The organism is Saccharopolyspora gregorii (genome assembly GCF_024734405.1).
Classification (GTDB): Bacteria; Actinomycetota; Actinomycetes; order Mycobacteriales; family Pseudonocardiaceae; genus Saccharopolyspora_C; species Saccharopolyspora_C gregorii.
Window position 1 is genome coordinate 4697797 of record NZ_CP059556.1, and the last position, 56101, is coordinate 4753897.

General features: G+C 72.4%; 54 protein-coding genes (2 of these 54 running past the window's edge). 20 read left to right on the forward strand and 34 right to left on the reverse strand.

The window, feature by feature from the left end; genetic code table 11:
* Positions 1 to 192, reverse strand: partial view of a maleylpyruvate isomerase N-terminal domain-containing protein gene (locus tag H1226_RS20425; protein ID WP_224955344.1) — the start only. 591 nt of this gene lie to the left of the window's left edge; only the first 192 of its 783 coding nucleotides appear in the window; the start codon lies at positions 190 to 192; the stop codon falls past the left edge of the window.
* The gene (locus H1226_RS20430; RefSeq protein ID WP_258342113.1) at positions 189 to 725 is read right to left on the reverse strand and encodes an SAV_6107 family HEPN domain-containing protein; all 537 of its coding nucleotides are present in this window, start codon (positions 723 to 725) and stop codon (positions 189 to 191) included. Before H1226_RS20430 ends, H1226_RS20425 begins: the two co-directional genes overlap by 4 nt.
* Before the next feature lie 387 nt (positions 726 to 1112).
* Here H1226_RS20430 and H1226_RS20435 point away from each other — a divergent pair, with 387 nt between their 5' ends.
* Complete coding sequence (locus H1226_RS20435) at positions 1113 to 1688, forward strand: GNAT family N-acetyltransferase (RefSeq protein ID WP_258342115.1); 576 nt, start codon at positions 1113 to 1115, stop codon at positions 1686 to 1688.
* A gap of 208 nt (positions 1689 to 1896) precedes the next feature.
* Here H1226_RS20435 and H1226_RS20440 read toward each other — a convergent pair whose 3' ends face one another.
* On the reverse strand, positions 1897 to 3576 hold the full coding sequence (locus H1226_RS20440) for a DUF885 domain-containing protein (RefSeq protein ID WP_224955341.1): 1680 nt from the start codon (positions 3574 to 3576) through the stop codon (positions 1897 to 1899).
* A gap of 115 nt (positions 3577 to 3691) precedes the next feature.
* Between H1226_RS20440 and H1226_RS20445 the strand changes: the two genes are divergently transcribed.
* The 3 genes from H1226_RS20445 to crtI are packed head-to-tail and all read left to right on the forward strand — an operon-like array spanning position 3692 to position 7043.
* The gene (locus H1226_RS20445) at positions 3692 to 4372 is read left to right on the forward strand and encodes a DUF3153 domain-containing protein (RefSeq protein ID WP_224955340.1); all 681 of its coding nucleotides are present in this window, start codon (positions 3692 to 3694) and stop codon (positions 4370 to 4372) included.
* 59 nt (positions 4373 to 4431) lie between these two features.
* Positions 4432 to 5580, forward strand: coding sequence for a polyprenyl synthetase family protein (locus H1226_RS20450; RefSeq protein WP_373689969.1), 1149 nt, complete (start codon positions 4432 to 4434; stop codon positions 5578 to 5580).
* The gene (crtI, locus tag H1226_RS20455; protein WP_258342119.1) at positions 5580 to 7043 is read left to right on the forward strand and encodes a phytoene desaturase family protein; all 1464 of its coding nucleotides are present in this window, start codon (positions 5580 to 5582) and stop codon (positions 7041 to 7043) included. Before H1226_RS20450 ends, crtI begins: the two co-directional genes overlap by 1 nt.
* A 103-nt stretch (positions 7044 to 7146) precedes the next feature.
* Here the strand turns inward: crtI and H1226_RS20460 are convergent, their stop codons facing one another.
* Together H1226_RS20460 and H1226_RS20465 are read right to left on the reverse strand one after the other, a co-directional pair.
* Entirely contained in the window at positions 7147 to 7716 is a 570-nt protein-coding gene (locus tag H1226_RS20460; RefSeq protein ID WP_258342120.1) for a VanZ family protein, read from the reverse strand.
* 356 nt (positions 7717 to 8072) lie between these two features.
* Entirely contained in the window at positions 8073 to 8438 is a 366-nt protein-coding gene (locus H1226_RS20465) for an Rv2175c family DNA-binding protein (RefSeq protein WP_224955337.1), read from the reverse strand.
* A 167-nt stretch (positions 8439 to 8605) separates the two neighbouring features.
* Here H1226_RS20465 and pknB point away from each other — a divergent pair, with 167 nt between their 5' ends.
* Positions 8606 to 10612 (forward strand): Stk1 family PASTA domain-containing Ser/Thr kinase, encoded by a 2007-nt coding sequence (gene pknB / locus H1226_RS20470; protein WP_258342122.1) that lies wholly within the window; start codon positions 8606 to 8608, stop codon positions 10610 to 10612.
* 106 nt (positions 10613 to 10718) lie between these two features.
* On the forward strand, positions 10719 to 12416 hold the full coding sequence (gene mptB / locus H1226_RS20475; protein WP_258342123.1) for a polyprenol phosphomannose-dependent alpha 1,6 mannosyltransferase MptB: 1698 nt from the start codon (positions 10719 to 10721) through the stop codon (positions 12414 to 12416).
* A gap of 191 nt (positions 12417 to 12607) precedes the next feature.
* Here the strand turns inward: mptB and H1226_RS20480 are convergent, their stop codons facing one another.
* The 9 genes from H1226_RS20480 to H1226_RS20520 all read right to left on the reverse strand — a co-directional run bounded on the left by H1226_RS20480 (position 12608) and on the right by H1226_RS20520 (position 22315).
* Positions 12608 to 13609, reverse strand: a complete 1002-nt coding sequence (locus tag H1226_RS20480) for a zinc-dependent alcohol dehydrogenase family protein (RefSeq protein WP_224955334.1) — start codon at positions 13607 to 13609, stop codon at positions 12608 to 12610.
* Positions 13610 to 13825: 216 nt separating this feature from the next.
* Entirely contained in the window at positions 13826 to 14644 is an 819-nt protein-coding gene (locus H1226_RS20485; RefSeq protein ID WP_258342124.1) for a carbohydrate ABC transporter permease, read from the reverse strand.
* Positions 14641 to 15564, reverse strand: coding sequence for a carbohydrate ABC transporter permease (locus H1226_RS20490; protein ID WP_373689970.1), 924 nt, complete (start codon positions 15562 to 15564; stop codon positions 14641 to 14643). The genes H1226_RS20485 and H1226_RS20490 overlap by 4 nt, the downstream gene beginning before the upstream one ends.
* Entirely contained in the window at positions 15561 to 16916 is a 1356-nt protein-coding gene (locus tag H1226_RS20495) for an ABC transporter substrate-binding protein (protein ID WP_455363829.1), read from the reverse strand. The genes H1226_RS20490 and H1226_RS20495 overlap by 4 nt, the downstream gene beginning before the upstream one ends.
* 22 nt (positions 16917 to 16938) lie before the next feature.
* Positions 16939 to 17700 carry a DeoR/GlpR family DNA-binding transcription regulator gene (locus H1226_RS20500; protein WP_224955331.1) on the reverse strand — a complete coding sequence of 254 codons (762 nt, stop codon included), beginning with the start codon at positions 17698 to 17700 and terminating at the stop codon, positions 16939 to 16941.
* 408 nt (positions 17701 to 18108) lie between these two features.
* Positions 18109 to 19527, reverse strand: a complete 1419-nt coding sequence (locus tag H1226_RS20505) for a class II 3-deoxy-7-phosphoheptulonate synthase (RefSeq protein WP_258342126.1) — start codon at positions 19525 to 19527, stop codon at positions 18109 to 18111.
* A gap of 129 nt (positions 19528 to 19656) precedes the next feature.
* The gene (locus H1226_RS20510) at positions 19657 to 20694 is read right to left on the reverse strand and encodes a 6-phosphofructokinase (RefSeq protein WP_224955329.1); all 1038 of its coding nucleotides are present in this window, start codon (positions 20692 to 20694) and stop codon (positions 19657 to 19659) included.
* A 156-nt stretch (positions 20695 to 20850) separates the two neighbouring features.
* Positions 20851 to 21351 carry a polyadenylate-specific 3'-exoribonuclease AS gene (locus H1226_RS20515; RefSeq protein ID WP_224955328.1) on the reverse strand — a complete coding sequence of 167 codons (501 nt, stop codon included), beginning with the start codon at positions 21349 to 21351 and terminating at the stop codon, positions 20851 to 20853.
* 196 nt (positions 21352 to 21547) lie between these two features.
* Positions 21548 to 22315, reverse strand: coding sequence for a lysophospholipid acyltransferase family protein (locus H1226_RS20520; RefSeq protein ID WP_224955327.1), 768 nt, complete (start codon positions 22313 to 22315; stop codon positions 21548 to 21550).
* A 175-nt stretch (positions 22316 to 22490) separates the two neighbouring features.
* Between H1226_RS20520 and H1226_RS20525 the strand changes: the two genes are divergently transcribed.
* Positions 22491 to 23258, forward strand: a complete 768-nt coding sequence (locus H1226_RS20525) for an alpha/beta hydrolase (RefSeq protein ID WP_258342127.1) — start codon at positions 22491 to 22493, stop codon at positions 23256 to 23258.
* Complete coding sequence (locus tag H1226_RS20530; protein ID WP_258342128.1) at positions 23255 to 23704, forward strand: DUF308 domain-containing protein; 450 nt, start codon at positions 23255 to 23257, stop codon at positions 23702 to 23704. Before H1226_RS20525 ends, H1226_RS20530 begins: the two co-directional genes overlap by 4 nt.
* 57 nt (positions 23705 to 23761) lie before the next feature.
* On the opposite strand, the gene H1226_RS20535 is transcribed toward H1226_RS20530, so the two are convergent.
* The 5 genes from H1226_RS20535 to H1226_RS20555 form a co-directional block, all read right to left on the reverse strand.
* Positions 23762 to 24721: an ROK family protein gene (locus H1226_RS20535; RefSeq protein WP_224955324.1), complete on the reverse strand. Its 960-nt coding sequence runs from the start codon at positions 24719 to 24721 to the stop codon at positions 23762 to 23764.
* On the reverse strand, positions 24715 to 25263 hold the full coding sequence (locus H1226_RS20540; RefSeq protein ID WP_258342129.1) for a hypothetical protein: 549 nt from the start codon (positions 25261 to 25263) through the stop codon (positions 24715 to 24717). The genes H1226_RS20535 and H1226_RS20540 overlap by 7 nt, the downstream gene beginning before the upstream one ends.
* Before the next feature lie 33 nt (positions 25264 to 25296).
* Positions 25297 to 26517, reverse strand: coding sequence for an ArsA family ATPase (locus H1226_RS20545; protein WP_258342130.1), 1221 nt, complete (start codon positions 26515 to 26517; stop codon positions 25297 to 25299).
* Between the two features lie 195 nt (positions 26518 to 26712).
* Positions 26713 to 27153, reverse strand: a complete 441-nt coding sequence (locus H1226_RS20550) for an SRPBCC family protein (RefSeq protein WP_224955321.1) — start codon at positions 27151 to 27153, stop codon at positions 26713 to 26715.
* A gap of 69 nt (positions 27154 to 27222) precedes the next feature.
* Positions 27223 to 28011 (reverse strand): metallophosphoesterase family protein, encoded by a 789-nt coding sequence (locus H1226_RS20555; RefSeq protein ID WP_258342131.1) that lies wholly within the window; start codon positions 28009 to 28011, stop codon positions 27223 to 27225.
* 412 nt (positions 28012 to 28423) lie between these two features.
* Between H1226_RS20555 and H1226_RS20560 the strand changes: the two genes are divergently transcribed.
* Positions 28424 to 30217 (forward strand): AMP-dependent synthetase/ligase, encoded by a 1794-nt coding sequence (locus tag H1226_RS20560; RefSeq protein ID WP_258342132.1) that lies wholly within the window; start codon positions 28424 to 28426, stop codon positions 30215 to 30217.
* A 66-nt stretch (positions 30218 to 30283) separates the two neighbouring features.
* Here the strand turns inward: H1226_RS20560 and H1226_RS20565 are convergent, their stop codons facing one another.
* From H1226_RS20565 to H1226_RS20575, 3 genes are all read right to left on the reverse strand, one after another.
* Entirely contained in the window at positions 30284 to 31528 is a 1245-nt protein-coding gene (locus tag H1226_RS20565; protein WP_258342133.1) for a basic secretory protein-like protein, read from the reverse strand.
* A 134-nt stretch (positions 31529 to 31662) separates the two neighbouring features.
* Positions 31663 to 32715 carry a C40 family peptidase gene (locus tag H1226_RS20570; RefSeq protein WP_224966978.1) on the reverse strand — a complete coding sequence of 351 codons (1053 nt, stop codon included), beginning with the start codon at positions 32713 to 32715 and terminating at the stop codon, positions 31663 to 31665.
* A 394-nt stretch (positions 32716 to 33109) separates the two neighbouring features.
* The gene (locus H1226_RS20575) at positions 33110 to 34528 is read right to left on the reverse strand and encodes an NYN domain-containing protein (protein ID WP_373689971.1); all 1419 of its coding nucleotides are present in this window, start codon (positions 34526 to 34528) and stop codon (positions 33110 to 33112) included.
* 74 nt (positions 34529 to 34602) lie between these two features.
* On the opposite strand from H1226_RS20575, the gene H1226_RS20580 reads away from it, so the two are divergent.
* Entirely contained in the window at positions 34603 to 36321 is a 1719-nt protein-coding gene (locus tag H1226_RS20580) for a DEDD exonuclease domain-containing protein (RefSeq protein ID WP_258342134.1), read from the forward strand.
* 72 nt (positions 36322 to 36393) lie between these two features.
* Here the strand turns inward: H1226_RS20580 and qcrB are convergent, their stop codons facing one another.
* The 4 genes from qcrB to ctaE all read right to left on the reverse strand — a co-directional run bounded on the left by qcrB (position 36394) and on the right by ctaE (position 40693).
* Positions 36394 to 38061, reverse strand: a complete 1668-nt coding sequence (gene qcrB, locus H1226_RS20585; protein WP_304612899.1) for a cytochrome bc1 complex cytochrome b subunit — start codon at positions 38059 to 38061, stop codon at positions 36394 to 36396.
* Positions 38058 to 39218, reverse strand: coding sequence for a cytochrome bc1 complex Rieske iron-sulfur subunit (gene qcrA / locus H1226_RS20590; protein WP_258342135.1), 1161 nt, complete (start codon positions 39216 to 39218; stop codon positions 38058 to 38060). Before qcrA ends, qcrB begins: the two co-directional genes overlap by 4 nt.
* A complete protein-coding gene (gene qcrC, locus H1226_RS20595; RefSeq protein WP_224955314.1) occupies positions 39215 to 40018 on the reverse strand; it encodes a cytochrome bc1 complex diheme cytochrome c subunit in 804 nt (267 codons plus the stop codon). The genes qcrA and qcrC overlap by 4 nt, the downstream gene beginning before the upstream one ends.
* A gap of 63 nt (positions 40019 to 40081) precedes the next feature.
* Positions 40082 to 40693, reverse strand: a complete 612-nt coding sequence (gene ctaE, locus H1226_RS20600) for an aa3-type cytochrome oxidase subunit III (protein WP_224966987.1) — start codon at positions 40691 to 40693, stop codon at positions 40082 to 40084.
* Positions 40694 to 40808: 115 nt separating this feature from the next.
* Here ctaE and H1226_RS20605 point away from each other — a divergent pair, with 115 nt between their 5' ends.
* From H1226_RS20605 to trpD, 3 genes are all read left to right on the forward strand, one after another.
* On the forward strand, positions 40809 to 41225 hold the full coding sequence (locus H1226_RS20605) for a hypothetical protein (protein WP_258349468.1): 417 nt from the start codon (positions 40809 to 40811) through the stop codon (positions 41223 to 41225).
* A 150-nt stretch (positions 41226 to 41375) separates the two neighbouring features.
* A complete protein-coding gene (locus H1226_RS20610) occupies positions 41376 to 41783 on the forward strand; it encodes a response regulator (protein WP_224955313.1) in 408 nt (135 codons plus the stop codon).
* A 27-nt stretch (positions 41784 to 41810) separates the two neighbouring features.
* Positions 41811 to 42836 carry an anthranilate phosphoribosyltransferase gene (gene trpD, locus H1226_RS20615; RefSeq protein ID WP_224955357.1) on the forward strand — a complete coding sequence of 342 codons (1026 nt, stop codon included), beginning with the start codon at positions 41811 to 41813 and terminating at the stop codon, positions 42834 to 42836.
* A gap of 103 nt (positions 42837 to 42939) precedes the next feature.
* On the opposite strand, the gene H1226_RS20620 is transcribed toward trpD, so the two are convergent.
* The 3 genes from H1226_RS20620 to ctaC all read right to left on the reverse strand — a co-directional run bounded on the left by H1226_RS20620 (position 42940) and on the right by ctaC (position 44746).
* Complete coding sequence (locus H1226_RS20620; protein ID WP_224955312.1) at positions 42940 to 43218, reverse strand: Lrp/AsnC family transcriptional regulator; 279 nt, start codon at positions 43216 to 43218, stop codon at positions 42940 to 42942.
* Between the two features lie 133 nt (positions 43219 to 43351).
* Entirely contained in the window at positions 43352 to 43750 is a 399-nt protein-coding gene (locus H1226_RS20625; protein ID WP_224955311.1) for a cytochrome c oxidase subunit 4, read from the reverse strand.
* 36 nt (positions 43751 to 43786) lie between these two features.
* Positions 43787 to 44746, reverse strand: a complete 960-nt coding sequence (gene ctaC / locus H1226_RS20630; RefSeq protein ID WP_224955356.1) for an aa3-type cytochrome oxidase subunit II — start codon at positions 44744 to 44746, stop codon at positions 43787 to 43789.
* Positions 44747 to 45178: 432 nt separating this feature from the next.
* Between ctaC and asnB the strand changes: the two genes are divergently transcribed.
* Entirely contained in the window at positions 45179 to 47107 is a 1929-nt protein-coding gene (gene asnB, locus H1226_RS20635; RefSeq protein ID WP_224955310.1) for an asparagine synthase (glutamine-hydrolyzing), read from the forward strand.
* A 67-nt stretch (positions 47108 to 47174) separates the two neighbouring features.
* Here the strand turns inward: asnB and H1226_RS20640 are convergent, their stop codons facing one another.
* Positions 47175 to 48662: an alpha-amylase gene (locus H1226_RS20640; protein WP_258342136.1), complete on the reverse strand. Its 1488-nt coding sequence runs from the start codon at positions 48660 to 48662 to the stop codon at positions 47175 to 47177.
* Between the two features lie 245 nt (positions 48663 to 48907).
* On the opposite strand from H1226_RS20640, the gene H1226_RS20645 reads away from it, so the two are divergent.
* Positions 48908 to 49123, forward strand: coding sequence for an RNA-binding S4 domain-containing protein (locus tag H1226_RS20645; protein WP_225044074.1), 216 nt, complete (start codon positions 48908 to 48910; stop codon positions 49121 to 49123).
* A gap of 54 nt (positions 49124 to 49177) precedes the next feature.
* Here H1226_RS20645 and H1226_RS20650 read toward each other — a convergent pair whose 3' ends face one another.
* Positions 49178 to 49540, reverse strand: a complete 363-nt coding sequence (locus tag H1226_RS20650) for a HesB/IscA family protein (protein WP_224955307.1) — start codon at positions 49538 to 49540, stop codon at positions 49178 to 49180.
* A 248-nt stretch (positions 49541 to 49788) separates the two neighbouring features.
* On the opposite strand from H1226_RS20650, the gene H1226_RS20655 reads away from it, so the two are divergent.
* From H1226_RS20655 to H1226_RS20675, 5 genes are all read left to right on the forward strand, one after another.
* Positions 49789 to 50427 carry a DUF3043 domain-containing protein gene (locus H1226_RS20655; protein ID WP_258342137.1) on the forward strand — a complete coding sequence of 213 codons (639 nt, stop codon included), beginning with the start codon at positions 49789 to 49791 and terminating at the stop codon, positions 50425 to 50427.
* A 90-nt stretch (positions 50428 to 50517) separates the two neighbouring features.
* Positions 50518 to 51501 carry an aldo/keto reductase family protein gene (locus H1226_RS20660; protein ID WP_258342138.1) on the forward strand — a complete coding sequence of 328 codons (984 nt, stop codon included), beginning with the start codon at positions 50518 to 50520 and terminating at the stop codon, positions 51499 to 51501.
* Positions 51502 to 51581: 80 nt separating this feature from the next.
* Positions 51582 to 52136 (forward strand): bifunctional adenosylcobinamide kinase/adenosylcobinamide-phosphate guanylyltransferase, encoded by a 555-nt coding sequence (locus H1226_RS20665; protein WP_258342139.1) that lies wholly within the window; start codon positions 51582 to 51584, stop codon positions 52134 to 52136.
* A 28-nt stretch (positions 52137 to 52164) separates the two neighbouring features.
* On the forward strand, positions 52165 to 53271 hold the full coding sequence (gene cobT, locus H1226_RS20670) for a nicotinate-nucleotide--dimethylbenzimidazole phosphoribosyltransferase (RefSeq protein ID WP_258342140.1): 1107 nt from the start codon (positions 52165 to 52167) through the stop codon (positions 53269 to 53271).
* 25 nt (positions 53272 to 53296) lie between these two features.
* The gene (locus H1226_RS20675) at positions 53297 to 54031 is read left to right on the forward strand and encodes an adenosylcobinamide-GDP ribazoletransferase (protein ID WP_258342141.1); all 735 of its coding nucleotides are present in this window, start codon (positions 53297 to 53299) and stop codon (positions 54029 to 54031) included.
* Between the two features lie 4 nt (positions 54032 to 54035).
* Here H1226_RS20675 and H1226_RS20680 read toward each other — a convergent pair whose 3' ends face one another.
* The 3 genes from H1226_RS20680 to H1226_RS20690 form a co-directional block, all read right to left on the reverse strand.
* Positions 54036 to 54317, reverse strand: coding sequence for a MoaD/ThiS family protein (locus tag H1226_RS20680; RefSeq protein ID WP_224955301.1), 282 nt, complete (start codon positions 54315 to 54317; stop codon positions 54036 to 54038).
* 10 nt (positions 54318 to 54327) lie between these two features.
* Positions 54328 to 55407: a WD40/YVTN/BNR-like repeat-containing protein gene (locus H1226_RS20685; RefSeq protein ID WP_258342143.1), complete on the reverse strand. Its 1080-nt coding sequence runs from the start codon at positions 55405 to 55407 to the stop codon at positions 54328 to 54330.
* 125 nt (positions 55408 to 55532) lie between these two features.
* Positions 55533 to 56101: the 3' portion of a branched-chain amino acid aminotransferase gene (locus H1226_RS20690; protein WP_258342144.1), read on the reverse strand. The gene runs 532 nt beyond the window's last position; 569 of the gene's 1101 nt are visible here — the last part of the coding sequence; its start codon lies beyond the right edge, outside the window; its stop codon occupies positions 55533 to 55535.

Consider the following 56101-nt stretch of genomic DNA (forward strand, 5'->3'; position numbering starts at 1 on the left):
GGTCAGCGCGTCCTCGCACTGGCCGCCGAGGAACCAGATCGTCTCGGCCACGGTCCGGCCGGAGGCGCCGGGCACGCGCGCGTCCGGGTGCACGTCGTGGGTGGCGGCGGTGAGCAGCTGCCCTTCCACCCCGATGAGCTCCAGCATCCGGCCGGTGTCGATCGAGAGGTCCGCTGGCGGGCGCAGGGTCATCGGGCGGCTCCGGACACGCCGCGTTCGACGACGCCGACGAACTCGGTGGCGTGCCGCAGGCAGATCTCGGCTTCGCCGGGGCTGATCCCGGGACTGCCCGCCTCGGCCGCGGCGCGGCGCAGCGAGCCCGCGGTGAAGTGGGCGGCCCATTCGCGCAGTTCGGGGGCGACCTCGGTGAGCTGGAGCCACACGCTGCCGGAGAGCCGGGCGCGGTGCCGCCAGGACCGGGCGAGGACGACCGCGGTCGCCGCCCGCAGCGCCGCGAGGTGCGCGAACACGTAGCGCTCGGCGGCCTTGGTGGAGTCCTGCGCGTCGAGCAGACACCCCTTGGCCTGCGCCAGCAGGGAACGAGCACCCGCGGGCGCGGGCGGGGCGGTCACCGGCAGCCAGTCGTCGCCGTCCTTGCGCCGGTCGCCGCGACGCGCCGGGTTCGGCTCGCACCGCCGGCGCAGCGGCGCGTCGGCCGGGCGCCGCTGCGCCGGGATGGGCAGCGGTCCGCGCCGGTACCGGGAGGTGGGCAGGTGCTGGGACATCGGTGTTCTCCGCTCGGTCACGACGGTGCCGGTCCGGAGCCGGAGCGCGCCGGACCGCGGTGGGACGTGGTGAGCCGGGGGGAAGCCGGCCGTCCGGTGACGAGGTGCTTCCCCCACCCCGCCACCGGACGTGACGTGCGAACCGAAGTCCCGCGAGTCCGGTACCCGTGGCGCGGATCCGACGGACTCGAACCTCAGTTCGACTGGCTCCAGACTAGACCGGCGCGGCGGCGCGCTCAAGGACCGAGCCGTAGATCACCTGTTCGAGTCACGTCCAGCGCGCCCCGCCCACCAGCACCGACACCGGAACCCCTGCGCACCGAGCCCGGCGCCGCCGAGCAGGACCGCACACCACCGGGCCTTGCCCGACCCTCTAGTGTTCGGCTCGTGACAGCCGCGCCCTCACCGCACATCGACCGCATCGTCGAGCTGACCGCCGACCAGCTCAGGGCACGCCTGGCCGAAGCGCTACAGGTCTACGTGGACGCGATGGGCTACCCGCCGTCCACCGCGCAGCAGCGCGCCCCCATGTGGTCGGCGCACATGATGCGGGCGGGCTGGCGCTGCGTGGCCGCGTTCGACCAGCAGGACGAGCTCGTCGGCATCGGCTACGGCTACCTGGGCGTGCCCGGGCAGTGGTGGCACGAGCAGGTGTTCCGCGGCATGCTCACCGTCACCCCGCGCGCCGAGGCCGAGCAGTGGATGCGGGACTACTTCGAACTCACCGAGCTGCACGTGCGCCCGGACAGCCAGGGCGGCGGGCTCGGCGAGACGCTGCTGCGCAGGCTGCTCGACGGGGCGCCCGGCAACGCCGTGCTGCTGTCCACGCCGGAGGGCCCGACCCGGGCGTGGAAGCTGTACCGACGGGTCGGTTTCGGCGACGTCCTGCGCCACTACCGGTTCACCGGCGACCCGCGCCCGTTCGCGGTCCTGGGCCGCAGCCTTCCCCTGGAGACCGCCTGACCGATCCGGGCGGCGGCGGAGCCGCTGAGCCACCGGCCACCCGAGCGGCAAGACCACCCGCGGGTTCTCCGCGGTTCCCCCACGAGGACGGCGGTGTCGCTGTGCACGGACCACCGATCCCGCAGCGGGGTTGCCACCCGAGCGCTCCGCAGCTGAAGGCGGTCCCGCCACCACGGTGCCCCGCGGCACGAGCTTCGGGGGCAGGCGGTCAGAGCGCGGCGAGCTGCTCCCGGAGGGTGTCGAGGCCCATCGACCCCAGCTCCAGCGCTCGCCGGTGGAAGTCCTTCGAGTCGAACTCCGCCCCGTAGCGCGCCCGCGCGTCGTCCCGCGCCGCCCGCCACAACCGCTCGCCGATCTTGTAGGACGGCGCCTGCCCCGGCCAGCCGAGGTAGCGGTCGATCTCGTCGTGCACCTGCGCCGGTTCGGCGACGGTGCGGGTGAGCATGAACTCCGCGCCGAGCTGCGGCGTCCACCGCTCCCCTTCGTGGAAGCCGGTCCCGGCGGGGATCTCCAGCTCCAGGTGCATGCCGATGTCCACGATCACCCGCGCGGCCCGGAACAGCTGGTCGTTGAGCATGCCGAGCAGGTCGCCGTCGTCGCCGAGGTAGCCGAGCTCGCGCATCAGCCGCTCGGCGTAGAGCGCCCAGCCCTCGGCGTGCCCGGACACCACGCAGGCCAGCCGCTGGAACTTGTTGAGCCGCTCGGCCTGGTGCACGGCGGTCGCGATCTGCAGGTGGTGGCCGGGAACGCCCTCGTGGTAGACGACGGTGGTCTCCCGCCAGGTGGGGAACTCCTCGCGGTCGGCGGGCACGGACCACCACATCCGGCCCGGCCGGGTGAACCCGTCGGTGGGTCCGGTGTAGTAGGCGCCGACGCCGCCACCGGGCGGGGCGATGCGGCATTCCAGCGCCATCAGCTCGTCGGGGATGTCGAAGTGGGTGCCGCGCAGGTCGTGCAGCGCCTGGTCGGACAGCCGCTGCATCCACCGCTGGAGGCCGTCCTGGCCGTGCACCCGGTAGCGCGGGTCGGCGTCGAGCTGCGCGGCGGCTTCGGCGAGCGTGGCGCCGGGGCGGATGCGGTCGGCGACCTGCTTCATCTCGGCTTCGATGCCGGCGAACTCGGCCCAGCCCCACTCGTAGGCCTCGCGCAGGTCGAGGGCGGCGCCGGTGAAGTAGCGGGACCACAACCGGTACCGCTGCTCACCGACGGCGTCGGCCTGCGGCGCGCGCGGCGCGAGTTCGGTGCGCAGGAAGCCCGCGAGCTCGGCGTAGGAGCGGGCCGCGCCGGTGGCGGCGGCGTCCAGTTCGGACCGCAGCGCGTCCGGGACCTCGGCGCGGCCGACGAGGCTCGCGAAGTAGGAGTCGCGGCCGTTCGCGCCCGCCCAGGTCTCGCACTGCTCGGCGACCTTGGTGACCTGGCGGATCGCGGCGACGCGCCCCTGCGCGGCCGCTTCGGCGAGTCCGGCGCGCAGGTTCGCCACCGCGGCGGGCATCCGCTCCAGGCGTCGCGCGATGGTGCGCCACTGCTCGGGGGTGTCGGTCGGCATCAGGTCGAAGATCTGGCGGAGGTTCTGCACCGGGCTGGCGATCACGTTCAGCGAGGCCAGGTCCTCGCCCGCCTCGTGCAGTTCCACGTCGAGCCCGATGCGTTCCAGGAACACGGCCTTCGCGGCCCGCTCGCCCGCGTCGGCCGGTTCGGCGGCGGTCATCTCCGCGAGCGCCCGGCGCGCCAGCTCGCCGCGAGCGCGGTGGCCGTCGGGCGAGTAGTCGGTCAGCAGTTCATCACCACCCGGAAGGCCGAGGGCCGTCGCCTCGATCGGGTCCAGTTCGGCGAGTTCGTCGACGAAGCGGTCGCTGATCTGGTGGACGCCAGTGCGCTCGGATGCCATGGGGCGAAGGTTATCGCGCCGGGGTGCGCGCCCGGCCACCTTCGGTGTTCGACGGGTGATCGCGGGCGACCGCGGAACGCGGCGATCAGTCCCGGCCGGTGCGAGCATCACCGGCGTGCGAGGCGAAACGATGCGCGCCGGCCGCCGAGCCGGTCTGGGTCTGCTGCTGGTGCTGGTCGGCACGCTGCTGAGCGGGTGCCTGCACACCACGGCGTCGGTGGCGCTCACCGAGGACGACAAGACCTCCGGAGAGCTGGTGCTGACCACCGACACGCCCGACGGCCAGGTGCCGTTCCGGCTGCACCCGCCGGACGACCTCGCCGACCGGGTGCAGGTGGCGCCGTTCGAGGAGCAGGGCCGGGTGGGTTCGCGGCTGTCGTTCCAGGACTTGGAGTTCGAGGAGCTGGAGCGGCTCAGCAACGCGCTGAGCCCCTCGGAGTCCCGCTACCAGCTGCACCTGGAGCGGCGGGGGTCGCTGGTGGAGTTCACCACGATGCTGGACCTGACGCCGCTGGCCGACACCGACTCCGCGGTGCGCATCGAGCTGACCGCTCCGGGCGAGATCACCTCCACCAACGGCAAGGAGACCTCCGGGGTCGTGACGTGGGCGCCGGAACCGGGCGAGGTCAACCAGCTCAACGCCACCTTCCAGTACGCGGGCACCGGGATCGGCGTCGGCTGGATCTGGACGATGGTGCTGGCGGCCGTGGTGCTCGGCGCCGTGGTCGTCATCGGGCTGCTCGCGCAGCGCACGCACGAGCGGGACCGCGCCGAAGCCGGTGATCGCGTCCGGTGACCGGTGGTCGCGCCGGGCGCCCGGCCCCGTGCGCCGACCTGCCGGGCGCGTCGCGCAGGATGGTGCCCGTGCCCATCAAGGAATCCGCACCGCAGCTGAACACCCCCGCGGACACGACCACCGAGGACGCCGTGGACTCCGATCTGCCCGGTCAGGTGCACCGCACCCTCGCCGAACACCTGGAATTCCGGCTCGCCGAGTGCACCGAGCTCGACGGCGGGTTCGCCACCGCGGCGCGGGAGGTGAGCCGCTTCGTGCTCGGCGGTGGCAAGCGCATCCGCCCGACGTTCGCGTGGTGGGGATGGCGGGCGGCCGGCGGTGCCCCGGAGGGCCCGGCGGCCGAGGCGATGCTGCGGGCCGCGAGCGCGCTGGAGCTCATCCAGGCCTGCGCATTGGTGCACGACGACCTGATCGACGAATCCGACACCCGCCGCGGCCGCCCGACGGTGCACCGCGAGTTCGCCCGCGCCCACCACCGGGAGCGCTGGGCCGGAGGTGCCGCCCAGTTCGGGATGAGCGCGGCAGTGCTGCTCGGCGACCTGGCGCTGGCCTGGGCCGACGACATGCTGCACTGCGCAGGGCTCCAGCCGGAGCAGCTGGCCCGCGGGCTGCGGCCGTGGCGGGCGATGCGGACCGAGATGCTCGCCGGGCAGTACCTCGACGTGTTCAGCCAGGTCCGCGGGGACGAGACCCCGGAGGCGGCGCTGCGGGTCGCGGAGCTCAAGTCCGCGTCCTACACCGTGGCCAGGCCGCTGCAGCTGGGCGCGGAGATCGCGGGAGCGGACGCCGCGGTACTGGCGGCGCTGGAGAGCTTCGGGCACGACATCGGGGTGGCGTTCCAGCTCCGCGACGACCTGCTCGGCGTGTTCGGCGACCCGGCGGTCACCGGCAAGCCCGCCGGGGACGACCTGCGGGAGGGCAAGCGCACGCTGCTCGTCGCGGAGGCGCTGCGGGTGGCCCGCGAACGGGGTGACGAGGAGCGGGCGGCCGAGCTGCGCGCGGTGCTCGGCGACCCGGACGTCTCGCCGGAGCGGATCGACTCGGCCCGCGAGGTGCTGGTGCGGCTGGGCGCGCAGCAGGCCGTGGAGGACCGGATCGCGCAGCTCACCGCCGCCGCGCACCGCACGCTGCGCGAGGCGGACCTGGCCGAACCGGCCGCGACCCGGCTCGCGGAGCTCGCCGAGGCCGTCACCGACCGGACCCACTGATGCGCCGCGTCCCGGGCCGCACCGAGCACGTCGTCGTCGTGGGCGCCGGGCTCGCCGGCCTGGCGTGCGCGCTGCACCTGGCCGGTGCGGGCCGTTCGGTCACGGTGGTGGAGCGGGAGCCGTTGCCGGGCGGGCGCGCGGGCCTGCTGGAGCTGGACGGCTACCGGGTGGACACCGGTCCGACGGTGCTGACCATGCCGGAGCTGGTGGACGAGGCGCTGGCCGCGGTGGGTTCCTCGCTGGCCGAGCGGCTGGAGCTGATCCCGCTGCACCCCGCGTACCGGGCGCGGTTCGCGGACGGCTCGGCGCTGGACGTGCACACCGACGGCGCGGCGATGGAGCAGGAGGTGCGCCGGTTCGCGGGCCCGGCCGAGGCTGCCGGGTACCGGCGGCTGCGGCACTGGCTCACCGAGGTGCACCGGGCCGAGATGGGCCGGTTCATCGACGCGAACTTCGACTCGCCGTTGGACCTGGTCGGGCCGGAGCTGGGCAGGCTGGCCGCACTGGGTGGTTTCGGCCGGCTCGGCCCGGCCATCGGGAGCTTCCTGCGCGACGAGCGGCTGCGGCGGGTGTTCTCGTTCCAAGCGCTGTACGCGGGGCTGGACCCGCGGCGGGCGCTGGCGCTGTACGCGGTGATCTCGTACATGGACACGGTCGGCGGCGTGTGGTTCCCGCGCGGCGGCATGCACGCGCTGCCGACCGCGCTGGCGGACGCCGCGGCCGCGGCCGGGGTCCGGTTCCGCTACGGCGCCGAGGTGCGGCGGCTGGAGCGGCGCGGCGACCGGGTGGTGGCGGTGCACGCCGGGCAGGAGCGGATTCCGGCGGACGCGGTGGTGCTCACCCCGGACCTGCCGGTGGTGCACCGGCTGCTCGGCGGGCGGCAGCGGCGGCGGTTGCGCTGGTCGCCGTCGGCGGTGGTGGTGCACGCGGGGACGACGCGTTCCTGGCCGGGGACCGAGCACCACACGATCTCGTTCGGCGCGGCCTGGGAGCGCACCTTCACCGAGATCATCCGGGACGGCCGGTTGATGAGCGATCCGTCGTTGCTGGTGACGCGGCCGACGGCGAGCGATCCGGGGCTGGCCCCGGCGGGCCGCGAGCTGCACTACGTGCTGGCCCCGTGCCCCAACCTGCGCACCGCCGGGTTCGACTGGGAGCGGATCGGCCCGGCTTACCGGGACGAGCTGTTCGCGGTGCTGGAGGCGCGGGGCTTCGACGGGTTCGCCGACTCCGTCGAGGTGCAGCGCGTCGTCACGCCCGCCGGGTGGGCGGCGCAGGGACACGCGGCGGGCACCCCGTTCTCGGCGGCGCACACCTTCGCCCAGACCGGGCCGTTCCGGCCGCGGAACCTGCTGCGCGATCCGGAGAACGTGGTGCTGGCCGGGTCGGGGACGACGCCGGGGGTGGGGGTGCCGCCGGTGCTGATCTCCGGGAAGCTGGCCGCGCGGCGGATCACCGGTTGATCTCGGCGGCTCCCGCCGCGCATTCCGCGTGATTCCCGCGAATTCCGCTCGAACGCCCGCCGATTCGCGGTGCGGAATTCCGGCGCGCCGATTCGGCGGCGCATCACCGGGCGTACTGCGGCCGCAGCGCGTGCCGTGCGCGGACCGGGCGGGCCGCGGTGAGCGTCCGCGGCAACCGGCCCCACCACGGCCGGGTGACCAATGCGCCGAGCAGCGCGCCGGAGGCGTTGAGCAGCACGTCGTCGGCCGACACCACCCGCCCGGTGAGCACGGTGTACTGCAGGAACTCGATGCCGCAGGTGACCGCCAGCGCACCCGCCGCGATCCGGCCCCAACCGCCGAACCAGGACACCCGCACCGGCACCAGCGCACCGAACGGCGCCAGCAGCAGCAGGTTTCCCACCAGCTGCAACCACGGCAGCAGGTCCCCGGGCGAGGCCTGCAGCGCCGCCCCCAGGTCGGTTCCGGGCACCAGCCGCACCGCGACGCCCGCGGGAGCCGGTTGCGGCGCCGCCACCAGGTAGCCGACGAGGAAGAGCGAGTACAGCAGCACCGCGTCCACGGCGGAGACCAGCAGCGCGGGGACGACGGTGAACCTGCGACTGCGCACGACCACCGCGAACAGGGCGGCGGAGATGGTGAGCAGCAGGTACGAGGACGCTGCCGGGATCAAAGCGCTCCAGACCGTGGTGAACGGGCGCAACTGCTTGCCTGCCTCCTCTTTCCGGGCGCGCCCGATCGCCGCGGCTGCACGGGAGCGGGCGCGGCGATGCGATCCGAGTTCTCCACCATGAGAACATCCGAATGTGAAATCACGTTTCAATCACGGGGCCCATCAGGTGAACGAACTCCAGGGCCCTCCGACGTGTTCCACCGCGGAGCCCTCGCACTGCCCTGCGAGAACGACGATGCCGGGCCGCTCGTGGGAGCGACCCGGCATCGGAGTGGAACGGGTGTCGGCTGTGGTCGATCTCTCCGGACGCCGACGGTCCGGAACGCGCGGGGGCCGGTGGCGCCCGCGGCGGCGGCCTAGAAGCCCATCGCCTGCGCCCTCCGCTTCACCTCGCGACCGCGGTCGCCGCGCAGCGCCTCGATGGGCGTGCCGGGGAGCGAATCGTCGGGGGTGAACAGCCAGGTGAGGATCTCGTCCTCGTTGTAGCCGTTGTCGCGGAGCAGGGTGATCGTGCCACCCAGCCCCTTCACCACCGCGGTCTCGGTGAGGAACGCGGCGGGGACGACGAGGATGCCGTCGCGACGCATGGCGAGCAGGTGGCCGTCACGGATCAGCTGGTGCACCCGGGTCACCACCAGGCCCAGACGTTCTGCGACGTCGGGCAGCGGTGTCATCTCCACATCTGGAGCAAGCACATCCGGGGCAGCGGGGATAGCACTCACCCCGAACACGATGCCACAACGGCCCATCGGGAGCGTGCCCCGGAAGGGTCATCATCGATCCGGTGACCGGCGCGGCGCGCCGTAGCCCACCGGGCGGCGGCGCGGTCCGCGAGCCCTGGAACAATCGTCGCAGGCAAGCGGACATCCCTGCGGTTGGCGGACACACCATGACTCCTGGAACACGACCCGGCGGCGGCTCGGAGCTCGTCGGAGCCATGCTGGAGCGCCGCTACCGGGTGGACTCGGTGATCGCGCGCGGCGGCATGTCCGTCGTCTACCGCGGGCTGGACACCCGGCTGGACCGGCCGGTCGCGCTCAAGGTGATGGACTCGCACTACTCGGCGAACCCGTCGTTCGTGGAGCGCTTCGAGCTGGAGGCGCGGTCCGCCGCCCGGCTGCACCACCCGTCCGTCGTCGCCGTCTACGACCAGGGCGTGGACCGGGAGGTCGACGGCGACCGGGTGTACCTGGTGATGCAGCTCGTGGAGGGCTGCACGCTGCGCGAAGTGCTGCTGGAGCAGGGCGTGCTGCCGCTGCCGATGGCGGTGAGCGTGCTGCGCCCGACGCTCTCGGCGCTGGCCGCCGCGCACCACGCGGGCATGGTGCACCGCGACATCAAACCGGAGAACGTGCTGGTCGGGCTGGACGGTTCGGTGCGGGTCGCCGACTTCGGCCTGGTGCGGGCGACCGCATCGGCGGGCAGCACCACCGGCAACGTCATCCTCGGCACCGTCGCCTACCTGTCCCCGGAGCAGGTCACGACCGGGGACGCGGACGCGCGCACCGACGTGTACTCGGCGGGCGTGGTGCTCTACGAGCTGCTGACCGGGCGCCCGCCGTTCGCCGGGGACACCGCGCTGTCGGTGGCCTACCAGCACGTGAACGCCGACGTCCCGCCGCCGAGCGAGATCACCCCGGAGCTGCCGCCCGCGATCGACGACCTGGTGCTGCGCGCCACCCGGCGCGACCCGGCGGGCCGCCCGGACGACGCCGCGGCGTTCCTGCGCGAGCTGGAGCGGATCAGCGCGGAGCTGGGGCTGCGCCCGGTACCGGTCCCGGTGCCGGTGTCCGAGCAGCGCACCGAGATGGTCTCGGCCGACCCGGGCGGGCCGCCGACCGAGCGGATCGCCCCCATCACCGAGGCCTCGGTGCCCGACGCCTACGGCCCCTCCGGCGGGCCGCGCGGGACTCGCGCCATGCCGCGGCCACCCGAACCCGAGGAGACCACGCACGAGATCGCGGCGGTGCGCCCGTCGCCCGCCGAGCTCCACGAGCAGGAGCGCAGGCGCGGCGGCCGCCGGTTCGCGCTGATCACGCTGGCGATCCTGGTGGTCGCGGGCCTGCTCGGCGGCACCGCCTGGTGGATGGGCAGCGGCCGCTACATCCAGGTGCCGCGGGTCGTCGGCGAAACCGAGGAGGTCGCCCAGCAGGTGCTGCGCGGCGCCGACCTCAGCGCCGAGATCACCCGGCAGCTCGACGACGAGGTGCCCGCGGGCACCGTCATCAGCTCCTCGCCGAAGCAGGGCGCGCGGATCCTCAGCGGGCAGTCGGTGGACCTGGTGGTGTCGCTGGGCAGGCCGAAGGTGCCGGACATCGCCAAGGGCACCGAGCTGGAGCAGGCGGAGCAGGCGCTGCGCGACGCGTCGCTGCGCCCCGAGCGGGACTCCTCCGCCGACCAGTACGACACCGAGGTCCCGGAAGGCGCCGTGCTCAGCGTCGACCCCGGCCCGGGCACCCAGCTGCCGATCAGCTCGACGGTGCGGATCGTGGTCAGCAAGGGCCCGCCGCCGGTGCCGGTGCCGGACGTGACCGGGGCGAGCAAGGACGAGGCGTTCGCCGCGCTCGCCGCCGCCGGGTTCGAACCGTACGAGGCGGGCAGGCAGTTCGACTCCAACGTCGAGGGCGACCACGTGATCACCACCGATCCGGCGCCGGAGACGGTCGTGAAGCTCTCCGGCAAGCCCCGGGTGGGCGTGGTGCTGTCGAACGCGGTGACCGTGCCCGACCTCAACGGCAAGCGCACCGAGGACGCGAAGCAGGAGCTGGCGGCGCTGGGCCTGACGCTGGAGGTGCACTCGTTCTTCGAGCGCCCCGACAGCCTGATCCTGGGCCAGCTGCCGCTCGCGGGGAGCAAGGTGGAGCCGGGCTCGACGGTCGGCGTCACCGCGCTGTGACCCGGATTCGACCGCGCGTTCACCGGCGCCCGGTTGATCACGAAGTGGTCAACCGGGCCCGGTCCCGCCCGGCGGCGGATCACCGTGTGGAAACATGGAGCGCACGATGCCCCCGAGTCCGACCACCCGACCGGGCGCCGCGGCCGAGGCCCACCGGGCCCGACGCGGTGCCGGATCCCCAGCCCCGAGCACTGATCGCCCCACCGGCGAGGCAGCGCGCGACCTGAGCGCCCGCAGCGGCCGATTACCGCTGCGGACCATCGCCCTCGGGACGATCGGTTCGCTGCTGCTGCTGGCCGGTTCGTTCGGCGGCGCGGGCGTGCTCGTCCACGATCCGATCCTCGGTTCCGGTCCGCTGTCGGCGATGCGCTACGGCCACGGCCGGGACCTCGCGCTGGCCGTGCTCTACACCGGTTTCGGGGTGCTGGTCTGGGCGTGGGTGCGGCTGGGCCGCGGGGTGCTGGCGAAGCTGGTGGATTCCCGGGGCGTGCTGGCGGCGACGGCCGCGTGGATCCTGCCGATGCTGATCACGCCGCCGCTGTTCACCAGGGACGTCTACAGCTACCTGGGCCAAGGGCTGCTCGCGCTGCACGGCATCGACCCCTACGCGGTGGGGCCCTCGACGCTGACCGGGCCGATCCCGGACAACGTGCACCCGACGTGGCAGACCACCCCGGCCCCGTACGGGCCGCTGTTCATGGGCATCGCCAAGGGCGTGATCCTGATCGCCGGCGACGGCATGATCTCGAGTGTCATCGTGATGCGCCTGGTGCTGCTCTGCGGCCTGGTCATGTTGATCTTCGCATTGCCGGGTCTGGTCCGCGAACTCGGGGGCCGGTTGCCGGTCGCGCTGTGGCTCGTCGCCGCCAGCCCGATGACGGTCGTGCACCTGGTCGGCGGCCCGCACAACGACATGCTCATGATCGGCCTGCTGGCGATGGGCGCGCTGCTCGTGCTGCGCGGCCGGCACGCGGGCGGGATCGCGCTGGTCACGCTGGCCATGGCGATCAAGGCGACCGCCGGGGTGGCGCTGCCGTTCCTGGTGTGGATCTGGGCGGCGCGGCTGCCGGGCAACCGCTGGCAGCAGCTGCTGCGTGCGGGCACCGCCTCGGTCGCGATCTTCGTGCCGGTGTTCGCCGCCTGCATGGCGCTGGCCAAGGTCGGGTTCGGCTGGCTGCCCGCGCTCTCCGCGCCCGGCATGATCGTGAACTACCTGTCCGCGCCGACCGGCATCGGCCAGGCCGTGCACAGCCTGGTGTCGCTGTTCGTCGAGGTGGACCGCGGGCCGTTCGTCGAGGTCGGCCGCACGCTCGGCTCGCTGGCGCTGGCCGGGGTGCTGGTCTGGCAGTGGTGGCGCGCGCAGGAAGGCGGCACCACCGCGGTGCGCCGGGCCGCGATCGCGCTGCTCGCCGCCGCGCTGCTCTCGCCCGTGGTGCTGCCGTGGTACCTGACCTGGGGGTTGGCGCTGGGCTGCGCGCTGCGGTGGACGCCGCGGGCGCTGTCCTACGTGGTGGGCTCCTCGGTGGTGCTGGTGCTGGCCTACTACCCGGACGGCGAGCAGGCGATGTACAACTGGCCGTTCGTCGCGGTCGGGGTCGGCGCCGCGGTGCTCGCCGGGCTGTCGCTGGTGCGGTTCGACCCGCTGGGGCTGAACCGCTTCCGGCGCGGGTCCGGGCCGGCGGACCCGCCGGAGCAGGACCGCGCGGACCGGGAAGCGGGCCGCGGCCGGACCGCGCAGGTGACCCAGGTGGACGTGATCGCGCCGCCCGAGCGCCGCTCCCCCGCCGCGGACTCCACGCCCTAGCCGCACCCCGGGCTCCGGGCCTCGTGGTGAGCGCGGCAGGGCCTGCGACGGCCCCGCCGTCAACGCGGCCGTGAACGGCCCGTTCGCGGGTGCGGGCCGCTGGGCCGTCCACCCGGTGGGCCCGCGTGCGCGGACCCGGTGTCCGCCGCCGCCCGGCCGGACGGGGGTGGGCCGGGCGGTGGCGGAAGCCATCACTGCGAGGGCAGGACCAGCGTCTTCAGACCGGTGCCGGTGCGGAACTCCTCCAGCGCGGCGGCGTAGTCGTCCAGGCCCGCGGTGTTCGTGATCAGCGCGTCCGAGTCGATCGCGCCCGCGACCAGCAGGTCCCGCGCCCGGTCGAAGCTGTTGTGCACCGCCATCGAACCGACGATGGTGATCTCCTCGTTGTAGACCTTGAACGGGGAGAAGTTCGCGGTCTTCGCCGCGTCCGCGACGCCGAACTGCAGGAACGTGCCCGCCTTGCGGACCCGGCCCAGCCCGTCCTCGATGGCGGCGATGACGCCGGTGGCGTCCACCACCAGGTCCCAGCCCTCGGCCGCCTCGTCCAGCGCGGAGGCGTCGGTGGCGATCGCGCTCACGCCCATCGACTCGGCCACCGCGAGCCGGTCCTGCCTGCGGTCCACGACCGACAGGCTACGCACCCCGGCGCGCTTGAGCAGCTGCGCCAGCAGCAGCCCCATCGTGCCCGCGCCGTAGATCAGCACGTCGTCGGTGAGGTCGTGCGGAGCCTTGTCCAGCCCGTGCACCGCGCAGGACAGCGGCTCGATCAGCGCCGCCGCGGTGGGCGAGATGCCCTCCGGCAGCGGGTAGCACTTCTTGGCCTGCACCTGGACGTACTCGGCCGCACCACCGGGCGAGCTGATGCCGATCGCCTGCCACGGCTCGCACAGGTTGCCCTTGCCCTTGCGGCAGTACCGGCACTCCCCGCAGGGCAGCGACGGGTCCACCGCCACGGCGTCGCCCTCGGCGAGGCGGGTGACCTCGCTGCCCACCGCGACCACCCGGCCGGCCAGCTCGTGGCCCGGGGTGATCGGGTAGTTCACCACCGGGATCTCTCCGTCCACCAGGTGGAGGTCGGTGCCGCAGAGCCCGCAGGCATCCACCGCCACCACGACATCGTTCGGGCCCGGGGTGGGATCGGGCACCGTGGTGACCGTGATCTGACCGGGTCCTTCGACGACGACCGCACGCATGCCGGCCATCCTTTCCTCTCGCCTCTCCCCGAACGGGCGGGCGCGCCCGTTCGCTCCTTGCACCGAGGTGCCCGCCCCGCTTCCCGACCAGGCCGGGGGACCGGGGCCGCACCTCCGCCGGATCGCGATCCGGCGGTCATGCCGGAGCGGGCCGAGGTGGCGCCTGCCGCCTCGCCCCGCTCCGTCTGCCGGTTCACCGGAGGTGAACCGGTCCGATCACTTGAGGGCGCCCATGGACAGCCCGCGCACCAGCTGGCGCTGCGCGATCCAGCCGACGATGACGACCGGCAGCACCGCCAGCGTCGCCGCCGCCGACAACCGCGCCCAGTACAGGCCTTCGCTGGTGATGAAGCCGACCAGGAACACCGGCACCGTGGGTGCGTTGATCGCGGTCAGGTTCACCGCGAAGAAGAACTCGTTCCAGGCGAAGATCGCGCAGATCAGCGCGGTCGCGGCGATGCCGGGGGCCACCATCGGCAACAGCACCCGGGTGAGTTCGGTGCGCAGCCCGGCACCGTCCACCTTCGCCGCCTCCAGCACCTCGGAGGGCACCTCCTGGAAGAACGAGCGCATCATCCACACCGCGATCGGCAGGTTCATGCCCGTGTAGAGCAGGACCAGCGACCAGACGTTGTCCAGCAGGTGCATGTTCTGCGCGGCCACGAAGATCGGCACGATCGCCGCGACCACCGGCAGCATCTTGGTGGAGATGAAGAAGAACAGCGCGTCCTTGGTGCCCTTCACCGGCCGGATGGACAGCGCGTAGGCCGCCGGAACGGCCAGCGCCACCACCAGCAGGCACGAGATCACCGTGGCGATCAGCGAGTTCAGCAGGTACGGCCCGAGGCCCCCGTCGAACACCAGCCGGTACTGGTCCAGCGTCGGGGTGAACAGGAACTTCGGGTCGTCGGTGTAGGCGTCGGCCTCCTGCTTGAACGACGTCAGCACCATCCAGAACACCGGGAACACGAACACGATCCCCAGCGCCCAGGCGATGATCGTCAGTGCGGTCCCTCCCGCCGTACGGCGCTTCATTCCGAAACCTCCTTGCCGGAAATGGCGGTGAAGATCGCGCGCAACGCGAAGGTGGCCACGATGATGGTCAGGATCACGACCACGACGCCGAGCGCGGCCGCCTGGCCGACGTCGAAGCCCTGGAAGACCCGCTGGTAGAGGTAGTACGGCAGGTTGGTGGTGGCGATGCCGGGACCGCCCTGGGTCATCATGAAGATCTCGTCGAACGTGTTGACCACGTAGATCGAGCCCAGCAGCCCGGCCAGCTGGATGTAGCGGCGCAGGAACGGCAGCGTCATGAAGCGGAACGTCTGCCAGTGCGTGGCGCCGTCCATCTTGGCGGCCTCCAGCACGTCGCGCGGCTGGCTCTGCAGCCCGGCGAGCACGATCAGCATCATGAACGGCGTCCAGCGCCACACCAGCGCGGCCAGCACCGACACCATCGGGTGTTCCCCGACCCAGTCGATGCCGCCCAGCCCGATCGGGCTGAGCACCGCGTCCACCAGCCCGTAGGTGGGGTTGAGCATGCTCGTCTTCCACAGCAGCGCCGAGGCGACCGGCATGATCAGGAACGGGGTGATGAGCATGGTGCGCACCACGCCGCGCCCGAAGAACGGCCGGTCCAGCAGCAGCGCCAGCCCGACGCCCAGCGCCAGCGACACCAGCACGCAGCCGACGGTGATCACGACGGTGTTCAGCGCGGCGGTGTAGAACTCGCTGTCGGTGAAGACGTCGACGTAGTTCGACAGGCCGATGAAGCCCCACGAACCGGGGTTGAGCAGGTTCCACGAGTGCAACGAGTAGAAGATCGTCGCGAGGAACGGAGCCTGCGTGATGATGATCGTGAAGATCAGCGCGGGCAGCAACGGTCCCCGGCGGGACCACTTCTCCTTGCGGCTGAGGGTCGCGCCCTTGGCCGCGGTCATCTCCGCAGTGCTCATGGCCGGTAGTTCTCCCCCACGGTGTCGGCGTAGCGCTGCGCCTGCTCCAGCGCTTCGTCAGCGGTCTTGCTCCCGGCGATGGCCGCGGACATCTGCTGGCTCACGCGGGTGCCGAGGTCGACGAACTCGGGGATGCGCACGAACTGCAGGCCCTGGTAGGGCGTGGGCTGGGAGCTCGGGGTGGTCTGGTCGACGCGGCTGATGCCGTGCAGCGTCTGCTGCCCGAACGCCGCGGCGGCCTTCTCGTACTCCGGCATCTCGTAGGTGGACTGGCGGCTGCCCGGGGGCAGGTTCTGCCAGCCGAGCCGCTCGCCGACGGTCCGCAGGTACTGCTTGGAGGTGGACCAGGCGATGAAGTCGAACGCCTCGTCGGGCATCTCGGTGGTCTTCGGCACGCCCAGCGCCCAGGTGTAGAGCCAGCTGGCGGGCTTGCCGCCGGGGCCGGTCGGCGCGTTCGCGTAGCCGATCTTGCCGGAGACGGTGCTCTCCTTCGGGTCCTCCAGCGTGCCCGCCGAGGACGTCGAGTCGAACATCATCGCCGCGTTGCCCTGGCCGAACTCGGTGAGGCATTCGGTGAAGCCGCTGCTGGAAGCGCCGGGCTCGCCGTGGTCGCGCACCAGGTCCACGTAGAAGTTCACCGCCTCGCGCACCTCGGGGGAGGTGAGCTGCGCGTTCCAGTTCTCGTCGAACCAGCGCCCGCCGAAGGAGTTGATCATGGTGTTGAGGGGCGCCATCACCTCGCCCCACCCGGGCAGGCCGCGCAGGCAGATCCCGGCGCGACCGCCGGGGCCGCCGTCGAGCTTCGCCGCCATGTCCGCGACCTGCTGCCAGGTCGGGTTCTCCGGCATCGTCAGCCCGGCCTCGGCGAACAGGTCCTTGCGGTAGTTCAGCAGCGCCGTCTCGCCGTAGAACGGGGCCGCGTACATGTGGCCCTGGTAGGACAGCGAGTCCTTGATCGACGGGATGAAGTCGTCCTTGTCGTAGCCCGGAGTCGCGTCCATCCGCGGATCCAGGTCGTGCAGCCAGCCGTTCGCCGCCCAGATCGGCGTCTCGTAGTTGCTGACCATCACCACGTCGAACTGGCCGCTCCCGGTGGCCACCGACTGGGTGATCTTGTCCCGCGCCTGGTTCTCCGGCAGCGAGATGAACCGCACCCGCACGTCGGGGTGCTGCGCCTCGAACTCCCCGACCAGGTCCTGCATGTCCTCCATCTGCGGGTTCGACACCACCGCCACCCGCAGCACCCGGCGCCCGTCGCCGGACCCGATCGCTCCCGCTCCCGCGCAACTCGCGGTGAGCAGCACCGCCGCCGCCATGGCGACCAGCGACCACCATTTCCTGCCGAAATTCATCGGCATCCCTTTCTGCCGTTGCTCACGCTCGCACCACGCGCGGGCCGATCGCCTCGATGTCCTCGGCGATGCCCTGGTCCAGCCCGGTATCGGTGACCAGCACGTCGACCTCGGAGAGTTCGCCGTACCGGTGCAGGGAAACCGGGCCGATCTTGCTGTGGTCCGCGAGCAGGACCCGTCGTCGCGCCCCGCGCAACATCAGTGTTTTGATCTCAGCGGAATTCTGGTCCGGAGTGGTGAGGCCCCGATGCAGGGAAACCCCGTCGGTGCCCAGGAAGGCGACATCGGCGAACACCTCTCGCCACCGTTGCGCCGCCCAGGTCCCGACACCTCCGTTGGTGGTCACGCGCACCCGTCCGCCCGGGGTGAGCACCGACAGGTTGGGCCGCGCCGCCAACGAGACGGCGATGCTCAAGCTGTCCGTGATCACCGTGAGCGGGCGGTCGGCCGGCAGCAGTTCCGCGAACCGGGCACACGTGGTGCCGGATTCGATGAGGATGGCGCCTTCGGCAGGCAGTTCGGCGAGAGCGGCCCGCGCGATGCGGGTCTTCTCGGCGACCATCACGTTCTCTCGGGCGGACAGCTGCGGATCGAAACTCCACCGCTCCACCGGGATAGCACCCCCGTGCACGCGGTGCAGGAGTCCGTGCTCTTCCAGCACGGTCAGGTCTCGCCTGATCGTCTCCGGGGTCACTTGCAGCTCCCCCGCGAGTCCGGTCACGTCGACGCGGCCCTCCTGCCTCGCACGCTCGACGATGAGCTGCTGGCGTTCACGCGCGTACACCCTGGTCGGCCTCCGGTCTCGACCCGACTCCGATGCCCGAATCGGTCCGCTTTCATCTGACCGAGTTTGTTTAGCCGGTGTTCGCAGTCACCGTCAAGGGTGCACGACCAGCAATAGGACCAGCGCTCGCCCCGATCAGCGCAATGCGAATGCGGAGCGTGACCACAGGAATACGTGCGGAAGCAAAAGGAGTCGGAAGCAGACGGCGGCAGCGACCATCTGGCCCAGGATGTGCGGCAACGGCACCACAGGACCGCTCGGAACCGTGGTCTCGGAACCGATGAAGATCCCATTCGGGCAACGATCGACCGGAGATCGCCGGTCACGGGCCCGTCGGCGGCCGGAACGCGAACGGGCCGGGGTGGTCGCCCACCCCGGCCCGTCGGTCCTCGCGGCCCGCCGCGCGCGTCAGCTGCGCAGCATCTCCGCAACGAGGAACGCCAGCTCCAGCGACTGCTGGGTGTTCAGCCGCGGGTCGCAGGCCGTCTCGTACCGGCCGGCCAGGTCGGTGTCCGAGATGTCCTGGGCACCACCGAGGCACTCGGTGACGTCCTCGCCGGTCAGCTCGATGTGGATGCCGCCCGGGTGGGTGCCCATCCGGTGGTGCACCTCGAAGAAGCCCTGCACCTCGTCGACGACGCGGTCGAAGTGGCGGGTCTTGTAGCCGGTGCTCGACTCGTGGGTGTTGCCGTGCATCGGGTCGCACTGCCACACCACCTGGTGGCCGGTGGCGCTGACCTTCTCCACGATCGCGGGCAGCACGTCGCGCACCTTGCCGTTGCCCATCCGGCTGATCAGCGTCAGGCGGCCGGGCTCGTTGTTCGGGTCGAGCCGCTCCACATACTCCACGGCCATCTCCGGCGTGGTGGACGGGCCGATCTTCAGGCCGATCGGGTTCGCGATCTGCTCGGCGAAGGCCACGTGCGCGTGGTCGAGCTGACGGGTGCGGTCCCCGATCCACAGGAAGTGCCCGGACAGGTCGTAGAGCCGCGGCGATTCCTGCGAGCCGTCCAGCCGCAGCATCGCCCGCTCGTAGTCCAGGACCAGCGCCTCGTGGCTCGCGTACAGGTCGACCGCGTGCAGGCTGGTGTCGTCCACCCCGCAGGCCGCCATGAAGCGCAGGCCGCGGTCGATCTCGGCGGCGACGGACTCGTAGCGCTCGCCCGCGGGCGAGTTGAGCACGAAGTCCTTGTTCCAGTCGTGCACCTTCGTCAGCGCGGCCATGCCGCCGCTGGTCAACGCGCGGGACAGGTTCATCGCGGCGCTGGCGTTGGCGTAGGCGCGGATCAGCCGGGACGGGTCGTGCCTGCGGGCCTCCTCGGTGGCGACCAGCGAGTTGACCATGTCACCGCGGTAGCTGGGCAGTCCGAGCGCGTCGGTGCCGCTGGAGCGCGGCTTGGCGTACTGCCCGGCGAGCCTGCCGAGCTTGACCACCGGCATGCTCGCGCCGTAGGTGAGCACGACCGCCATCTGCAGCAGGGTGCGGATGTTGCCGCGGATGTGCGGCTCGGTGTTGTCCGCGAAGGTCTCCGCGCAGTCCCCGCCTTGCAGCAGGAACGCCTCGCCGCGGGCGACGGCGGCGAGTTGTCCGCGCAGCCGGTCCACCTCGGAGGGCACGGTCACCGGCGGCACGCTCTCCAGCACCTTGCGGACCTTCGCGACCTGTTCCTCGGGCCACTCGGGCTGCTGTGCGGCGGGCAGCTTCAGCGCCTCGTCCAGGCGGGCGCGCATCTCAGGGGGCAGCGGAGGAAGTTCCGGAAGTTCATCGACCGGAACATCGACGGTCCAATTCACATTTGCCAGGATAGGCCGTGCTGGCCAGTGCATTTCACCTGGGAGAGACGGAGCGCACGCCGCACGAATCGATTCACCCGCTCGGCCGCCCGCGCCGGCCGCCCGGGACGCGCGGACGCCGCCCCACCCGGTGGGCGGGACGGCGCCGGAACGATCACCGCGTCAGCCGAACAGCACCTCGGCCTCGGCGTAGCGGGACAGCGGAACGGTCTTCAGCTTCGCCGTCGCCTCCCCCAGCGGGACCCGCACGATGTCGGTGCCGCGCAGCGCCACCATCTTGCCGAAGGCGCCCTCGCTGACCGCGTCCACCGCGTGCAGCCCGAAGCGGGTCGCCAGCACCCGGTCGTAGGCGGTCGGCGTGCCGCCGCGCTGGGTGTGGCCGAGCACGACCGCGCGGGATTCCTTGCCGGTGCGCCGGGCCAGCTCGTCGGCCAGCCAGGTACCGACGCCGCCGAGGCGCACGTGGCCGAACGCGTCGGTCTCCCCGGTCAGCAGCACCTCCTGGCCGTCCTGCGGGACGGCTCCCTCGGCGACCACGATGATCGGCGCGTACTGCCGCTCGAAGCGCTGCTGCACCCACTCGCAGACCTGGTCCACGCTGAACGGCTTCTCCGGCCCGAGGATCACGTTCGCGCCGCCGGCCAGCCCGGAGTGCAGCGCGATCCAGCCCGCGTGCCGCCCCATCACCTCCACCACCAGCGCCCGGTGGTGCGATTCGGCGGTGGTGCGCAGCCGGTCGATCGCCTCGGTGGCGATGTGCACGGCGGTGTCGAAGCCGAACGTGTAGTCGGTGGCGTCGAGGTCGTTGTCGATCGTCTTCGGCACGCCCACCACCGGCACGCCGTCCTGGTTGAGCCGCTCGGCGACGCCGAGGGTGTCCTCGCCGCCGATCGCGATCAGCGCGTCCACCCCGTGCTCGGCGAGGGTCCGCTTGATCTTCTCGACCCCGTCCTGCTCCTGGTACGGGTTGGTGCGCGAGGAACCGAGGATGGTGCCGCCGCGGGCGAGGACGTCCTCGACCTGCTCCAGCCCGAGCGGCATCGTGAGCCCGTCCATCGGCCCCCGCCAGCCGCTGCGGAACCCGACGATCTCGTGCCCGTGCACCGCGATCCCCTTGCGGGTGACCGCGCGCAGCACCGCGTTCAACCCCGGGCAGTCGCCACCGCCGGTCAACACTCCGATACGCGTTCCAGCCGGCATCGTCGCCGCCTCCCTTGATCCGCTCCATGAGTGATCTGGATCTCGTGGGGAGCCTGTCACGCCCTGTATCGGTGCAGCAAGTACTCCGACCGGGCGACAAATCGGGCGCGAACGATGCGAAGATCGGCGAAGTACCTGGTCAACGAGGACGGCCGCTCACAGCGGGAACCCGCGCTTGCGCTGCACCTCCTCGATCACCTTCCACCGGGTGAGGTTGTGCCGGGCGTCGGCGAGGGCGTCGTGCGCGTTCGCCGGCGCGGAGGGCAGCCGCGGCTTGCCGACGTCCTCCCAGCGCTGCCGCAGGTCCCGGGTGAACTTGGGGACCTTCGGCGGCAGGGCGGGCATCGCGCCCCACAGCTGCGCCAGCGCCACGTGGTCGTAGGAGGCCAGCCAGGCCCACAGCTCCACGTCCTGATCGCGCGCGGTCAGGAACTCGTAGAGGTCGTCCCGGATCCGGCTGCGCGAGCGCCACGCCCGGTCCGCGGGCGGCGGCAGCTGCGGCAGCACGTTGCGGCGCACCCACTGCCCCGCCTTGGACTCGTCGAACTCGGTGGACACGGCGTAGAACTCGCGGCCGGTCTCGTCCACCACCCCGATCGAGACCAGGTCGATGGTCTGGCCGTCCTCGATGAACTCACAGTCGTAGAAGAACCGCACCGGTCCAGCGTAAGGACGGCGCCCACCGGCCAGGACCGGCCCCGGGGACCGTCGCCCGATGAGCGGTGTGCTGGGCCGCCGACGTCCTCGGCGGTCTTCCGCCCGAGGACGGCGACTTCCGGGGGACCGGCCGGAGATCCGGCCCGGTGCGGGCGATCAGGGCCGGCGAGCCGGGCGCGGCAGGAGCGCGCGGCGGTCAGCCGGCCTGGGAGCGCGGCAGCCGGTCGGCGCCGCCGGGACCGTCCGGCCGGCCCTGCACGGTCCAGCCCGCGACGTGCTTGCCCTGCGCGGCCAGGTCGTCCTTGGCCTTCGCGGCGTAGACGTCCACGTACTCCTGGCCGGACAGCTCCATCAGCGCGTACATGATCTCGTCGGTGATCGAGCGCTCCACGAACCGGTCGCCCGCGAGCCCTTCGTAGCGGGAGAAGTCCAGCGGCTCGCCGACCTTCACCTTCACCTTGTGCGGGTACCACATCTTGGAGCCGATGGGGTTGACCTTGTCGGTGCCGAACATCGCGATCGGGATGACCGGCACGTCGGCCTCCAGCGCCATGCGTGCGACCCCGGTCTTGCCCTTGTAGAGCCGGCCGTCCGGGGAGCGGGTGCCCTCCGGGTAGACGCCGAGGAGCTTGCCCTCGCGCAGCAGCCGCACCCCGGTGTCCAGCGCGGCCTGCGCCGCGGCACCGCTGGAGCGGTCGATCGGCACCTGGCCGACGCCGGAGAAGAAGTACTTCTGCAGCTTGCCCTTGATCCCGGTGCCGGTGAAGTACTCCCGCTTGGCCAGGAACGTCACCCGGCGCGGCATCATCAGCGGCATGAAGAACGAGTCGGCGACCGCGACGTGGTTGCTGACCAGGATCGCCGCTCCGGACTCCGGCACGTGCTCGACGCCCTCCACCCGTGGACGGCAGAACAGCTTCATGAGCGGACCGAGCACGATGTGCTTCATCACCCAGTACAGCACGCGCCGCTGCCTTTCTGAACACCCGGAATGCCTCGTTCAAGGTTACGGAGCCCGGTCTGCCCGCACAATGCGACCCCGCCCGAGACGGATCACGCGCTCGGAGATCGCCCCGCGGAGGCCCCTCGCGTGCGACGATGTCCGGACAGCGGCGGATCGATGGCGGTAGGAGGCTGCGGTGCCCGTTCTTCCCGGCGCCGAACCGTTCGTGCACGACGGGTCCGACGAGATCGGCGTCCTGCTGTGCCACGGGTTCACCGGAACCCCGCAGAGCATGCGGGGCTGGGGTGAGCACCTGGCCGCCGAGGGCTTCACGGTGCGCTGCCCGCGGCTGCCCGGGCACGGAACCCGTTGGCAGGACCTCAACCGCACCGGCTGGACCGACTGGTACGCGGCCGTGGAGCGGGAGCTCGCCGAGCTGACCGGGCGCTGCCGCTCGGTGTTCGTCTTCGGCATGTCGATGGGCGGCACGCTCACGTTGCGGCTCGCGCAGCAGCACCCGGAGCTGTCCGGGATCGCGCTGGTGAACCCGTCGGTGACCACGCTGCGCAAGGACGCGTTCCTGCTGCCCGCGCTGTCCCGGGTGCTGCCGTCGATCCCCGGCCTGGCCGGGGACATCGCGAAGCCGGGCGCCGTCGAGCTCGGCTACGACCGGACGCCGCTGCGCGCGGCCGCGAGCCTGCAGCGGTTGTGGCGGCTGGTCCGCCGCGACCTCGGGAAGGTGCGGCAGCCGGTGCTGCTGGCGCGCTCCGCCACCGATCACGTCGTCGAGCCGGTGAACTCGACGATCGTGCTGGAGGGCATCCGAAGCGGCGATGTCACCGAAGTCGTGCTGCGCGACAGCTACCACGTGGCGACCCTCGACCACGACGCCGCGTCGGTGTTCGCCGGTAGCGTCGAATTCGTCCGCAGGATCCACCGCGAGCGTGTCGAGGAACCCGCATGAGCACCCGCCATGAGAACGCCGACGGCCCGGAGGACATCGACGCCGCCTTCGCCGAGATCGTCGCAGGTCTCGAACAGGACGAGCCGATGGCGCGGTGGCCGGAGGAACAGGACCGGAGCACCGAGGACGCGGCGCCGAAGCCCGCCGCGCCCGAGGCCGCGTCCGCGCCGCGCGACTGGACGCCGCCCGCCGACGCGCCCGACGAAGGGCACTACGAGCCGCCGGAACCACCGCCGATGCCGCGCCCCGGGGTCGCCACGGTCGGCGGCATCCTGCTGGTCGTGCTGGGGATGACGCTGCTGCTGGTGCCCGGTCTCGTCGGCCTGGGTGCCACGGCGGCGCTGCCGATCGGGCTGGTCGCGGTGAGCGGCGGCATCGGCTGGCTGCTGTTCCGGATGCGCCGGACACCTCCCGCGGACCCCACCGACGACGGCGCCCAGCTCTGAGAACGTGCTCCGGCGGGTCCGGCGAGCGGCCCGCTCACGCGCGGCGCCGCGAGGTGATCACCTCAGGTGCGTGGCGGTGGCGGCCACGTGCTCCCTGGCGAGGGTGGCGGCGCCGACGATGCCCGCTTCGTCGCCGCGCTTGGCGACCCGCACCTGGGCCAGCGGGCGGTGGCCGGTGCCGGTGAGCGCCGCGGCGTAGTGCCGCCGGGCCGCGGGCAGGAACAGGTGCGCCGAGCCGGACACGCCACCGGCGAGCACCACGACCTCCGGGTCGTAGACGTCGGCGACCAGCGCCAGCCCTTCGCCGAACCAGCGCGCGAGCTCGTCCACCGCGCGCGCCGCCACCGGATCGCCCTGCTCGGCGGCTTGGGCGACGCGTTCCCCGGTGATCTCGCCGGGGTCCTTGGCGGCTTCGGCGGCCAGCGGGGAGGACGGGTCCTCGGCGAGCAGTTCCAGCGCGGTCGCGGCCAGCGCGGTGCCGCTGCAGTAGCGCTCCCAGCAGCCCCGCTTCCCGCAGGGGCAGGCCCGTCCGCCGGGCACCAGCCGCAGGTGCCCCAGTTCGGGGGCGACGCCGTGCGCGCCGCGGAACACGTCGCCGTCCAGCACCAGCGCGCCGCCGATGCCGGTGCCGAGCGCGACGAGCGCCGCGACCTTCGCCCCGGCCGCCGCGCCGAAGCGCTGCTCGGCGATCGCGGCCGCGTTCGCGTCGTGCTCCAGCACCACCGGCAGCCGCACGCGGTCGGCGATGTTGTCCGCGACCGCGACGTGCCGCCACGGCAGGTGCGGGGCGAACCGCACCACCCGCCGGTCCTCGCTGACGAAGCCCGCCACGGCGAGCCCCACCCCGGCGACCGGGTACTGGTCGGCGAGGCACAGCACGGTGTCGGCGATCGCCGAGTCCAGTTCCGGGCCGGTGCCCGCGGACGGCACCCGCAGCGTGTCCAGCACGGTGCCCTGCGGGTCGACGACGCTGGCGCGCAGGCTGGTGCCGCCGACGTCCACCCCGACGGTCAGCACTCGGCACCTCCGCTCGCGGCTTGCGCGGCGGTCCGGCCGCGAACCCGCCGCACGTCGATGCGCTGCACCTTCGACGGCGCCGGTTCCGCCGGTTCGGGCGGCGGGGCCGCGGCTCCGGCCGGGCGGGGCTCGGCGGATTCGCGGAGCAGGTCCAGCAGCCCGGCGAGCTGGTCGGCGAGCCGGGAGGTCAGCTCGGGGCGTTCGCCGCGCAGCAGGCTCGCGATCGCGCAGACCGGGCACCAGCCGCAGGACGGGCCGGCGCGGTCCTCGCGGACGCCGTCCCGCTCGCCGGGGGCCGGACCGCCGGGAGCAGGGCCGCCGCCCGTGCCGAGGTCGTCGGTGCCCGCGTGCTCGGCGTGCTCGGCGCCGCCGAGTCCGCGCAGGTACTCCTCCGCGCGCCCCGCGGCCGCGTCGAGCAGCAGCCGGAACTCCTCGGCCATCCGGTCGCGACCGGATCCGGTCGCCCGGGACTCGTCGGCGGAGCCCCCGGTACCGGCGCTCGTCGTGCCCGTCCCCGCGGCATCGGGTCGTTCACCGCGCATCTGGTCCACCACCTCCACTGCTCGGGTCCGCTCTCATCGCATCCACTGGCCGGGGTCCGGCCGGAACGACACGGTCAGCCCGTCGTCGGCGGCCACCGCGCCGGTCACGGCGCAGCGGCGCAGCACCGCGGGCAGCGCGATCAGCCGCCGCCTGCCGTCGACGGTGACGGCGAGCTCGTCGCCGATCCGCGCGAGGTCCACCTCGGCGTCCTCGTGCAGCGGCAGGCCCAGCCGCAGCGTGTACTCCGCGTCCAGCGATCGGCCACCGCCGCCGAGCTCCACCTCCGGTGCGCTCGCGGCGCCGGCCAGCGGATCGTCCTCCCCGTAGAGCTCGTCGGCGAGTTCCAGCAGCGCCGCCCCCACCGGTTCCGCCGCCCGGTGCAGCACCGCGCGCACCGGCAGGTCGGTCGCCGCCCGCACCTCGGCCAGCACATTCTCCTGCTCCCGGCGGCGGGTGCGCAGCCAGGTCGCCGCCTCGCCCCGGGCCGAACCCGGGTGCGGCACCAGCCGGTTCGCCACCAGCCCGTCGACCCGGACCTGCTGCAGCGCCAGCGCGGTGAGCGTGCGCCGGGTCTCGGCGGCCACCACCGCTTCCGGGGTGAGCACCAGGCGCACCCCGGTCCGCGGCGAGAGCAGCATGGTCCGCAGCTCCAGCAGCCGGTCCGCGAGCCGCCCGAGCGCGTCGGCCACCCCGTCCCAGCGCTCCACGTTCGCACTGCCCGCCACGCCCGCGAGCAGGCCGCGCACCACGCGCCGGTGGGCCGGGAACAGCCGTTCCAGGTAGCCGGACAGCGATTCGGGCAGCGCCAGCAGCCGCAGCGTCTCGGCGGTGGGGCCGCAGTCGACGACGACGGTGTCCCACATCCCGCCCGCGGCGAAGCGGTGCACCTCGGCGAGCGCGAGCAGGTCCTCGACCCCGGGCAGGTGGGTGAGCTCCTCGGCGTCGAGCTCGCCGACGCCGGCGCCGAGCAGCATCGTGCGCAGGTGTTCCCGCAGGTCCGCCCAGGCCCGGTCGAGCAGGTCGCGGGTCTGCACCTCGGCCGCGTGCAGCCGGGCGGTCCGCTGCCCGGCGCGGAGCTCGACCTCGGCGGGATCGGCGCTCAGCGCCGCGCCGAGGGAGTCGCCGAGGGAGTGCGCGGGATCGGTGGAGACCACCAGCACCTTCTGCCCGAGCTCGGCGAGGCGTGCGGCGGTCGCGGCGGCGAGGGTCGTCTTGCCGACGCCGCCTTTTCCGGTGAACAACAGGATGCGCAAGGGCGGTCTCTGGATCGGGTCGGGGCTGTTGCCGGGGCGGACCGACCGGTCGCCGAGCAGCCCGGCCACCGGAACGGCGGGTCACCGCGCCGAGGGGTGCTGCGGTGTGGATCTGGTGCGGCGCCGCCCGGGACACCGGTCACGACCGGGTGCGGATCTCCGGCGCCGCCGCGCCGCGGTGCTGGAGCGCCCGGGTCAGGAGCGGGCTTCGACCCGGCGCTTGAGCTCCTTCAGCGCCGTGTTCATGATCATTTTTTCGGCCTTGCGCTTGAACATGCCGATCATCGGGATCGCCAGGTCCACCGCGAGGCTGTAGGTCACCTCGGTGCCGCCGTCCTTCGGCGCGAGCCGGTAGCTGCCCTGCTGCGCCTTCTGGACCTGCCCCTCGGACAGCGTCCAGCTCACCGACAGCCCGTCCTCGGCCCACTCGTAGACGTTGACGTAGGTGTCCTTGACCACCCCGGCGTCGAGTACGAAGCGCACCTTCTCGGCCTGCCCGGAGCCGGTGGTCGAGAGCACCTCGGTCTCCTTGACCGCTTCCACCCATTCCGGGTAGCTGGCGAAGTCCGAGATCACCGCCATGATCTCGGCCGCGGCTGCCTGGATCACGATGGACTGGGTGGACTGATCGACCATGCCCCGAAGATTACAGGTCCGCGCACGACCGGCGGGGCGGTGTCCGGCCGGCTCCACCGTTCGAGATCGTCACCAGCGGAGCACGTAGGGCCGCTCGGTGCGCTGGAAGTGCCCGACGTTGACGCACTCGGTGCGCCCGACGCGGACCCGGGAGGCCAGCGGCTGGTGCACGTGCCCGAACAGCGACCAGCGCGGCCGGTCCCGGTGGATCCGTTCCAGCAGCGCCGCGGAGCCGTGCTCGGGGCGGCGGGCGATGACGTCGTAGACCAGTTCCGGAACCGCGGGCGGCAGGTGGCTGCACAGCACGTCGACCGGGTCGAGGGCGGCGACGGCGGCGTCGTACTCGTCCTCGGGGCGCAGGTACGGCACCCAGGCCGCGTCCCGGCGCAGCACGCCGCCCGGGGAGAGCACGGTGCCGCCGACGAAGCCGAACCGCAGGCCGCCGATCTCGGCGCTGGTGCCGTCGACGAAGTGCACGCCGTCGCGGGCGAACTCGGGCCACAGCTCCGGCTCGTCCACGTTGCCCGCGATGGCGTAGGTCGGGGCGCTCATCGCGGCGAACAGGGTGGCGTACTGCTCGCGGACGGCTTCGCGCACGACGCGCTTGGGATCGTCCAGCGAAGCCCACAGCGAGCGCGCGTAGGCGCCGATCTCGGCACCGCGGTGGTTGCGGCGCAGCTCGGCGAAGTGCGCGACCTTCTCGGCTCCGAAGACCGCGCCGAGGATGCCGCGGCCGTGCTCGTGGTAGTCGACGAAGTCGATCAGGTCGCCGAGCACGACGAGCGCGTCGGCACCGTCACCGGCCCGTTTCAGGGCTTCGGCGTTGCCATGGACATCGGACACCACGTGCACGCGCACGATCTACTCCTCACCGCAGTTCTGCCGACCGGGCCGCGAGCGCGGACGCCGTTGTCCGCCGCACCGCCATGCTGCCGCGCCGCGCGGGATCGAACCAGCAGCGATCACCGTCCGGGACGGGTGCGACCGTTCCGTTCGGCGGCGCCGGGGGTGGTCCGCTCGGACGGTTCCGCGCGGCTCGGGCTGCTCCGGACGTGGTTAGCGGTGGCGCAGGACAGCCTGCCATGATCCTCACCACCGGCGGAAACGACTCGGGCGGGCACCGGTGCGCGGCGGATCCCGGCGTGGCAGGCTGCGGGCGGGAGCAGTAAACGAGTCGGATTAGTTTCGTAATCAAGGTTCGGGACTACCGCTCGGTAACTATCAGCGTTAGGTTTGTGCGCACATTTCGCGTTCCATCGGAGGTTTCAAGGTGCGAGAGTTCAGCGTCCCCGCCACTGAGGCCGTGGCCGAAGACGAGAACCTCACCGACATGGTGTGGGCGAACGCGGAACGCTTCGGTGGCACCGTGAGCTTCCGCCGCCGGGTCGACGGCACCTGGATCGACGTCACCGCCGCCGAATTCGCCACCCAGGTGCTCGCGATCGCCAAAGGGCTGATCGCCGCCGGGCTGCAGCACGGCGACCGGGTCGGGCTGATGTCGCGCACCCGCTACGAGTGGACGCTGCTGGACTTCGCCATCTGGTCCGCCGGCTGCGTGACCGTGCCGGTGTACGAGACCTCCTCCGCCGACCAGGCCGAGTGGATCCTCAGCGACTCCGGCGCCCGCGCCGCGTTCGTCGAGACCGACGCGCACCGCGCCGAGATCGGCGACGTCGTCGCGAAGCTCCCCGCGCTCGAACACGTCTGGCAGATCGACGCCGACCGCGCCGCCGTAGACGAGCTCACCGCGCTCGGCGCCGACGTCAGCGACCAGGACGCCCACCAGCGCCGCCGCGAAGTCCGCGCCGACGAGCTCGCCACCCTCATCTACACCTCCGGCACCACCGGCCGCCCCAAGGGCTGCGAGCTCAGCCACCGCAACCTGCTCGCCGAGGTCCGCGGCGACGTCAGCGTCTTCCCGCAGCTGCTGCGGCAGGGCAACTCGATGCTGATGTTCCTGCCGATGGCGCACGTGCTCGCCCGCGCCATCGCCACCGCCTGCGTGTACTCCCGCACCACGCTCGGGCACACCGGCGACGTGAAGGAACTGGTCAGCGACCTCGGTTCGTTCCGCCCCACGCTCATCCTCGCCGTGCCGCGCGTGTTCGAGAAGGTCTACAACACCGCCAAGCAGAAGGCGCACGGCGACGGCAAGGGCCGGATCTTCGACGCCGCCGAGGACACCGCCGTCGCCTACAGCCAGGCGCTGGACACCGGCGGCCCCGGCATCGGGCTGAAGGCCAAGCACTTCCTGTTCGACAAGCTCGTCTACGGCAAGCTGCGCGCCGCGCTCGGCGGGCGCTGCCTCGGCGCCGTCTCCGGCGGGGCGCCGCTGGGCGACCGCCTCGCGCACTTCTACCGGGGCGTGGGCGTGCCGGTGCTGGAGGGCTACGGGCTCACCGAGACCACCGCGGCCGCCGCGGTCAACGTCGAGGAGGCCTACAAGATCGGCACCGTCGGCAAGCCGATCCCCGGCACCAGCGTGCGCATCGCCGAGGACGGCGAAGTGCTGCTCAAGGGCGACGTCGTGTTCCGCCGCTACTGGAACAACGAGACCGCCACCAAGGAATCCCTGGAGGACGGCTGGTTCCACACCGGCGACCTCGGCTCCCTCGACGAGGAGGGCTTCCTGCGGATCACCGGGCGCAAGAAGGAGATCATCGTGACCGCGGGCGGCAAGAACGTCGCCCCCGCCGTGCTCGAAGACCACCTGCGCGCGCACCCGCTGATCAGCCAGTGCATGGTCGTCGGCGACAAGAAGCCGTTCATCGGCGCCCTGATCACCCTCGACCCCGAGTTCCTGCCCGCCTGGCTGAACAACCACGGCCGCGCCGCGGACACCCCGCTGACCGAGCTCGTCGACGACCCCGAGGTGCACGCCGACGTGCAGGCCGCGATCGACGACGCCAACAAGGCCGTCTCCCGCGCCGAGGCGATCAAGAAGTTCCGCATCCTGCCGAAGGACTTCACCGAGGCCACCGGCGAGATGACGCCCAGCATGAAGCTCAAGCGCAACAAGGTCGCCGAGAACCACGCGGCCGACATCGAAGCGATCTACGGCTGAGCTCCGCGCCCGTCGCACGGCAGCCGGGTGGCGGGACCGCCGCGGTTCCGCCACCGAGCTCCCGGATCAGAACGTCCTGCGCAGTTCCGATCTCCAGGACCTGAGCAGTTCCGCGGTGGACAGCCCGGCGATCTCGTGCAGCGCCGGGTCCACTTCGGACGGTGATCCGGAGCCCGCGATGCGCTTGTACAGCTCCACGACCTTCGGCTCCCCCACCCGCCGCACCAGGTGCGCCACCAGCGACCAGGACTGCTGGTACGCCAGGTCCAGATCGCGCCCCGAGGTGTGGAAGTCCGCGTCCGGCGGCGGCCCCGCGGGCGGTTCCCCGGTGCGCACCCGCCGGGCCAGGTCCGGTGCGATCCGCTCCGGCGGCAACCCGCTCGCCCGGTAGCCGACGTAGTCCGCGAAGCCCTCCAGCAGCCACATCGGCGCGCCGTCCGCGGTGTCCGCCCGCGCCGCCACGTGCGCCATCTCGTGCCGCAGCACCACCCGCAACGAGGTGTCCGAGAGCCGGTCGGCCGTCTCGGTGTTGAGCACGACCCGCGGGCCCTCCACCCGCCGGGCGGCGGTGTCCACCTTGTCCGCGACGGCGACCGCCGCGATGCCGTCCACCGCGAACTCGGCACCCACCAGCTCGCGCAGCTCCTCCTGCGAGCGCGGCAGCAGCACGCCCACCTGGCGCCGCCACTCCGGCCCCCACACGGCGGTCACGGCGGCCTCCGCGGAGTCCAGCTCCGCCGCCACCCGGTCGGCGAGCTCCTCGGAACCGTCGTGCCCGATGACCACGCCGTGCGGCAGCACCCGCACCCGGCAGTCGCCGAAGTCCCACGGCCCGCGCCACGACCGGCCCCGCGCCCGTTCGTCGCCGCTGAGCAGCCAGCGCCCGTCCCGGTGGGTGAAGGTGAACCCGGTCGGGCGCTCGGTCGGCACCTCGTCCACCCCGGCCAGCGCGTAGCGCAGCACCACCTCCGGCGTGCCGCTACCGCCGGTGGACCCGCGCACCTCGTAGTCCCACTCGGCCAGCGGCACCTCGGCCAGGTTCTGGAACAGCTCGCGCTGCCTGCGCTGGAAGTCCTCCGGCGCCGCCGGGTCCAGCGACGCCGTGAACGCCGCCTCGTCGCGCGTCAGGACCGCTCGGGCGCGGTGCCGCAGCACCGCCTGCCACTCCTGCTCCGCGGTCGCCGGAGCGGCGCTCTGGAAGGCGGGAGCGGGGGCCGGCGGGGCCTGGGCCGGGAACGGGACGAACGCGCCCACGGCCAATGCGGCCGCGGCGGCGACCGCCGCAGGCCACCCCCTCGAAGCCCCAGGCACGAGCCGGATCGTAAGTCGGCCCGCGGCGCCCGGCCCGTCGCGAGCGGCCGCCCGTCACCCACACGCGACGAGGGCCGCCGCCCCCCTGCTGGGGACGACGGCCCTCGCGCGCGTTCCGCGCGGTGCTGCGGGAATCAGCCCGCGACGCGCCGGATCGAGTTGACCGGGGCGATGCTGTCGTACTTGGCGACCTTCACCACGTCGCCCTCGGTGGGGGCGTGCACGGCCTTGCCGTTGCCGACGTACATCGCGACGTGGCTGACCGGGCTGTAGTAGAAGATCAGGTCGCCGGGCTGGAGCTGGCTGGCCGAGACGCTCTTGCCCTCGGTGACCTGCGACTTGGTCGAGCCGCCGATGCTCACGCCCGCCTGCTTGTAGGCCCACTGCATCAGGCCGGAGCAGTCGAAGGTGCTCGGGCCCTTGGCGCCGTAGACGTACGACGAGCCCTGCTTGCTCAGCGCCGCGGTGACCGCTGCGGCGGCCGAACCGCTGCCGCCCGCGAACTCGTAGTCGGTCTCGCCGCCACCGGTCAGCGAGGACTGCTCGTCCTCGGTGAGCTCGGCGTAGCGCTCCTTGACCTTGGCGATCTGCGCGTCCATGTCGGCCTTCTTGCGGCCGATCTCGTCCTGGATGCGGGCCGCGTCGGCCTCGGCCTGGGCCGCCTGGTTGCGGGCGTCCTGGGCGCGCTTGGTGGCGTCCTCGGCCTGGTGCACCGCGGCGGACAGGCGCTTGATCGCGTCGTTGTTGTCCTTGGCCAGCACGTCCAGCGCGGAGGCGCGGTCGAGAAAGTCGTTCGGGGATTCGCTCACCAGCAGCGCGGAGAGCTTGTTCAGCCGGGCGCCCTGGTAGGAGGCGGTGGTCAGCTGGTCGACCTGGCCGCGGAAGCGCTCTTCCTCGACCCGGGCCTGCGCGGCGACCTGCTCGGCCTGGTCCGCCTCGGCGGTGGAGCGGTCGAGCTCCGCCTTCTTGGCCGCGTGGTCGTCCTCGGCCTTCTTGTAGTCCTCGGTGACGACTTCGGCCTGGTGCGAGAGCTCGCGCACCTGCTTGGCCGCGTCCGAGGCGTTGTCGGGGAGTTGGGGGTCTGCGATCGCCGGCGCGGAGGTCATGCTGACGGCGGCGGCGACCGCCGAGGCCGCCAGGGCTCCGCGCATCGTGCGCTTCAATCGGTGCGACGCCACGTCGCGCATAGCTCCTTCGTTGTCGACCGCCTACCGAGAACGCAGGGGTGGTCCGGAGCGATCCCGGACTCCGGGCGCGTTGCGGCGCCCGCTCACCCCACGGGGGCAGGTCCCGGTTCGGCTCCCCGACTAGCCGATTCGGCGGCGCTTCGCGGAGGACCCGGAGTGGGTCGCTGATCGCCGCGAAGACGCGGTAAGGCTACGAAAGGTGAAGCGTGACGTCTAGAAGAGGGGGGTAATTCTTCTGAACACTGCGCAATAGCACAATGGGATTATCTTCATACGCGGAGCGTGATCAGATTGCCCGATCTTCTGACCAGCGGCTCCCCGAAGGGTCGGCCCGGACCGGATCGGCCCAGCGCACCGGAAGATCGCGCTATGAGATCCACCACGCGCCCCGGCCTCACACCCGGTTCAGGCGCTCCAGCAGCACCGCCGACGCCACCGCGTACGCGCCCGTGCGCCGCACCGACGTGACCACCGCGCGGTCCGAGGTCGCCACCACCAGCTGCCTGCCCTGCGGCTCGGCCACCACCAGTTCCCGGATCACGTCGTCCGCGATCACCCCGGGCGGGCTGAACATCACCCGCACCCCGCGCGGGCCCGCCGTCGGCACCGACAGCACGTCCGCCCCGTCGAACACCACCGTCACCTCGGCACCGGTGCGCGCCGCCAGCGCGGCCAGCTGGTGCGCCAGCCGGTTGCGCTGGTCGGCCAGCGGCAGGTCCGGGTAGCCGGTCTTCGTCACGTTGTAGCCGTCGACGATCAGGTGCACCGCGGGCAGCGCCAGCAACCGGTCCAACGCCGCCGCGTCGGCGACCCGGCCCGTCTCCCCCGAATCCGGCCGCACCCGCTGCACCACGTCCGCCGGGCGCGGCCCGTGGCCCACCGCGCGCAGCTCCCGGCGCAGCCCGCCGAGCGCGCCCTCCATCGTCTCCAGCAGCAGCGAGATCCGGACCTCGTCGCCCTGGCGGGCCTCCCGGGCCGACTGGCGGGCCACCTCGGTCTCGGCCGCCGCGCGCTGCGCGCGGTCCCGCTCCTCCTGCGCGCGGGCGCGCTCCCGGTCCCGCTGCGCGCGCAGCTCCGCCAGCTCCGAACCGATCCGCTCGTGCGCCTCGGCGAGTTCCGCCCGCGCCGCCTGCGCGTCGTCCTTGGCCTCCTTGAGCCGCACGCCCTGCTCCCGCAGCCGCTTGCGCAGCCGGTCGGCCTCCGAACCGGACTCGTCCCCGGCCCGTTCCCCGGCGCGGCGGGCCTCGGCCAGCTCGGCCTGCAACCGGTCCACCTCCCCGGCGAGGCGCTGGGCGCGGGCCTGCGCCGAATCCCGCTCGCCGCGCAACCGGCCCTGCTCCACGCGGAACGCGACCAGCTCCAGGTAGTGGCCCGTGTTCGGCAGCGCCAGCAGCACACCCGCCACGGCCACCACCACCGGGTCCGGGTGCACCCCGTCCAGGCCCTCAGGGCGGTTCTCCCGGCACCAATCGACGACCGCGGTGCGGAACACCGGGGAGTCCCGCAGCGCCGCCACGAGCGGTCCTCGGCCGAGCTTCGCGCGCTTCGCCGGGGCGAACCGGACCACCGGTCGCAGCGGGGCGGGCACGTCCGAGGGCCGCACGTCGTCGAGGGCCTCCGCCGCCAGCTCGGCGAGCCGGGCGCGCACCGGTGCGGGCAGCTCCTCCGGGTCCTCGGCACCGCACTCCCGGGACCGTTCCGGTGCGGACTGGTCGAGACCGGTCTCCGGGGCACCGACCGGCGCCTGCCGCGGACCGTCCACAGCAGACTCTTCGGTGCGCGGGGAGTCAGCACCCGACGTCGGCGGAACCACGCCCCCAGGCTAGTCGGCCGCTCCCCGTTCACCCGATCCGGAGGTTGTCGGGGACCCGTCGTAGCGTGCACGCGATGACCGGGCAGCTGACCTTCGACGAGATCGACGACGAACTCCCGCTGCACCGCGCCACCTTCGTCGTCGTCGACCTGGAGACCACCGGCGGCAGCGCCCGGCAGGACACCGTCACCGAAATCGGCGCGGTGAAGGTGCGCGGCGGCGAAGTCCTCGGCGAGTTCGGCACCCTCGTCGACCCCGGGCGCGAGATCCCGCCGATGGTCGTCTCGATCACCGGCATCACGCAGGCGATGGTGCACGGCGCTCCCCGGTTCGACTCGGTGCTGCCCGCGTTCCTGGAGTTCGCCCGGGACGCGGTGCTGGTCGCGCACAACGCCCCGTTCGACGTGGGCTTCCTGCGAGCCGAGTGCGAGCGGCTCGGCGTCGCGTGGCCGAAGCCGGCCGTGCTGTGCACCGCGAAGCTCGCCCGCCGGGTGCTGGGCAAGGACGAGACGCCGAACCACAAGCTCGGCACCCTCGCCCGCGTGCTGCACGCCCGCACCACCCCGGTGCACCGCGCCCTCGACGACGCCCGCGCCACCGTCGACGTGCTGCACGCGCTGCTGGAGCGCCTCGGGCCGCTGGGGGTGCGGACCGTGCCGGAACTGCTGGAGCACCTGCCCGACGTCACCCCGCAGCAGCGCCGCAACCGCGGCCTCGCCGACCCGCTGCCGCACGCCCCTGGCGTGTACCTGTTCCGCGGCCCGAACGAGGAGGTGCTCTACGTCGGCACCGCCTCCGACCTGCAGCGCCGGGTCCGGCAGTACTTCACCGCCGGGGAACGCCGCGCCCGCGTCAAGGAGATGGCGGGGCTCGCGCAGCGGGTGGACCACGTCGAGTGCGCGCACCCGCTGGAGGCCGAGGTGCGGGAGCTGCGGCTGCTCGGCGCGCACCAGCCCCGCTACAACCGCCGCTCCAAGTTCCCGAAGCGCACCTGGTGGGTGGTGCTCACCGAGGAGGCGTTCCCGCGGCTGTCGATCGTGCGCACCGCCCGCGACGGCGCGCTCGGCCCGTTCCGCTCCCGCACCGCGGCCGCGGCGGCGGTGGAGGCCCTGCACGCGGGCGGTTCGCTGCGCCGCTGCACCGAGCGGATCCCGGCGCGCGACCAGCGCGGCCGTCCGTGCGCGCTGCACGAGCTGGGGCGCTGCGCGGCACCGTGCGCCGGGCTGCAGGGCGTCGAGGAGTACGCACCGGAGGTGATCTCGGTGCGCGAGGTGATCTCCGGCTCGCCCCGCTGGGAACCCGGTGGGCTGCTCGACCGGCTGCGCGCGGAACTGGGCCGCTTCTCCGCCGAGGAGCGCTTCGAGGACGCCGCCGCGGCCCGCGACCGGCTCGCCGAACTGGTGCGGGCGCTGGACCGGGCGCAGCGCTGGGCGGCGCTGGCGGCGGTGCCCGAACTGGTCGCCGCCCGCCCCGACGGTTCCGGCGGCTGGCAGCTCGCGGTGGTCCGCCACGGCAGGCTCGCCGCCGCCGGGAACGCGCGCCGCGGGGTGCCGCCGATGCCGGTGGTCGACGCGCTGCAGGCCGCCGCGGAGACGGTGGTGCCCGAGCCGGGCCCGCTGCGCGGCGCCCCCGCCGACGAGGTGCGGGTGGTGCACCGCTGGCTGACCACCGGCGGCACCCGGCTGGTCCGCTGCGCGCAGCCGTGGTCGGAACCGGCCGGTTCCGCGGCGTCCTGGCGGGAGTGGCTGGAGCGGGCCGCCAAGGCCAGGGCCCCGTACCCGGCCGCCGACTGACCGGCCGGTCCTCGAACGAGCGAACGGCCCGGCACCCCTGGGGGCACCGGGCCGTTCAGCCGTGCGTGCGGCTCACTCGGAGGGCTGCTGCGGCTTCCCGCCGGAGACCAGCTCGCGCTGCTCCCGCTCCTCGTGCGCCAGGCGCTCGTTCTCGGCGCGCGCCCGCGCCAGCGCCTCGGTCTCCTCCGCCGGGTCCGGCTTGAGCCAGCTGCCCTCGACGGGGGTGCCCGCGGCACCGAGCTTGTTCATCTTCTTCGGCACCGAAGCGCCCTGGTACGGCAGCTCCTCGGGGTGGCCGTGCGAGTCGACCGGGCCGAGCGGCTGGTGCACCTCGATGAACTCGCCGTGCGGCAGCCGCTTGATGATGCCGGTCTCCACGCCGTGCTCCAGCACCTCGCGGTCCGAGCGCTGCAGGCCCAGGCAGATCCGGTAGGTCACCCAGTAGGCCAGCGGCGGCAGCAGCAGCAGGCCGATGCGGCCGCCCCACGTCATCGCGTTCAGCGAGATGTTCAGCTCGAACGCGATCACGTCGTTCATGCCGGACACCATCAGCACGCCGAAGAACGCCAGTGCCATCATGCCGAGGCTCGTGCGTACCGGGTTGTCCCGCGGACGCTGCAGCAGGTTGTGGTGCGCGTCGTCCCCGCTGAGCTTGCGCTCGATCATCGGGTACGCGATGAGCAGCGTGAACATGATGCCCATGCCCAGCGCACCGCAGAAGAACACCGGCGGCACCGTGTACGGCCCGATGTAGAGCTCCCAGGCCGGCCAGATCCGCAGGATGCCGTCCGCCCACATCAGGTACCAGTCCGGCTGCGAGGCGGCGGAGACCTGCGAGCCGATGTACGGCCCGAGGTTCCAGATCGCGTTGATCTGGAAGACACCGCTCATGATCGCCAGGATGCCGGTGGTCAGCGCGAAGAACGCACCGCTCTTGAGCGCGAAGGTCGGCATGATGCGGATGCCGACGACGTTCGACTCCTTGCGCTTCGGCCCGGGGAACTGCGTGTGCTTCTGGTACCAGACCAGCGCGAGGTGCGCCGCGACCAGGCCGAGCATGATCCCGGGCAGCACCAGCACGTGCAGGATGTACAGCCGCGGGATGATCTCCGTGCCGGGGAACTCCCCGCCGAACAGCGCCCAGTGCATCCAGGTGCCGAGCACCGGGATGGACAGCACGATGCCGGACATGGTGGCGCGGACGCCGGTACCGGAGAGCAGGTCGTCCGGCAGCGAGTAGCCGAAGAAGCCCTCGAACATGCCCAGAATCAGCAGCAGCGAGCCGATGACCCAGTTCCCCTCACGCGGGCGCCGGAACGCACCGGTGAAGAAGATCCGGAACATGTGGGCCATCATCCCGGCCACGAACAGCAGCGCCGCCCAGTGGTGCAGCTGCCGGATGAACAGGCCGCCGCGGACCTCGAACGAGATGTCGAGGGTGCTCGCGAACGCCTTGGACATCTCGACGTCCTGCAGGTTCCGGAACACCCCGTCGTAGGTGACCTCCTCCATGGAGGGGTCGAAGAACATCGTGAGGTAGATCCCGGTCAGGATCAGGATGATGAAGGTGTAGAGCGCGATCTCGCCGAGCAGGAACGACCAGTGCGTCGGGAAGACCTTGTTCAACTGGCGGCGGATGCCCGGCGCCATGTTGTAGCGCTTGTCCGCCTCGTCGGCCGCGGAGGCCGCCTTCCGGTAGAGCTTGCTCTCCGGTTTGGTGGGCGTCGTGATCGAACTCATGAGTTGCGCTCCCAGTACGCTGGGCCGACCGGCTCGATGAAGTCGTGCCTGGCCACGAAATATCCCTCTTCATCCACCGTGATCGGTAGCTGCGGCAGGGAACGGGTGGCCGGACCGAAGACCGGCTTGGCGTAAGTGTTGACCACGTCGAACTGCGACTGGTGGCACGGGCAGAGCAGGCGACCGGTCTGCTGCTCGAACAGCGAGGTCGGGCAGCCCACGTGGGTGCACACCTTCGAGTAAGCGTAGTAGTCGCCGTAGTTGAAGTCCTCCTGGCCCTTGCGCTTGATCGGAGCGCTGCCCGGCCGGAGCCGGATGAGCATCACCGGGGCGTCGCTGCGGCGCAGCACCGAGACGAGCTTGTGCTCGTCCTCGCGGTCGGACTCGCGGAACGGGAAGACCGTCTCGAAGCCGCCCGCGTCGATGTCCTCCGGGCGCAGCAGCGACACGTCGTGCGGGTCGCCGGTGTCGCGCCGCAGGTAGACCTTCTCGTCGCCCTCCTTCATCCACGCCGTGTGCTTGAGGGAGTCGGGTCCCTCGGTCGCCCACGGGTTGCGGATGAAGCCGCCGATGGCGATGACGCCGGTGCCCAGGCCGAGCACGGCACCGCTGAAGGCGAGCGTGCGCTGGATCATGGAACGCCGGGCGAAACCGCTGCGCACGCCGGTGTCGGCGAGGATCGCGGTGGTCGTCTGCCGGTCGACCTCTTCGGAGCCGTGCCCGTCGTGGCGCTGCTGGATCGCGACCTCGTGCGGGATGAGCTTCTTGGCGTAGAGCACCACGCCCACCCCGATCGCGAAGATCGAGAGACCGAGGAACAGGCCGACCAGCGGCGTGTACAGGTTGTAGAGGAAGTACTCGCGACCGCCCTGCTGCGGGGTCACGTAGCCCCAGGGCCAGAACACGAACACCGCGATGAACGCGATCGCGGAGAGGCCGGCGAGCGCGAACCAGGCCGCGACCGCGCGCTCCGCCCGCTTCTCGGCGCGGGTGTTCTCCACCGGGAACGGGTCCTCGTAGTGGAGGAGCTCGACGCCGTCCAGCGCCAGCCCCAGCCGCATCTTCTCGTCGCGGCTCATCTCGGCCAGTTCGGCCTCGGTGTAGTCCCGCCTCGGGGTGTCGTGCCCCTCGTCCCGCGGGGTGTCACTTGCACTCATGCCCTGGCTCCGATCCACAGGGTGACGCCGATCAGCGCGCCGAGTCCGACGACCCAGGCGATGACGCTCTCCGAGGCGGGGCCGAAGCCGCCGAGGGAGCTGCCACCCGGGTTGTTGTTGTTGTTCGTCACGGACTTGACGTACGCGATGATGTCCTTCTTCTCCTCCGGCGTGAGCTGCCGGTCGGAGAACTTCGGCATGTTCTGCGGCCCGGTGAGCATCGCCTCGTAGATCTGCTGCTCGGTGGGAGCGTCGAGGCTGGGCGCGAACTTGCCGGACGACATCGCGATGCCGCGTCCGGTGAAGTTGTGGCAGGAGGCGCAGTTGAGCCGGAACAGCTCACCGCCTCGCGAGGAGTCGCCGGTGGCGGCGGCTCCGGTGGTGTCCGGGGACTCGGGGCCCCCGCCGTAGGTCTGCACGTAGGCGGCCATCGCGTCGATCTCCTCGGGGGAGAACTTCGCCGGCTTGCGGATCGCCTGGGCTTCCTGGCGGACCATCGGCATGCGGCCGGAGGAGACCTGGAAGTGGACGGCGGCCTCGCCGACGCCGACCAGGCTCGGGCCGCGGTCCTTCACGCCGCCCAGGTTCGCGCCGTGGCAGCTGATGCACGCGTTGTTGTAGAGCTGCTCGCCCTGCCTGACCAACGCCGGGTCCGCCGCGGCGTGCGCGGTCTGCGGCTCGGGGGTCAGGACGGTGTACAGCCCGCCCGCGCCGACCAAGGCGATCCCGAGCGCGAGGACACCGGAGAGCCTGCGCCGGAACTTGGATCCCGCGCGGTTCCGTTTCTTGATGGTGGTCATGAGTGCGGCAACCCTTGCTGTCAGGTTCGGGGTGTTACGTGGCGGCCCGGTGGGGCCGGTGGATCACGGAACGAGGTAGATCACGGCGAACAGTCCGATCCAGACGATGTCGACGAAGTGCCAGTAGTACGACACGACGATCGCCGCGATGGCCTGTGCCGGGGTGAACTTGCTCAGCTTGGTTCGGATGAGCAGGAACACGAAGGCGATGAGCCCGCCGATGACGTGCAGGCCGTGGAAGCCGGTCGTCATGAAGAACACCGTGCCGAACGCCGACGAGGCGATCGTCGTGTGGTGCGCGGTGACCAGCGTGTAGTACTCGCCGGCCTGCCCCAGCACGAAGATCGTGCCCATGATCAGCGTCACCACGTACCAGCGGCGCAGGCCGAACACGTCGCCGCGCTCGGCCGCGAACACACCCCACTGGCAGGTGAACGAGGACGCCACCAGGATCACCGTGAAGGGGAGGGCGTATGCGATGTTCAGCTCGCTGGGCGGCGGTGGCCACGCACCCTCGTTCTGCGCCTTCACCGTGAAGAACATGGCGAAGAGTCCAGCGAAGAACATCAGCTCGCTGGCCAACCAAACGATGGTGCCGACGCTGACCATGTTCGGCCGGTTCAGCGAGTGCACGCGTTGACTGATTGAGGGCGCTGCCGTTGTCACGCGACGCATTATGTCCCGTGCGTTTTCCCGCTGCGCCCTCGGGTCCCGGGCGTGGCTCGTCGGTGATCGGATCGCGACCTGGAGGTAACTCATCGTGATTAATTTCCGCAGCGTTTTGTCCCGTCTGGGCTTACGCGCCCGGTCAGGGGAGCCCGCCGCGCCGGATTGGGACGATTCGGACCTGATCGTCGTGGTCAGCGCGTTCGACGACGCGGAGGCCGCGTCCGCGGTCCTCGCCCGCTCCCCGGAGTGGGTCGAGACGGGTGCCGCCGTGCTGCGCCACCACCTGCTGCTGCCGCCCGGAGCCGTCGCACAGGCCGCTGAACTGCTGGAACCGGACGGCTGGCGGTTGCGGCCCGCCCCCGAGGCGGAGCAGGCGACCTTCGGCACCGCACCGGCGCCCGGCGAGGAGCCCCTGTTCGCGGAGCGTGTGCAGAAACTCGACGCGTTGCATTGCTCACAGGAGAACGCCCGGATGGCCGGACTGGCCCAACGGCTCGGCGGACGCGCCGTCGGCTGGGTGGCGCTGCAGTCCGGCTGAGCACCCGCGCCGCGACCTCGTGGCGGGTACTGCTCACCCCCGTTGAGCGGCTAGCATCCGGAGATCACCGTCATCGAGGGCACCCTCTCGTCGTCGGGCCGAGTCACCACAACGCAGTGCGCGGACCGCCTAGCCAGCGAGGAGCAGCTGATGAGCACGTCGACCACCACCGTCCTGGTCTTCAGCCACCGGGCCGAAGTGCGCGAATCGATCATCAACGCGATCGGCAGGCGCCCGTCGCCGGACCTGCCCCGGGTGACCTACGTGGAGGCGGCGTCGGTCGCCGACGTGCTCAGCGAGGTCGACGCGGGCCGCGCCGACCTGGTCGTCCTCGACGGCGAGGCGCAGCCCACCGGCGGCATGGGCGTGTCCCGGCAGCTGAAGAACGAGATCGCGCACTGCCCGCCCATCGTGCTCACCGTGCGCAGGCGGGACGACCGGTGGCTGGCGACCTGGTCGCAGGCCGACGCGGTGCTGGTGCACCCGCTGGACCCGCTGTCGTCCGCCGAAACGGTCGCCGAACTGCTCCGCACCGCGCTACCCGCGGTGCGGGCCTGAACCTCCCGGAGAACAATCGTGGGCACCATGTCGGGTAGCTGGCCGGAACTCCTCGGACACCTCGTGGCGGGCAACGACCTGTCCGCCGAGGACACCGCGTGGGCGATGGACCTGGTGATGACCGGCGCGGCCACCCCGGCCCGCGTCGCCGCGTTCGTCGTGGCGCTGCGCGCGAAGGGCGAGACCGCGGCCGAGGTCCGCGGCATGGCCGACACGATGCTCGCGCACTCGCTGCCGCTGGAGGTGGACCGGCGGGCCGTGGACGTGGTCGGCACCGGCGGGGACCGCTCCGGCAGCGTGAACATCTCCACGATGACCGCGATCGTGCTCGCCTCCTGCGGCGCGGTGGTCGTCAAGCACGGCAACCGGGCCGCCTCGTCGAAGTGCGGCACCGCCGACGTGCTGGAGACCCTCGGCGTCACCATCGACCTGCCCGCGGAGGGCGTGCGGGACTGCGTCGCCGAGGTCGGCATCGGGTTCTGCTTCGCGCCGGTGTTCCACCCGGCGATGAAGTTCGCCGCCGGTGCCCGCCGCGAGATCGGCATCCCCACCGCGTTCAACGTGCTCGGGCCGCTGACCAACCCGGCTCGGCCGAGCAGCGGGCTCATCGGCTGCGCGGACCAGCGGATGGCGCCGGTGATGGCGGAGGTGTTCGCGGCGCGCGGCAGCTCGGTGCTGCTGGTGTCCGGGGACGACGGGATGGACGAGATCACCACGACCTCGACCACGACCTGCTGGGTCGTCGGCGACGGGCAGGTCCGGCGGGAGCGCATCGTCCCAGAGGACCTGGGCGTCCCGCGCACCACGCCCGAGGCGCTGCGCGGCGGCGACGCCGAGGTGAACGCCGAGGTGGTGCGGCGGCTGCTCGCCGGTGACCGCGGCCCGGTGCGGGACGCGGTGGTGCTCAACACCGCGGGCGCCCTCGCCGCCCACGACGGCATCGGCGAGGACCTGGACGTCCAGCTGCGCGCCGGCATCGCCCGCGCCGAGCGGGCCATCGACTCCGGCGCCGCGGCCGACCTCCTCACCCGCTGGGCGGCCTTCGGCCGGTAGTCCCGCACGAGCCGGGTTCCCGCGGTCCCCGCCTTCGGCCGTCGCGGGGACGGGTCCGTCGTGCCGGGGAGGAGGCTCCTCGGCGGAGATCACCCGGCGGGGCTCACTCCAGGCCGATGGAGAAGGTCGCCTCGGTGTCCTCGCGCGAGTAGGAGCGGAACGCGATGTGGGTGTCGGTGTCGAGCACCCCGGCCACCTTGTTGATCTTCCCGGGGACGATGTCGGCGATGTCCTCGTGGTTCGCGACCCGCAGGATCGCGATCAGGTCCACGTCCCCGGCGCAGGAGTACACCTCGGCTACGCCCTCGATGTCGGCGACCTCCTGGGCGGCCTCGGTCAGCCGGTCGGCGACGGTCTGGATGAGCACGATCGCGGTGATCACGGGAGGGCCTCCTGGCTGCGGGACGTCGTCGCCCCGATCCTAGGCTCCCCCGCCGCCGCGCTCGCCCGCGCCCGGACGCGACGAGGCCCCCGGAACCAGGGGTTCCGGGGGCCTCGGTCCGCTGTCGCGGAGCTCAGTCGTGGTTCGGGCCCGTGTGGTACTCGAACACCAGACCCGCGACCATGATCAGCAGCACGCCGATCGAGATCACGATCAGCACCACGTGGAAGAACGCCAGCGCGATACCGGCGAACGCGGCCGCCGCCGCCAGCCCGACAGGCCAGTAGCTGCCGGGGCTGAAGAAGCCCAGCTCGCCCGCACCGTCGCTGATCTCGGCGTCCGGGTTGTCCTCCGGCCGCGGCTCGATGCGTCGCGCCACGAACTGGAAGTAGCTGCCGATCAGCAGCGACAACCCGCCCACCAGGATCAGGGCCACCGTGCCCACGGGTTCGTGCGACCACACCCCGTAGACGATCGCCGACAGGAAGAAGAAGCCGGTGATCATGTTGAAGATCTTCGCTTCGACCTTCATGGATTCCTCACTCTCGCGCCCTACGCCCTGCCGGGATCAGTCGCCCGCTTGCCGGCCGCCGATGGTGGACGGCAAGCCGGACGTGCGGTCGGTGTCGAACGGGACCGAGGTCACCGCCCGCGGCGCGCACAGCTCACCGCAGTTCATCTGGGACAACGCCTCGGCGGCGGTGTAGTACTGGCCGGTGGCCGGGTTGGTCTGCGTACGCAGGTTGATGTACTGGTCGAACTTGTCCGGCGACAGGGCGCGGACCTCGAAGTTCATCATCGCGTGGTAGGTGCCGCACAGTTCGGCGCACCGCCCGACGAAGGAACCCTCGCGTTCGATGGTGTTCTCGAAGACGGCTTCCTGGTCGTTCTTGTCCGGGTGCGGGAAGGTGTCCCGCTTGAAGTGGAACTCGGGGACGAAGAACGAGTGGATGACGTCGGTGGAGCTCAGGTTGTACTGGATCGTCGATCCGGTCGGCAGCACCAGCAGCGGGATCTCGCTGCTGCTGCCGACGGTGCGGACCGGCTGGCCGTCCGGCGTGCGGTGGTCCGGGTAGTTGAACTCCCAGTTCCACTGGAACGAGACGACGTTGACCTTCTCGTCCGGATCGGCCGACTTGGCCATCACGTAGTTCTGGGTGGTGGCGGTGAAGTAGAACAGCACCACGACCATCACGAACGGCACCGCGGTGTAGATGACCTCCAGCGGCACGTTGTACTGGAACTGCCGAGGCAGCTCCTCGCCCTTCTTGCGGTGGAAGGCGACCGTCCAGAACATCAGGCCCCACACCAGGACGCCGACCGCCAGCGCAGCGATCACCGACCAGGTCCACAGCTGCCGCATGGACTCGGCCTGCGGGGTGACGCCCTCCGGCCAGCCGAACCTCAGGACCTCGTCGGTCGAACAGCCCGTGGCCGCGACCGCGACCAGGCCTGCCAGCCCGGCGACTTTGACCAGCCGTGGCACTCGGGTCCCCTCCTCCAGACGTTCCTGCCGCAAGCTCCCCATCCGAAAGCCCACTGCGCGACGCCTCCTCGCTGCGTGTTCCCACCGTCGCCGCGGGTTCTGGGCACAACGCGCACCCACCATGCCCCGCGGCCGGAATGCTGCGGGGGAGCCTAGCCCAGCAGTAGCCGCGATACTGCTCCGGGGTGGCGAGGTGCGCTGCACATCACCGAGATCGTCCTCGCCCGCCGCGGTGATCGGATCGGCGGGCGGGACCACTCGAACCGGTGGACTTGCCCGGCGGCGCCGGTTCCCGCGGCTCGCGCGCCCGCGCGCGGGGAACCAACCGCCCGGCCCCGGCGGTCGCGCCCGCGCTCACCGCGCCTGCACAGCGCGGCGGCACACCCGGCATACTGGGACTCCCGCCGCCGAGATCCCCGACCGGGACGCGGGGCGGAGCCCGACCCATCGCCGACGCGAGAGGTGCATGGACGCGTGTGCGGCCTGCTTGGACTTGTCTGTCCCACTGAAGAGAACGCCGGTTTCGCCGTCGACGCCGTGGCCAAAGCCCTGCCCTGCCAACGGCACCGGGGTCCGGACGAGAGCGACACCTGGCACGGCGGTGAGGTCGTCTTCGGCTTCAACCGGCTGTCGATCATCGACCTGGAGCACTCGCACCAGCCGTTGACCTGGGGCCCGCCGGAGAACCCCGGCCGCTACACGATCAACTTCAACGGCGAGATCTACAACTACCTGGAGTTGCGCGCCGAGCTCGCCGAGCACTACGGCGCCCGCTTCCACACCGACGGCGACACCGAGGTGATCGTCGCCGCCTACCACTACCTGGGCACGGCGATGGTCGGCAGGCTGCGCGGCATGTTCGCGTTCCTGATCTGGGACAGCGAGCGGCGCGTGGTGTTCGGCGCGCGCGACCCGTTCGGGATCAAGCCGCTGTACTACGCGTCCGGGCCCGGCGGGGTCGCGTTCGCCAGCGAGAAGAAGTCGCTGCTGAGCCTGGCGACGACGCTGCGCATCGGTGAGGACATCGACCACAAGGCGCTGCAGCACTACCTCACGCTCCAGTACGTGCCGGAGCCGGAGACCATGCACCGCCAGATCTCACGCATCGAGTCGGGCACCTCGTTCACCGTCTCCCCCGGCGGCCGGCTGGTCACCGAGCGGTACTTCGTGCCGAACTTCACCTCGAAGCCGGTGCGCAACGACTCGGACGCGCGGCGGCTGCACGACCAGATCGTCGACGTCATGCGCGACTCGGTCGCCAAGCACATGCGCGCCGACGTCACCGTGGGCTCGTTCCTGTCCGGCGGCATCGACTCGACGGCGATCGCCTGCCTGGCCAAGGAGCACAACCCGAACCTGATCACCTTCACCACCGGGTTCGAGCGGCAGGGCTACTCCGAGGTGGACGTGGCCGCCGAGTCGGCCGCGGCGATCGGCGTGAAGCACGTGATCCGCACCGTCTCCCCCGAGGAGATGATGGAGACGCTGCCGCTGATCATCTGGTACCTGGACGACCCGGTGGCCGACCCGGCGCTGGTGCCGCTGTGGTTCATCGCCCGCGAAGCCCGCCAGCACGTGAAGGTGGTGCTCTCCGGGGAGGGCGCCGACGAGCTGTTCGGCGGCTACACGATCTACCGGGAACCGCTGTCGCTGGCGCCGTTCGAGCGGGTGCCGGGCACGCTGCGCAAGGCGATGGGCAAGGTCTCCACGGCGATCCCGGACGGAGTGCGCGGCAAGGACCTGCTGCGCCGCGGGGCGCTGTCGCTGGAGGACCGCTACTACGGCAACGCGCGGATCTTCCGGGACGACCAGCTCAAGGCCGTGATGGCGGCCTTCGACCCGGGCGTCTCGCACCGCGACGTGACCGCCGCGCCGTACCGCTCCTCGGCGAGCTGGGACCCGGTGACCCGGATGCAGCACGTGGACCTGTTCACCTGGCTGCGCGGGGACATCCTGGTCAAGGCGGACAAGGTGACGATGGCGAACTCGCTGGAGCTGCGGGTGCCGTTCCTGGACAACGAGGTGTTCCGCGTCGCCAGCGGCATCCCGCTGGACCAGAAGATCACCCCGGAGACCACGAAGTACGCGCTGCGCCAGGCGATGAAGCAGGTCGTGCCCGCGCACGTGCTCAACCGCCGCAAGCTGGGCTTCCCGGTGCCGATCCGGCACTGGCTGCGCGACGAGATGCACGACTGGGCGCGCAACATCATCCAGCAGTCGCAGACCGAGCGGCTGCTGAACAAGACCGCGATCCTGCAGCTGCTGGAGGAGCACCGGTCCGGGGTGCTGGACCACAGCCGCCGGTTGTGGGCGCTGCTGGTGTTCATGATCTGGCACGGCATCTTCGTCGAGGGACGGCTGTCCCCCGAGGTCCCGGAGCCGTACTACCCGGTCAAGCTCTGATCGCGCGACACCGGCGAACGGCCGCTCCCTCCCACCGGGAAGGAGCGGCCGTTCCGCTTCGCGCGGGTCAGCTCAGCTTGGCCCCGGCGTGCAGCGCGACACCGGAGTTCGCGGGCACCGAGGTCGTCAGCCAGCCGTCCTCGTTGACGTCCGCGGTGCCGCCGGTGCAGGACCCGTCCTGCAGCGAACCGGACATCACGTCGCAGTAGGTCCCGGCGGGCAGCGACGTCTGGAACGACTGCTGCTCGATCGCCGCGTCCTCGCGGTTGAGCACCACGAACCCGGCGTCACCGCGGCCGAACGCGACCCGGCCGGACCCGTCGTCCCACCAGTTCGTCAGCTCCGCGCCCTGCACCTCGCGGTGGAACCCGGCCATGCCGGCGATGATCGGCCGCGCGTGCTCGCACACCCACGCCTGGTCGGAGCAGCTCGCCGGGCTGGTGCGGCCCTCGGAGTCGGCGGGCGGGCCGGCGTCCGGGTCGTCGAAGGCGAACCCGGAGATCAGCTGCGGGGTGCCGTACGGGAAGGCGAGCATGAACGCGTTCGCCAGGTCGTAGGCGGTGCCGTCCTTGTAGGTGAGCGTCGGCTCGCTGCGCTGGGTGTCGTGGTTGTCGATGAACACCACGGCCTGCTCGCTGGGCAGCGTCATGTGGTCGGCCACGTCCTCGAGACCGGCGAGCGAACCGTTCTTGAAGGCCTCGCTGACCTCGTGGTGGTAGGCGAACTCGGTGACGTCTCCGTTGCCGGCGTACTCCCCGGCCGAGGTGGCCTGGTCGGCGATGACCTCCTGGAACACGTACGGCCGCGCACCGGTGCCGGGCACCTCGTCCAGCCCGCCGAAGATCGCGCCGACGTCCTCCGGCGGCATGTGCTTGACGCCGTCGACGCGGAAACCGGAGACGCCGAGGCTGATCAGGTCGTTCAGGTAGGCCTGCTCGGCGGAGCGCACGTAGTCCGACTCGGTCGCGAGGTCGGAGAGCCCGACGAGCTCGCAGTTGCGGACCTCGTCCTTGTCGTCGTAGTTCGCGATGTCGCGGCGGCAGTCGTGGAAGTCGGCGTCGCTGTACAGGCCCGGGTACACGTACTTCTCGTGCGTGGTGCCCGCGCTGCCGATCGCGTCGCTGGCGGCCATGTGGTTGACCACCGCGTCGGCGTAGATCTGCACCCCGGCGTCGTTGCAGGCGGAGACCATGGCCGCGAACTGCTCGCGGTTCCCGCGCCTGCTCTCCAGCTGGTAGCTCACCGGCTGGTAGTCCTGGTACCAGGGGTGGTCCTCGCCGTCGAGGCGCACGTGCTCCTGCGGCGGGGACACCTGGACGGCGCCGAAGCCCTTCGGTCCGAGGGTGCTGCGGCACTCCTGCGCGATGGAGTCCCAGGGCCACTGAAACATCTGCACGATCGGCCCGGCCACGGGTGCCGCGGCCGGTTCGGGGGCGGCGGCCGGTTCGGGGGCGGCGGCCGGTTCGGGGGCGGCGGGAGCTGTCATGGCCCCGGCCGCGGGCACGACGGACGTGGCGGCGAGCGCCACCGCTAGGGCGTATGCGGGTAGAGGCATCGGGCAACTTTCTCGATTGAGTACTTGCCCGTCGATCACAGGTTCTTTCCCGCGTCCAGTCAATGCGCCATTGGCACCAGCGCTGACCTGCCCGTTCACCCGGAACGGCGGTGCCGCGCGCGTTCCACCGCAGGTCACCGCGAACGTCGCGGAGCGCGGCGGACGCACCTCGCCGGGAACGTGACCCGCGCTACTCGCGACCGGTGGCCGCGAACCGCCCCGCGCCCCCGGCGGAGAATGCGGGCATGCGCGATGTGGAGATCCGGGAAGGCACCATCCGGCTGGGCCAGCTGCTGAAGCTGGCGGGCCTCGCCGAGCACGGCGCCGACGCGAAGGCCCTGCTGGAAGAGGGCGAGGTGCTGGTCAACGACGAGGTCGAGACCCGGCGCGGCCGCCAGCTCGCCCCGGGAGACCTGGTCGCCCTCGGCGACGAGGAGGTGCGGGTCGTCGTGGCCCCCTGACGGCACGCGAACGGCCCGGCTCCTGCGCGGGAGCCGGGCCGTTCGGAGTCCGGGTCAGTGGAACGAGTCGCCGCAGGCGCAGGAGCCGCCCGCGTTCGGGTTGTCGATCGTGAAGCCCTGCTTCTCGATGGTGTCCACGAAGTCGATCACCGCGCCCTCCACGTACGGGGCGCTCATCCGGTCGACGACCACGTCGAGGCCCTCGAAGCCGCGCCGGGCGTCGCCGTCCAGCGAGCGCTCGTCGAAGAACAGCTGGTAGCGCAGGCCGGCGCAGCCACCGGGCTGGACGGCGATGCGCAGGTGCATGTCATCGCGGCCCTCCTGCTCCAGCAGCGCCTTCGCCTTCTGCGCCGCGGAGTCGGTCAGGGTGACACCGTGCGAGGGCGCCTCGCTCTCAGTCGTCGTCTGGGCGGTCATGACTCTCCCTAGAGGTCTCGCTCGTCCGCTTCCGGCGTGACGTCCAACGTCGGCGCCGACCCGAGGTATTCCCCGCCGGGGAGGGGCGACTCGGGAGGCGAGTCGTGTTGGTCTACCAGCCTCCATGGTGGCACAGACCGCGCGCGGAACCACGTGAACGTCCTCGCACCCGCACGCGCGCGGCCCGGCGCTTCCCCGAACACGCGGTCACGTGCGCCCGGCCGAGTGGCGTCGAATACCCTGGAGGGGTGAGGTTCCTTCGCCGCAGCAGCGCTGAGCAGACCGCGACCGACGACGCTTCCACCGAGAGCGCCCAGGTCGCGCCGGAACCCGCCCGCGACCGCACTCCCGGCAAGGGCCGTCCCACGCCGAAGCGGCGCGAGGCCGAGACCCGCCGCCGCGGCCCGGTCGCGCCGCCGCCGAAGACGCAGCGCGAGGCGATGAAGCGCGCCCGCGGCAACAAGGAGGAGCGCCGCAAGGCCGCGCGGGAACGCCGCGAGCGCATGATGGCCGGCGACGACCGCTACCTGATGCCGCGCGACCGCGGGCCGGTGCGCGCGTACGTGCGCGACATCGTCGACACCCGCAGGCACATGATGGGCATGTTCATGCCGCTGGTGCTGGTCGTGTTCGTGACCACGCTCGTGCAGAACGTGCTCGTGCAGCAGTACGCCACCCTGGTGTGCCTGGTGCTGCTGCTGACGATGCTGTTCGAGGGCACGCTGCTGGGCCGCGCCGTGAACAAGCGGGTGCGGGCGAAGTTCCCGGATGCCACCGAGCGGCCGCTGTCGCTGGGCTGGTACGCGTTCACCCGGGCCATGCAGCTGCGCAGGCTGCGCGTGCCGCGGCCGCGGCTCACCCCGAAGGACTTCCACAAGATCGGCTGATCCCGGCCCCCGCTGGACACCGCGGCGGACCTCGATCGCCCCGCATTCCGCCGGATGCCGCCGGGTCCGCGCGCGGCATAGGGTCCGGGCATGGAGTTTCGACGCCTCGGCAACAGCGGTCTGTCCATCAGCGAGATCGCGTACGGCAACTGGCTCACCCACGGCTCCCAGGTCGAGGAGGACGCCGCGCACGCCTGCGTGCGGGCCGCCCTCGACGCGGGCATCACCACCTTCGACACCGCCGACGTCTACGCCCGGACCCGCGCCGAATCGGTGCTCGGCCGGGCGCTGGCCGGGCAGCGCCGGGAAGGGCTGGAGATCTTCACGAAGGTCTACTTCCCCACCGGTGAGGGCCCCAACGATCGCGGTCTCGGTCGCAAGCACATCATCGAGTCCTGCAACGCCTCGCTGCGCCGGTTGCAGACCGACTACGTCGACCTCTACCAGGCCCACCGGTTCGACCCGTCGGTGCCGCTGGAGGAGACGATGACCGCCTTCGCCGACCTGGTGCGGCAGGGCAAGGCGCTCTACATCGGCGTCTCCGAGTGGACCGCCGAACAGCTCACCCGCGGCGCCGAGCTGGCCCGCGAGCTGTCGGTGCCGCTGATCTCGAACCAGCCGGAGTACTCGATGCTGTGGCGCGTCATCGAATCCCAGGTGGTGCCGGTCAGCGAGCGCGAAGGAATCGGGCAGATCGTGTTCTCCCCGATCGCGCAGGGCGTGCTCACCGGCAAGTACCTGCCGGGGCAGCAGCCGCCCGCTGGCTCCCGCGCCACCGACGAGGGCGGCGGCGCGAAGATGATCTCGCGGTGGATGCGGGACGACGTGCTCTCCGCGGTCCAGCGGCTGCAACCGGTCGCCTCCGACCTGGGCCTGTCCACCGCGCAGCTGGCCATCGCGTGGGTGCTGCAGAACCCGAACGTCTCGGCCGCGATCGTCGGCGCGTCCCGGCCCGAGCAGGTCGCCGACAACGTCGCGGCCTCCGGCGTGGAGCTCGGCGCGGACGTGCTGGACCGCATCGACGAGGTGCTCGGCGACCTGGTCACCGCGGACCCGCGGGAAACCCGCTCCTGAGCGGACCCGGCCCCGCCCGGCGCACCGCCGGGCCGGGTACGGTTCCCGCAGTCGTTCACCCGATCGCAGGAGGTGCACCGGTGGCCGCGTCCGCACGCACCCTGGTGCTCGGCGGGGCCCGCTCCGGCAAGTCCGCGCACGCGGAGGGCCTGCTCGGCGCCGAGGAGCCCGTCACCTACGTCGCGACCTCCCGGCACGACCCCGGCGACGCCGAGTGGACCGAGCGGATCGCCGCGCACGTCGCCCGCAGGCCCGCGACCTGGACGACCGCCGAAGCCGGCGACCCCGCGACGCTGCTGGAACTGCTGCGCGGCGCTCCCGCGGACGGCCCCGCGCTGCTGGTGGACGACCTCGCGACCTGGCTGACCGGGGTGCTCGACGACGCGGGTGCCTGGGACCGCGACCCGGCGGCGCTCGACGCGGTCGCGGCCCGCTGCACCGCGCTCGCCGAGGCCGTCGCCGGCTGCGCGGCCCGGCTGGTGCTGGTGTCCGCGGAGGTCGGGCTCGGAATCGTGCCCGCCACGAGTTCTGGAAGACTTTTCCGCGACCGGCTCGGCGAGCTCAACGCGCGGCTCGCCGACCGCTGCGACGCAGTGCTGCTGCTCGTCGCGGGGGTCCCGCTCCGGTTGCGCTGACCACCCGCCCCTACCCCGGAGGTAACCCTTGTCCACCGCACCCGAGAACACCCCGGTCCGGTTCGGCGCCGTGCCGCCGCCGGACGAGCAGGCGCGGCGGCAAGCGGTGGCCCGGCAGGAGCAGCTGACCAAACCGGCCGGTTCGCTCGGCAGGCTGGAAGAGCTCGGGGTGTGGGTCGCGGGACGCCAGGGCAGTTGCCCGCCGCGCCCCTTCGAACGCGCCCGGGTGGTGATCTTCGCCGGGGACCACGGCGTCGCCGAGCACGGCGTGTCCGCCTATCCCGCCGAGGTCACCGGCCAGATGGTGCGCAACTTCCTCGACGGCGGTGCCGCGGTGAACGCGCTGGCCAGGGTGAACGGCGCCACCGTGCGGGTGCTGGACGTGGCGGTGAACGCCGACACCCCGCCCGCGGTGTCCGGGCGCAAGATCCGCCGCGGTTCCGGGGCCATCGACCGCGAGGACGCGCTCACCGCGGACGAGGCGCGGGCCGCGGTCGAACTCGGCAAGGCCGTCGCCGACGAGGAGATCGATTCCGGCGCGGACCTGCTCATCGCCGGTGACATGGGCATCGGCAACACCACCCCGGCCGCGGTGCTCATCGCCGCGCTCACCGGCATCGAGCCGGTGGCGGTGGTCGGGCGCGGCACCGGGATCGACGACAACGCGTGGATGCGCAAGACCGCCGCGATCCGGGACGCGCTGCGCCGGGCCCGCCCGGTGCTCGACGACCCGGTGGCGCTGCTGCGCACCAGCGGCGGCGCGGACATCGCCGCGCTCGCCGGGTTCCTCGCGCAGGCCGCGGTGCGCCGGACGCCGGTGCTGCTGGACGGCGTCGTCGTCGGCGCCGCCGCGATGGTCGCCGAGGAGCTCACGCCCGGGGCCCGCCAGTGGTGGCTGGCCGGGCATCGCACCGCCGAACCGGGCGGGACGCTGGTGCTCGAACACCTCGACCTGAGCCCGATCCTCGACCTGGAGATGCGCCTCGGCGAAGGGTCCGGGGCCGTCACCGCGCTGCCGGTGCTGTCCGCCGCGGTGCGCGTGCTGGCCGAGATGGCGACGTTCGGCGAGGCGGGCGTCGGCGGCCCCACCTCCGCCGAGGCCATCGGCCCCGATCCGGAGGACCAGGAGCTGTGACCTGCCTCGGAGAGGCCGCGGCCCGGTGAACGGGCTGCTGCTGGCGGTGTCCTGGCTGACGGTGCTGCCGCTGCCCGCCCGCGAGGTCGACGACCGCGCCTGCCGCCAGGCCATCGCGCTCGCCCCGCTGGTGGGTGCGCTGGTCGGCGGATTCGGCGCGGTGCTGCTGTGGGCGCTGACGGCGCTCGGCGCGCCGGGACTGCTGGCCGGGCTGCTCACCGTGGCGGCGCTGGTACTGGTCACCCGGGGCATGCACGTGGACGGGCTGGCCGACACCGTCGACGGCCTCGGCTGCTACGGCCCGCCGGAGCGGGCGCTGGCGGTGATGCGCGACGGCGGCGCCGGCCCGTTCGCGGTGATCGCGCTGATCATCGCGGTGGGCGTGCAGGCGGCGGCGCTCGCCGACCTCGCCGCGTCCGGGCGCTGGGCGGTGGTGGTGCTGGCGTGCGCGGCGGGCCGGGGCGCGTTCGTGCTCTGCTGCCGCCGCGGGTTGCCGGCCGCGCGACCGGAGGGCATGGGCGCGCTGGTCGCGGGGACCCAGCCGTGGTGGCTGGTGGCCTGCTGGTGGGCCGGGCTGCTGGCCGGGGGCGCGCTCGCGGCGTCCTGGTCGGGGGCGGTCGCGGTGCTGCTGGCCTGCGCGGTGCTGCTCGGGTTCACCGCGCACGTGCGGCGGCGCTTCGGCGGCATCACCGGCGACGTGCTCGGGGCGGGCGCCGAGCTCAGCACCACCCTGGTGCTGGCGGTCTCCGTGCTCGGCTGACGCGTCAACCACCGGCGACCGAGGGGATGACGCGGACCTCGGTCCCGTCCCGCACCTCCGATCCGGCGCCGTCCAGCCACCGGCACTCCTCCCCGTCGAGGTAGAAGTTGACGTGGCGCCGCAGCCCGCGGCTCTCGTCCCGCAGCCGCCGCTCCAGCGCCGGGTGCCGGGCCGCGACCACGTCCAGCACCCCCGCCAGCGTGGCCTCCCCCGGTTCGACCTCCAGCCGCTGCCGCCCGCCCGCGTGCTCGCGCAGCAGCAGCGGCAGCACCAACGTCACCCGCACCGCCACCACCTCACCAGCTCATCGCGCGCAGCGAGAGCACGTCGGGCAGGTGCGCGGCGATCCGCTCCCAGCGGTCCCCGTCGTCGCTGCCCGCGTACACCTCGCCGCTGCGGGAGCCGAAGTACACCCCGGCCGGGTCGGCGTCGTCGGTGCACAGCGCATCGCGCATCACCGCGGACCAGAAGCGATCGGGCAACCCCTCGGACAGCCCGGTCCAGGTCTCCCCCGCGTCCTCGCTGCGGTACACGCGGCAGCGCCCGCCCGGCGGGTAGCGCGTCGCATCGGCGGTCAGCGGGAACCCGAACACCACGTCCGGGCGGTGCGGGTGGGTCACGATCGGGAAGCCGAAGTCGCTGGGCAGCCCGTCGGCGATGGAGCGCCAGCTTGCCGCCCCGTCGTCGCTGCGGTACACGCCGTGGTGGTTCTGCAGGAAGAACCGCTCCGGCTCCGCGGGGTGCTGGGCGATCTTGTGCACGCACTGGCCGAACTCCGGGTACTCGTCCGGCAGGAAGTAGGCCTTGATGCCCCGGTTGCTCGCCTGCCAGCTGTCCCCGCCGTCCTCGGTGCGGTAGACGCCGCCCGCCGACATCGCCACCACCACCCGGTCCGGGTCGTGCGGGTTCGCGAGCACGGTGTGCACCGCCTGCCCGCCGAACCCGGGCTCCCAGCGCTCCCGGTGCGGGTGGTCCCACAGCCCGCGGACCAGCTGGAACGTCCGCCCGCGGTCTTCGGATCGGAACAGCGCGGACGGCTCACCGCCCGCGTGCACGACCTCCGGGTGGTCGGCGGGACCCGGCGCGAGCTGCCACACCCGTTCCAGCGCGACCCCGGTGTCGGCGGGGAACGCGATCGGCGCCACCTCCGGTTCCTGCCAGGTGGCGCCGAGGTCGTCGCTGGTGACCACGCTCGGCCCGAAGTGCGTGCTGGAGGCGCCGACGAGCAGCCGGGGCGCACCGCGGGTGTCGGCGGCGACGGCGTAGATCTCCGCCATCGGCAGGTGCGGCCCGGTGACTTCCCAGTCCCCGCGGTGGCGGTGCGCCAGCCACAATCCCTTGCGGGTGCCGATCAGCAGCAGCACTCGGTTCGACATCTTCGCCCCTTGACGTGGTCCACGTCACTGGAAGCTACGCCGGGGCACCGACAGCCCGCCCGGGCCGAAAGCAAGGCGCCCCCTCGATCTCGCCGGGTCGAGGGGGCGCCGAGCAGGGGGTTCGGTCAGGCGAGCGGGACCATCCAGCCGTGCCGGTCGGGCGCGGTGCCCTGCTGGATGGCGGTGAGCCGCTCGCGCAGCTTCATCGTCACCGCACCGGCCTTGCCGTCGGCGACGGTGAACTCGCCGTCCTGGTGCTTCACGTGCCCGACGGGGGTGATCACCGCGGCGGTGCCGCAGGCGAACACCTCGGTGAGCTCACCGGAGCGGGCGCGCTTCTCCCACTCGTCGGTGGTGATCCGCCGCTCCTCGACGGCCAGGCCCAGGTCGGCTCCGAGCTCCAGCACCGAGGAGCGGGTGACGCCGGGCAGCAGGCTGCCGGACAGCTCCGGGGTGACCAGCCGGGCGTCCGCGCCGGAGCCGAAGACGAAGAACAGGTTCATCCCGCCCATCTCCTCGACCGCCCGCCGCTCCACCGCGTCCAGCCACACCACCTGGTCGCAGCCGTTCTCCACGGCCTGCGCCTGCGCGGCGAACGAGGCCGCGTAGTTGCCCGCGAACTTCGCCGCCCCGGTGCCGCCGGGCGCGGCCCGCACGTACTCGTGGCCCAGCCACACCGTGACCGGCTTGACGC

What these genes read in the sequence shown, in the direction of transcription:
- H1226_RS20650 (WP_224955307.1), bottom strand. Translation starts at nt 49,540, where the DNA reads ATGACCGCCCAGACGACGACTGAGAGCGAGGCGCCCTCGCACGGTGTC.
- H1226_RS20450 (WP_373689969.1), top strand. Translation starts at nt 4,432, where the DNA reads ATGGTGCCCGTGCCCATCAAGGAATCCGCACCGCAGCTGAACACCCCC.
- ctaE (WP_224966987.1), bottom strand. Translation starts at nt 40,693, where the DNA reads ATGCGTCGCGTGACAACGGCAGCGCCCTCAATCAGTCAACGCGTGCAC.
- H1226_RS20485 (WP_258342124.1), bottom strand. Translation starts at nt 14,644, where the DNA reads ATGAAGCGCCGTACGGCGGGAGGGACCGCACTGACGATCATCGCCTGG.
- H1226_RS20495 (WP_455363829.1), bottom strand. Translation starts at nt 16,916, where the DNA reads ATGAATTTCGGCAGGAAATGGTGGTCGCTGGTCGCCATGGCGGCGGCG.
- pknB (WP_258342122.1), top strand. Translation starts at nt 8,606, where the DNA reads ATGACTCCTGGAACACGACCCGGCGGCGGCTCGGAGCTCGTCGGAGCC.
- H1226_RS20685 (WP_258342143.1), bottom strand. Translation starts at nt 55,407, where the DNA reads ATGTCGAACCGAGTGCTGCTGCTGATCGGCACCCGCAAGGGATTGTGG.
- H1226_RS20430 (WP_258342113.1), bottom strand. Translation starts at nt 725, where the DNA reads ATGTCCCAGCACCTGCCCACCTCCCGGTACCGGCGCGGACCGCTGCCC.
- H1226_RS20550 (WP_224955321.1), bottom strand. Translation starts at nt 27,153, where the DNA reads ATGGTCGATCAGTCCACCCAGTCCATCGTGATCCAGGCAGCCGCGGCC.
- H1226_RS20540 (WP_258342129.1), bottom strand. Translation starts at nt 25,263, where the DNA reads ATGCGCGGTGAACGACCCGATGCCGCGGGGACGGGCACGACGAGCGCC.
- H1226_RS20530 (WP_258342128.1), top strand. Translation starts at nt 23,255, where the DNA reads ATGAGCACCCGCCATGAGAACGCCGACGGCCCGGAGGACATCGACGCC.
- crtI (WP_258342119.1), top strand. Translation starts at nt 5,580, where the DNA reads ATGCGCCGCGTCCCGGGCCGCACCGAGCACGTCGTCGTCGTGGGCGCC.
- H1226_RS20440 (WP_224955341.1), bottom strand. Translation starts at nt 3,576, where the DNA reads ATGGCATCCGAGCGCACTGGCGTCCACCAGATCAGCGACCGCTTCGTC.
- qcrB (WP_304612899.1), bottom strand. Translation starts at nt 38,061, where the DNA reads ATGAGTTCGATCACGACGCCCACCAAACCGGAGAGCAAGCTCTACCGG.
- trpD (WP_224955357.1), top strand. Translation starts at nt 41,811, where the DNA reads ATGTCGGGTAGCTGGCCGGAACTCCTCGGACACCTCGTGGCGGGCAAC.
- H1226_RS20490 (WP_373689970.1), bottom strand. Translation starts at nt 15,564, where the DNA reads ATGAGCACTGCGGAGATGACCGCGGCCAAGGGCGCGACCCTCAGCCGC.
- H1226_RS20610 (WP_224955313.1), top strand. Translation starts at nt 41,376, where the DNA reads ATGAGCACGTCGACCACCACCGTCCTGGTCTTCAGCCACCGGGCCGAA.
- H1226_RS20480 (WP_224955334.1), bottom strand. Translation starts at nt 13,609, where the DNA reads ATGCGTGCGGTCGTCGTCGAAGGACCCGGTCAGATCACGGTCACCACG.
- H1226_RS20660 (WP_258342138.1), top strand. Translation starts at nt 50,518, where the DNA reads ATGGAGTTTCGACGCCTCGGCAACAGCGGTCTGTCCATCAGCGAGATC.
- mptB (WP_258342123.1), top strand. Translation starts at nt 10,719, where the DNA reads ATGCCCCCGAGTCCGACCACCCGACCGGGCGCCGCGGCCGAGGCCCAC.
- ctaC (WP_224955356.1), bottom strand. Translation starts at nt 44,746, where the DNA reads ATGGGGAGCTTGCGGCAGGAACGTCTGGAGGAGGGGACCCGAGTGCCA.
- H1226_RS20505 (WP_258342126.1), bottom strand. Translation starts at nt 19,527, where the DNA reads ATGCACTGGCCAGCACGGCCTATCCTGGCAAATGTGAATTGGACCGTC.
- H1226_RS20640 (WP_258342136.1), bottom strand. Translation starts at nt 48,662, where the DNA reads ATGCCTCTACCCGCATACGCCCTAGCGGTGGCGCTCGCCGCCACGTCC.
- H1226_RS20625 (WP_224955311.1), bottom strand. Translation starts at nt 43,750, where the DNA reads ATGAAGGTCGAAGCGAAGATCTTCAACATGATCACCGGCTTCTTCTTC.
- H1226_RS20510 (WP_224955329.1), bottom strand. Translation starts at nt 20,694, where the DNA reads ATGCCGGCTGGAACGCGTATCGGAGTGTTGACCGGCGGTGGCGACTGC.
- H1226_RS20570 (WP_224966978.1), bottom strand. Translation starts at nt 32,715, where the DNA reads ATGCGCGACGTGGCGTCGCACCGATTGAAGCGCACGATGCGCGGAGCC.
- H1226_RS20580 (WP_258342134.1), top strand. Translation starts at nt 34,603, where the DNA reads ATGACCGGGCAGCTGACCTTCGACGAGATCGACGACGAACTCCCGCTG.
- qcrC (WP_224955314.1), bottom strand. Translation starts at nt 40,018, where the DNA reads ATGACCACCATCAAGAAACGGAACCGCGCGGGATCCAAGTTCCGGCGC.
- H1226_RS20645 (WP_225044074.1), top strand. Translation starts at nt 48,908, where the DNA reads ATGCGCGATGTGGAGATCCGGGAAGGCACCATCCGGCTGGGCCAGCTG.
- qcrA (WP_258342135.1), bottom strand. Translation starts at nt 39,218, where the DNA reads ATGAGTGCAAGTGACACCCCGCGGGACGAGGGGCACGACACCCCGAGG.